Origin of the sequence: Streptomyces sp. NPDC047108 (assembly GCF_040643575.1) — a bacterium.
In the GTDB taxonomy this organism is placed as follows: domain Bacteria; phylum Actinomycetota; class Actinomycetes; order Streptomycetales; family Streptomycetaceae; genus Streptomyces.
Genome location: NZ_JBEYUP010000026.1, coordinates 1 through 56,151, shown reverse-complemented (window position 1 = coordinate 56,151; position 56,151 = coordinate 1). Strand labels below are relative to the sequence as shown.

54 protein-coding genes (1 of these 54 only partly in view) are annotated in these 56,151 nt (G+C 71.3%); 19 read left to right on the top strand and 35 right to left on the bottom strand.

Going from position 1 to position 56,151, the window contains the following annotated elements; genetic code table 11:
- Together ABZ822_RS30265 and ABZ822_RS30260 are read right to left on the bottom strand one after the other, a co-directional pair.
- Nucleotides 1-1,246: the 5' portion of a protein kinase gene (locus ABZ822_RS30265; RefSeq protein ID WP_360861175.1), read on the bottom strand. Its footprint begins 539 nt before the window's first position; 1,246 of the gene's 1,785 nt are visible here — the first part of the coding sequence; its start codon is at nt 1,244-1,246; its stop codon lies beyond the left edge, outside the window.
- Between the two features lie 74 nt (nt 1,247-1,320).
- The gene (locus ABZ822_RS30260) at nt 1,321-2,346 is read right to left on the bottom strand and encodes a menaquinone biosynthesis protein (protein WP_360861173.1); all 1,026 of its coding nucleotides are present in this window, start codon (nt 2,344-2,346) and stop codon (nt 1,321-1,323) included.
- 415 nt (nt 2,347-2,761) lie between these two features.
- Between ABZ822_RS30260 and ABZ822_RS30255 the strand changes: the two genes are divergently transcribed.
- Nucleotides 2,762-2,965: a cold-shock protein gene (locus tag ABZ822_RS30255; RefSeq protein WP_030620150.1), complete on the top strand. Its 204-nt coding sequence runs from the start codon at nt 2,762-2,764 to the stop codon at nt 2,963-2,965.
- A 196-nt stretch (nt 2,966-3,161) separates the two neighbouring features.
- On the opposite strand, the gene ABZ822_RS30250 is transcribed toward ABZ822_RS30255, so the two are convergent.
- From ABZ822_RS30250 to ABZ822_RS30240, 3 genes are all read right to left on the bottom strand, one after another.
- Nucleotides 3,162-3,593 carry a hypothetical protein gene (locus tag ABZ822_RS30250; RefSeq protein ID WP_360861171.1) on the bottom strand — a complete coding sequence of 144 codons (432 nt, stop codon included), beginning with the start codon at nt 3,591-3,593 and terminating at the stop codon, nt 3,162-3,164.
- 100 nt (nt 3,594-3,693) lie between these two features.
- Complete coding sequence (locus ABZ822_RS30245) at nt 3,694-4,425, bottom strand: AMP-binding protein (RefSeq protein ID WP_360861235.1); 732 nt, start codon at nt 4,423-4,425, stop codon at nt 3,694-3,696.
- Between the two features lie 14 nt (nt 4,426-4,439).
- Nucleotides 4,440-5,600, bottom strand: a complete 1,161-nt coding sequence (locus tag ABZ822_RS30240; RefSeq protein ID WP_360861170.1) for an AMP-binding protein — start codon at nt 5,598-5,600, stop codon at nt 4,440-4,442.
- Nucleotides 5,601-5,850: 250 nt separating this feature from the next.
- Between ABZ822_RS30240 and ABZ822_RS30235 the strand changes: the two genes are divergently transcribed.
- Entirely contained in the window at nt 5,851-6,984 is a 1,134-nt protein-coding gene (locus ABZ822_RS30235; RefSeq protein WP_360861168.1) for an AraC family transcriptional regulator, read from the top strand.
- Nucleotides 6,985-7,036: 52 nt separating this feature from the next.
- Here ABZ822_RS30235 and ABZ822_RS30230 read toward each other — a convergent pair whose 3' ends face one another.
- Both ABZ822_RS30230 and ABZ822_RS30225 read right to left on the bottom strand, forming a co-directional pair.
- Entirely contained in the window at nt 7,037-8,911 is a 1,875-nt protein-coding gene (locus ABZ822_RS30230; protein ID WP_360861232.1) for an AMP-dependent synthetase/ligase, read from the bottom strand.
- Nucleotides 8,912-9,296: 385 nt separating this feature from the next.
- A complete protein-coding gene (locus ABZ822_RS30225; protein WP_360861166.1) occupies nt 9,297-9,479 on the bottom strand; it encodes a hypothetical protein in 183 nt (60 codons plus the stop codon).
- Nucleotides 9,480-9,612: 133 nt separating this feature from the next.
- On the opposite strand from ABZ822_RS30225, the gene ABZ822_RS30220 reads away from it, so the two are divergent.
- Together ABZ822_RS30220 and ABZ822_RS30215 are read left to right on the top strand one after the other, a co-directional pair.
- Nucleotides 9,613-11,001 carry a 3-oxoacyl-ACP reductase gene (locus ABZ822_RS30220; protein WP_360861164.1) on the top strand — a complete coding sequence of 463 codons (1,389 nt, stop codon included), beginning with the start codon at nt 9,613-9,615 and terminating at the stop codon, nt 10,999-11,001.
- Nucleotides 11,002-11,116: 115 nt separating this feature from the next.
- Nucleotides 11,117-12,088, top strand: coding sequence for a MaoC/PaaZ C-terminal domain-containing protein (locus ABZ822_RS30215; RefSeq protein ID WP_360861230.1), 972 nt, complete (start codon nt 11,117-11,119; stop codon nt 12,086-12,088).
- Between the two features lie 21 nt (nt 12,089-12,109).
- Here the strand turns inward: ABZ822_RS30215 and ABZ822_RS30210 are convergent, their stop codons facing one another.
- Entirely contained in the window at nt 12,110-12,817 is a 708-nt protein-coding gene (locus ABZ822_RS30210; RefSeq protein WP_360861228.1) for a TetR/AcrR family transcriptional regulator, read from the bottom strand.
- Nucleotides 12,818-13,021: 204 nt separating this feature from the next.
- Entirely contained in the window at nt 13,022-13,933 is a 912-nt protein-coding gene (locus ABZ822_RS30205; protein ID WP_360861162.1) for a dihydrodipicolinate synthase family protein, read from the bottom strand.
- Nucleotides 13,934-14,004: 71 nt separating this feature from the next.
- Between ABZ822_RS30205 and ABZ822_RS30200 the strand changes: the two genes are divergently transcribed.
- A complete protein-coding gene (locus ABZ822_RS30200; protein ID WP_360861160.1) occupies nt 14,005-15,009 on the top strand; it encodes a LysR substrate-binding domain-containing protein in 1,005 nt (334 codons plus the stop codon).
- Between the two features lie 152 nt (nt 15,010-15,161).
- On the top strand, nt 15,162-15,764 hold the full coding sequence (locus tag ABZ822_RS30195; RefSeq protein ID WP_360861158.1) for a hypothetical protein: 603 nt from the start codon (nt 15,162-15,164) through the stop codon (nt 15,762-15,764).
- A gap of 44 nt (nt 15,765-15,808) precedes the next feature.
- Here the strand turns inward: ABZ822_RS30195 and ABZ822_RS30190 are convergent, their stop codons facing one another.
- The gene (locus ABZ822_RS30190) at nt 15,809-16,174 is read right to left on the bottom strand and encodes a hypothetical protein (protein WP_360861156.1); all 366 of its coding nucleotides are present in this window, start codon (nt 16,172-16,174) and stop codon (nt 15,809-15,811) included.
- Nucleotides 16,175-16,506: 332 nt separating this feature from the next.
- On the opposite strand from ABZ822_RS30190, the gene ABZ822_RS30185 reads away from it, so the two are divergent.
- Entirely contained in the window at nt 16,507-16,650 is a 144-nt protein-coding gene (locus ABZ822_RS30185) for a hypothetical protein (RefSeq protein WP_360861154.1), read from the top strand.
- A 125-nt stretch (nt 16,651-16,775) separates the two neighbouring features.
- Here the strand turns inward: ABZ822_RS30185 and ABZ822_RS30180 are convergent, their stop codons facing one another.
- Nucleotides 16,776-18,038, bottom strand: coding sequence for a TerD family protein (locus ABZ822_RS30180; RefSeq protein WP_360861152.1), 1,263 nt, complete (start codon nt 18,036-18,038; stop codon nt 16,776-16,778).
- 232 nt (nt 18,039-18,270) lie between these two features.
- Nucleotides 18,271-18,702, bottom strand: coding sequence for an ATP-binding protein (locus ABZ822_RS30175; RefSeq protein ID WP_360861150.1), 432 nt, complete (start codon nt 18,700-18,702; stop codon nt 18,271-18,273).
- A gap of 164 nt (nt 18,703-18,866) precedes the next feature.
- On the opposite strand from ABZ822_RS30175, the gene ABZ822_RS30170 reads away from it, so the two are divergent.
- Nucleotides 18,867-20,195: an XRE family transcriptional regulator gene (locus ABZ822_RS30170; RefSeq protein ID WP_360861148.1), complete on the top strand. Its 1,329-nt coding sequence runs from the start codon at nt 18,867-18,869 to the stop codon at nt 20,193-20,195.
- A 1-nt stretch (nt 20,196) separates the two neighbouring features.
- On the opposite strand, the gene cutA is transcribed toward ABZ822_RS30170, so the two are convergent.
- From cutA to ABZ822_RS30130, 8 genes are all read right to left on the bottom strand, one after another.
- Nucleotides 20,197-20,526, bottom strand: a complete 330-nt coding sequence (gene cutA / locus ABZ822_RS30165; protein WP_360861146.1) for a divalent-cation tolerance protein CutA — start codon at nt 20,524-20,526, stop codon at nt 20,197-20,199.
- A gap of 119 nt (nt 20,527-20,645) precedes the next feature.
- Nucleotides 20,646-21,923: a dicarboxylate/amino acid:cation symporter gene (locus tag ABZ822_RS30160; RefSeq protein ID WP_360861226.1), complete on the bottom strand. Its 1,278-nt coding sequence runs from the start codon at nt 21,921-21,923 to the stop codon at nt 20,646-20,648.
- Nucleotides 21,924-22,364: 441 nt separating this feature from the next.
- Nucleotides 22,365-22,670, bottom strand: a complete 306-nt coding sequence (locus ABZ822_RS30155) for a DUF4229 domain-containing protein (protein WP_360861144.1) — start codon at nt 22,668-22,670, stop codon at nt 22,365-22,367.
- 84 nt (nt 22,671-22,754) lie between these two features.
- Nucleotides 22,755-23,291, bottom strand: a complete 537-nt coding sequence (locus ABZ822_RS30150) for a GNAT family N-acetyltransferase (RefSeq protein ID WP_360861142.1) — start codon at nt 23,289-23,291, stop codon at nt 22,755-22,757.
- Between the two features lie 10 nt (nt 23,292-23,301).
- On the bottom strand, nt 23,302-24,060 hold the full coding sequence (locus tag ABZ822_RS30145) for a UdgX family uracil-DNA binding protein (RefSeq protein WP_360861140.1): 759 nt from the start codon (nt 24,058-24,060) through the stop codon (nt 23,302-23,304).
- A gap of 28 nt (nt 24,061-24,088) precedes the next feature.
- A complete protein-coding gene (gene mqnE / locus ABZ822_RS30140) occupies nt 24,089-25,252 on the bottom strand; it encodes an aminofutalosine synthase MqnE (protein ID WP_360861138.1) in 1,164 nt (387 codons plus the stop codon).
- 49 nt (nt 25,253-25,301) lie between these two features.
- Entirely contained in the window at nt 25,302-25,757 is a 456-nt protein-coding gene (locus ABZ822_RS30135; RefSeq protein WP_360861136.1) for an Lrp/AsnC family transcriptional regulator, read from the bottom strand.
- A gap of 133 nt (nt 25,758-25,890) precedes the next feature.
- Complete coding sequence (locus tag ABZ822_RS30130) at nt 25,891-26,616, bottom strand: UbiX family flavin prenyltransferase (protein WP_360861134.1); 726 nt, start codon at nt 26,614-26,616, stop codon at nt 25,891-25,893.
- A 229-nt stretch (nt 26,617-26,845) separates the two neighbouring features.
- Between ABZ822_RS30130 and ABZ822_RS30125 the strand changes: the two genes are divergently transcribed.
- The gene (locus ABZ822_RS30125) at nt 26,846-27,403 is read left to right on the top strand and encodes a rhomboid family intramembrane serine protease (protein ID WP_360861132.1); all 558 of its coding nucleotides are present in this window, start codon (nt 26,846-26,848) and stop codon (nt 27,401-27,403) included.
- Nucleotides 27,404-27,578: 175 nt separating this feature from the next.
- Here the strand turns inward: ABZ822_RS30125 and mqnP are convergent, their stop codons facing one another.
- Together mqnP and ABZ822_RS30115 are read right to left on the bottom strand one after the other, a co-directional pair.
- Nucleotides 27,579-28,508 (bottom strand): menaquinone biosynthesis prenyltransferase MqnP, encoded by a 930-nt coding sequence (gene mqnP / locus ABZ822_RS30120; protein ID WP_360861129.1) that lies wholly within the window; start codon nt 28,506-28,508, stop codon nt 27,579-27,581.
- A complete protein-coding gene (locus ABZ822_RS30115) occupies nt 28,505-29,956 on the bottom strand; it encodes a menaquinone biosynthesis decarboxylase (RefSeq protein WP_360861127.1) in 1,452 nt (483 codons plus the stop codon). The genes mqnP and ABZ822_RS30115 overlap by 4 nt, the downstream gene beginning before the upstream one ends.
- Before the next feature lie 112 nt (nt 29,957-30,068).
- Here ABZ822_RS30115 and ABZ822_RS30110 point away from each other — a divergent pair, with 112 nt between their 5' ends.
- Nucleotides 30,069-30,506 carry a PLDc N-terminal domain-containing protein gene (locus ABZ822_RS30110; RefSeq protein WP_360861125.1) on the top strand — a complete coding sequence of 146 codons (438 nt, stop codon included), beginning with the start codon at nt 30,069-30,071 and terminating at the stop codon, nt 30,504-30,506.
- A gap of 99 nt (nt 30,507-30,605) precedes the next feature.
- Nucleotides 30,606-31,607, top strand: a complete 1,002-nt coding sequence (locus tag ABZ822_RS30105; protein WP_360861123.1) for a 2-oxoglutarate and iron-dependent oxygenase domain-containing protein — start codon at nt 30,606-30,608, stop codon at nt 31,605-31,607.
- A gap of 94 nt (nt 31,608-31,701) precedes the next feature.
- Here the strand turns inward: ABZ822_RS30105 and ccsB are convergent, their stop codons facing one another.
- The 7 genes from ccsB to hemL all read right to left on the bottom strand — a co-directional run bounded on the left by ccsB (nt 31,702) and on the right by hemL (nt 39,934).
- Complete coding sequence (gene ccsB / locus ABZ822_RS30100; protein WP_360861121.1) at nt 31,702-32,799, bottom strand: c-type cytochrome biogenesis protein CcsB; 1,098 nt, start codon at nt 32,797-32,799, stop codon at nt 31,702-31,704.
- Nucleotides 32,796-34,745 (bottom strand): cytochrome c biogenesis protein ResB, encoded by a 1,950-nt coding sequence (locus ABZ822_RS30095; protein WP_360861119.1) that lies wholly within the window; start codon nt 34,743-34,745, stop codon nt 32,796-32,798. The genes ccsB and ABZ822_RS30095 overlap by 4 nt, the downstream gene beginning before the upstream one ends.
- 4 nt (nt 34,746-34,749) lie before the next feature.
- Nucleotides 34,750-35,511, bottom strand: a complete 762-nt coding sequence (locus ABZ822_RS30090; protein ID WP_360861224.1) for a cytochrome c biogenesis protein CcdA — start codon at nt 35,509-35,511, stop codon at nt 34,750-34,752.
- A 7-nt stretch (nt 35,512-35,518) separates the two neighbouring features.
- Complete coding sequence (locus tag ABZ822_RS30085; RefSeq protein WP_360861222.1) at nt 35,519-36,055, bottom strand: TlpA disulfide reductase family protein; 537 nt, start codon at nt 36,053-36,055, stop codon at nt 35,519-35,521.
- A gap of 374 nt (nt 36,056-36,429) precedes the next feature.
- A complete protein-coding gene (locus tag ABZ822_RS30080; RefSeq protein ID WP_360861117.1) occupies nt 36,430-37,662 on the bottom strand; it encodes a hypothetical protein in 1,233 nt (410 codons plus the stop codon).
- A gap of 173 nt (nt 37,663-37,835) precedes the next feature.
- Nucleotides 37,836-38,597 (bottom strand): histidine phosphatase family protein, encoded by a 762-nt coding sequence (locus tag ABZ822_RS30075; protein ID WP_360861115.1) that lies wholly within the window; start codon nt 38,595-38,597, stop codon nt 37,836-37,838.
- 8 nt (nt 38,598-38,605) lie between these two features.
- Complete coding sequence (hemL, locus tag ABZ822_RS30070) at nt 38,606-39,934, bottom strand: glutamate-1-semialdehyde 2,1-aminomutase (RefSeq protein ID WP_360861113.1); 1,329 nt, start codon at nt 39,932-39,934, stop codon at nt 38,606-38,608.
- Between the two features lie 116 nt (nt 39,935-40,050).
- Here hemL and ABZ822_RS30065 point away from each other — a divergent pair, with 116 nt between their 5' ends.
- The gene (locus tag ABZ822_RS30065; RefSeq protein WP_360861111.1) at nt 40,051-40,629 is read left to right on the top strand and encodes a hypothetical protein; all 579 of its coding nucleotides are present in this window, start codon (nt 40,051-40,053) and stop codon (nt 40,627-40,629) included.
- A gap of 471 nt (nt 40,630-41,100) precedes the next feature.
- Here ABZ822_RS30065 and ABZ822_RS30060 read toward each other — a convergent pair whose 3' ends face one another.
- Both ABZ822_RS30060 and ABZ822_RS30055 read right to left on the bottom strand, forming a co-directional pair.
- On the bottom strand, nt 41,101-41,559 hold the full coding sequence (locus ABZ822_RS30060; protein WP_360861109.1) for a hypothetical protein: 459 nt from the start codon (nt 41,557-41,559) through the stop codon (nt 41,101-41,103).
- A gap of 360 nt (nt 41,560-41,919) precedes the next feature.
- Nucleotides 41,920-42,489 carry a TetR family transcriptional regulator gene (locus ABZ822_RS30055; protein WP_360861220.1) on the bottom strand — a complete coding sequence of 190 codons (570 nt, stop codon included), beginning with the start codon at nt 42,487-42,489 and terminating at the stop codon, nt 41,920-41,922.
- Between the two features lie 210 nt (nt 42,490-42,699).
- On the opposite strand from ABZ822_RS30055, the gene ABZ822_RS30050 reads away from it, so the two are divergent.
- The gene (locus tag ABZ822_RS30050; RefSeq protein ID WP_360861107.1) at nt 42,700-44,340 is read left to right on the top strand and encodes an FAD-dependent monooxygenase; all 1,641 of its coding nucleotides are present in this window, start codon (nt 42,700-42,702) and stop codon (nt 44,338-44,340) included.
- A 266-nt stretch (nt 44,341-44,606) separates the two neighbouring features.
- Here the strand turns inward: ABZ822_RS30050 and ABZ822_RS30045 are convergent, their stop codons facing one another.
- Nucleotides 44,607-45,347: an AAA family ATPase gene (locus tag ABZ822_RS30045; protein ID WP_360861105.1), complete on the bottom strand. Its 741-nt coding sequence runs from the start codon at nt 45,345-45,347 to the stop codon at nt 44,607-44,609.
- Between the two features lie 69 nt (nt 45,348-45,416).
- Between ABZ822_RS30045 and ABZ822_RS30040 the strand changes: the two genes are divergently transcribed.
- The 3 genes from ABZ822_RS30040 to ABZ822_RS30030 all read left to right on the top strand — a co-directional run bounded on the left by ABZ822_RS30040 (nt 45,417) and on the right by ABZ822_RS30030 (nt 47,343).
- Nucleotides 45,417-45,752, top strand: a complete 336-nt coding sequence (locus ABZ822_RS30040; RefSeq protein WP_360861103.1) for a YnfA family protein — start codon at nt 45,417-45,419, stop codon at nt 45,750-45,752.
- A gap of 46 nt (nt 45,753-45,798) precedes the next feature.
- Complete coding sequence (locus ABZ822_RS30035; RefSeq protein ID WP_360861101.1) at nt 45,799-46,566, top strand: SDR family oxidoreductase; 768 nt, start codon at nt 45,799-45,801, stop codon at nt 46,564-46,566.
- Nucleotides 46,567-46,815: 249 nt separating this feature from the next.
- A complete protein-coding gene (locus ABZ822_RS30030) occupies nt 46,816-47,343 on the top strand; it encodes a hypothetical protein (protein ID WP_360861099.1) in 528 nt (175 codons plus the stop codon).
- A 241-nt stretch (nt 47,344-47,584) separates the two neighbouring features.
- Here ABZ822_RS30030 and ABZ822_RS30025 read toward each other — a convergent pair whose 3' ends face one another.
- The 3 genes from ABZ822_RS30025 to ABZ822_RS30015 form a co-directional block, all read right to left on the bottom strand.
- Complete coding sequence (locus ABZ822_RS30025; RefSeq protein WP_360861097.1) at nt 47,585-48,805, bottom strand: hypothetical protein; 1,221 nt, start codon at nt 48,803-48,805, stop codon at nt 47,585-47,587.
- Between the two features lie 337 nt (nt 48,806-49,142).
- Complete coding sequence (locus ABZ822_RS30020; protein ID WP_360861095.1) at nt 49,143-50,702, bottom strand: IPT/TIG domain-containing protein; 1,560 nt, start codon at nt 50,700-50,702, stop codon at nt 49,143-49,145.
- Nucleotides 50,703-51,203: 501 nt separating this feature from the next.
- The gene (locus ABZ822_RS30015; protein ID WP_360861093.1) at nt 51,204-52,397 is read right to left on the bottom strand and encodes an RtcB family protein; all 1,194 of its coding nucleotides are present in this window, start codon (nt 52,395-52,397) and stop codon (nt 51,204-51,206) included.
- Between the two features lie 161 nt (nt 52,398-52,558).
- Here ABZ822_RS30015 and ABZ822_RS30010 point away from each other — a divergent pair, with 161 nt between their 5' ends.
- From ABZ822_RS30010 to ABZ822_RS30000, 3 genes are all read left to right on the top strand, one after another.
- Nucleotides 52,559-53,524 (top strand): hypothetical protein, encoded by a 966-nt coding sequence (locus tag ABZ822_RS30010; RefSeq protein WP_360861091.1) that lies wholly within the window; start codon nt 52,559-52,561, stop codon nt 53,522-53,524.
- A gap of 25 nt (nt 53,525-53,549) precedes the next feature.
- Nucleotides 53,550-54,341, top strand: a complete 792-nt coding sequence (locus tag ABZ822_RS30005; protein WP_360861089.1) for a DUF3558 domain-containing protein — start codon at nt 53,550-53,552, stop codon at nt 54,339-54,341.
- A gap of 222 nt (nt 54,342-54,563) precedes the next feature.
- Entirely contained in the window at nt 54,564-56,084 is a 1,521-nt protein-coding gene (locus ABZ822_RS30000) for a DUF2637 domain-containing protein (protein ID WP_360861087.1), read from the top strand.
- Nucleotides 56,085-56,151: the final 67 nt, after the last annotated feature.

The window sequence follows — 56,151 nt, the reverse complement described above, 5'->3', positions numbered from 1 at the left end:
GCCGTCGCCCACCGCGGGTCCCGTCAGGCGCGGGTACGGCGGTGGCCGTGGCGGAGACGGACAGCCCCCGACCGCCGTCCCCCGCGCGCCCGTTGGCCGCTTCCGGTGCGGCGGGCACGTCCGCGTAGGAGGGGTGCGGCGGTCCGTACACCCCCGCCGCCGCGGGCGCGGGCGGCCATGTGGGGCCGGCGCCGTTGCCCGGCCCGGGTTCCGCGGACGGGAACTCCGAGGGCTGCAGGGTCACGGGGCCCGAACGGCCCGGCCCGCCACCGTCCGCCCGTGCACCGTCCTGCCCCGAACCCGCACCCGTGCCCGGCTCCGTACCGTCCGGGAACGCACCGGACTCCGCCTCCAGGTCCAGGAGTTCCACGGCCCGCCGGCTCAGCTGCTCGACCAGCGGCCCCGGCAGCCACCCGCTTCGTACGAGCCCCTGCGCGCCGGTCCCGCCGCCCAGCCGCTCCGCCACATCGCGCGGGGCGGGCCGGGCCGCGGCGTCCTTGGCGAGGCAGGCGATGACCAGGTCGCGCAGGTCGCCCGTCAGCGCGGCGCCCAACTCCGGCTCCTCGTGCACCACCTTGTAGAGCAGGGAGGCCGAACTGTCGCCGGGGAACGGCGCTTCGCCCGCCGCCGCGAACGCCAGGACCGCGCCGAGCGAGAAGACATCGGACGTGGACGTCACCCCGTGACCGAGGATCTGCTCGGGCGACATGTAGCCGGGCGATCCGATGGAGACACCGGTGGAGGTGAGCGAGGCCGTGCCGTCGGTGGCGCGCGCGATGCCGAAGTCGATGAGCCGCGGACCGTCCACGGTCAGCAGGACGTTGGACGGTTTGACGTCGCGGTGCACGAGGCCGAGCGCGTGCACCGCGGCCAGCGCCTCGGCGAGTCCGGCACCCAGGGTCCGTACGGTGTGCGCGGGCAGCGGGCCGACGTCGGACACGGCACGGCTGAGGTCGGGACCGGCCACATAGCCGGTCGCGACCCAGGGCAGCGACGCCTCGGGGTCGGCGTCGAGCACCGGCGCGGTCCAGTCGCCCCCGACCCGGCGCGCGGACTCCACCTCGCGCCGGAAGCGGGCGCGGAACTCCGGCTCGCCCGCGTGGTGGGGATGCACCACCTTCACCGCGACCGTACGGCCACCCGTGCTGCGCCCCAGATAGACCCGGCCCATGCCGCCCGCCCCGAGCCTGCCCAGCAGCCGGAACGGGCCGATGGCGCGCGGATCGTCCGCTCCCAGCGGATGCATGCCTGCGGTCCCCCCTCCGCTCGCCCGGATGTGCTCCTGCGGCGTGCCGACAGCTTAGAGGCTGGGGAGCGGCGTCAGGGAGCGACCGGATCGGCGTCCCGGCGGGCGCCGGAAGCGCCCGGGACGGACTGCGCGCCCGCCACGGAAGCCGCCTCGCTCCCGGTCTCCGGACCGGTCCCCGCCTCGGTTTCCGGACCGGTCTCCGGCCGGGGCAGGAGCCGGACGCGTACGTCGGGCGGGAAGCCGGTCGTGTCGCCCGTCCGCCGCGCGAACTCGGCCACGCCCGCGAGCTGTTCGGGCCCGAACCGGAAGTCCAGCGTGGTGAAGTAGCGCTCCAGCAGCGCCTCGTCGAAGGACTCCCAGCGCGCGGCCTGTTCGGCGACCTTGGCGACCTCCTGGAGGGAGACGTCGCGGGACGCGAGGAACGCCTCGTGCACCTGGCGCACGATCCGCGGCTCCCGGGCGAGGTAGTCGCGACGGGTCGCCCAGACGGCGAACACGAACGGCAGCCCCGTCCACTCCTTCCACATCTGCCCGAGGTCGTGGACCTGCAGGCCGAGGCGGGGAGCGTCGTGCAGGGAGGCCCGCAGAGCGGCGTCACCGATGAGGACGGCGGCCTGCGCCTCCTGCATCATCAGCCCCAGATCCGGCGGGCACCGGTAGTACTCGGGCTCGATCCCGTACTGCTCGGCGATGAGCAGCTGCGCCAGGCGTACGGACGTACGCGAGGTGGAGCCGAGCGCCACCCGCGCGCGGTGGAGCTGGTCCAGGGGCACCTGGGAGACGATCACGCAGGACATGACCGGGCCGTCGCAGCCGACGGCGAGGTCGGGGAAGGCGACGAGGTCGTCCGCGTTGCGGAGGAACTCGACGAGGGTGACGGGGGCGATGTCCAGCTCGCCGCGGACGAGCTGTTCGCTGAGCTTCTCGGGGGTGTCCTTGCTCAGCTCGAGGTCGAGGAGGGTGCCGGTACGCGCGAGGCCCCAGTAGAGGGGGAGGCAGTTCAGGAACTGGATGTGGCCGACCCGGGGCCGGCTGCGGCGGTGGCCGTCGGCGGCAGGGGTGTTGCCCCCGTCGGCGGCGCGGTCTGGATTCTCCACATCGGGAGGCTAGACCCGGCGGCGCCGCGTCCCGCGCGCGGGGGCGCATACAGCGCGGCGTGGCGCGAAATCGGTCCCCGGCGGGGCGGAGGCGCAGGGGGTGCGCACCGGACCGCGGCGGGCGGCGGATTCACCCGAATGCCAGGGCCGCGCCACGCCGCGGCGCCCCCGGAGGCCGCGCGTCACCGCGCGTGACCGTGCAGGTGAGAGACGTGTCGCGGCGACAAAACCCGCCCCCTGGGTGATCTTCACCTCTTCCTCGGCGAGAACGCCCCGTGCTACTCTCACGGCAAGTTGCAGTTTGGTTTCCCTTGCAGTACAGAGCCTGCGGAGCATGTGACGCCGCAGGCTTTTGTAGTTTTCAGACTTCTTGCAGGTTCTGGAGCAGGGCAACCCTTTGGCCCAAGGAGGGCTTATGGCTACCGGAACCGTCAAGTGGTTCAACGCCGAGAAGGGCTTTGGTTTCATCGCCCAGGACGGCGGCGGCCCCGATGTCTTCGTCCACTACTCCGCGATCAACGCGTCTGGCTTCCGCTCCCTGGAGGAGAACCAGACCGTGACCTTCGACGTCACGCAGGGCCCGAAGGGCCCGCAGGCGGAGAACGTCACCCCTGCCTGATCGCAGAACCAGCAAAGCAGTACCCAAGGAGCCCCGCTCCTCCACCACGGTGGGGAAGCGGGGCTCCTGCCTGTGGTGGGCCCGTGATGCGCCTGTGGTGGGCCCGTGGTGCGCCTGTGGTGCGGGGCCTCTCGGCGGGGTCCGGGTGTCAGGTCACGGTCACCGCTCTGCACGGCTGCCCCCGCCTCCGTGAGCGTCACCGCTCCGGGCAGGCGAGACGGGGGTCCAGCCGATTGGGGCAGGAGATGAGCGCGTACGAGGCGAAGCGCCCGTCCCGCAGGTAGAAGCCCCATACGACGTCCCCGCCCCGGCTCAGCAGGTCCACCGCGTCCTTCTCGCGCCGGTCCAGCGGCGGCCACCGGGCGTCCTCCGGGTGCAGCAGATCCGGCAGCACGTCCCCCGCGCGGGCCCTGATCCACGCGGCCGCCTCCGCCGGATCGGTGAAGGTGGAGCGGATCATCCGGCGGGGTTTGCGCAGCCACTCCACGACGCGGAGGGGCGTCACCTCCGACGCCGCGAAGGCAGCCTCGAACTCCGGCCGCCGCTCGTCCTCCTTGTCGAACAGCCAGCGGGGCCCGACCCAGGCGTACGCGTGACAGTGCACGGCGCGGGACGGAGACCGTTCCACCTCTCCATTGTCCGCCCTCCGCCCGGTTTGTCCCGCGGTCCGGGCGGAGGGCGGCTCTGATGCGGGCCCGGGCTGCGTCCTTCCAGACTTCGCGCCCCGCTCAGTCCCGCTCGTACAGGGCCGCGATCTCCGTCGCGTACCGCTCGGACACCGCCGCGCGGCGCAGCTTCAGGGTCGGGGTCAGCAGGCCGGAGGCCACCGTGAAGTCCTCGTCGAGGATCGCGAAGGCCCGGATGCGGGCGGGGCGGGCGGCCCGGGCGTTCGCCGCGTCCACCGCCTCCTGGCAGAGCGCCCGCACGGCGGGGTGGCGCGCCGGGCGGCCGCCGGTGTCCACGCCCTCGCGCCGCGCCCATCCGGCGATCTCCTCCGCGTCGAGCGTCAACAGGGCCACCGGGTACGGGCGCCGGTCCCCGACCATCACCGCGCGGGAGATCCACCGTGACTGCTGGATCGCCGACTCGACGAGCGAGGGCGTCAGGTTCTTGCCCGAGGAGGTGATGATCAGGTCCTTCTTGCGCCCGGTGATGGTCAGGAAGCCGTCGGCGTCCAGGGCGCCGAGGTCGCCGGTGTGCAGCCAGCCGTCCGCGTCGACCGTCTCGCGGGTGGCCGCGTCGTTGCCCTCGTAGCCGGGGAAGACGTTGGCGCCGCGGACCAGCACCTCGCCGTCCTCGGCGATCCGCACCTCGCAGCCCCGCATGGGCCGGCCCACCGTCCCGTACCGGACCGCGCCCGGGTGGTTGAGCGCGACGGCGCCGCCCGACTCCGTCATCCCGTACCCCTCGAAGAGGGCGATGCCGGAGGCGCGCAGAAGGTCCAGGGTCTGCGGGGCGATGGGCGCCGCGCCGGTCAGCGCCCAGCGCAGACGGCCGCCGAAGGCCGCACGGACGCGGGCGAAGAGGGCGCGGTCCGCCTCCTGCCACCGGGCCGACGTCTCCTCCGGGAGCGCCTCGCCGCGCTCGCGCGCCTCCGCGACCCGCACGCCCAGCCGTACGGCGGCCTCGAAGCGGTCGCGACCGCCCTCCTGCGACTCGGCCGCCGCCAGGACGCCCGCGTGGACCTTTCGAACAGCCGCGGCACGGACGGCAGATGGGTCGGCCGGACCTCGGCCAGCTCGGCGAGGATGTTCTCGGTCCGCCCGCCGAAGTAGCAGAGCGTCCCGCCGCGCAGGAGCGCCTTGAACTGCACGAGCTGAGCCAAGAGATGGGCGAGCGGTAGGTAGAGGTACGTGAGGTCGCCCGGGCCGCCGTCGGTGAGTCCGAGCGTGCCCGCGCAGACGGCGTCGATGTTGCCGTGGGTGAGGCGGCAGCCCTTGGGCGGGCCTGTGGTGCCGGAGGTGTAGACGATGGACGCCAGGTCGCCGGCCTTGACGGCCGCGCCGCGGGCCAGAAGGTCGGCGAGCGGCGCGGGACCGGGCAGGGGGCTCATGTCGAGAGCGGCACCGCCCGATGCGTGGTCGGGGGCGGCGCCCGGGGCGTCGGCGGGTGCGGCGTCCGCGGCGTCGGCGGGTGCGGCGTCCGCGGCGCCGGACATGAGCAGCACGTGCCGGAGCGCGGGCAGGCGGCCGCGGATGCGGGCGATCCTCGCGGCCTGCGCCGCGTCCTCGCAGAGGATCACGCCGGCCCCGGAGTCGCCGAGCACCCAGGCCACTTCCTCCTCCCCCGCGGTCGGGTAGACGGGGACGGCGACCGCGCCCGCTGCGAGCACCGCCAGGTGCGCGTACGTCCACTCGGGGCGGGTCTCGCCGAGGATCGCCACCCGGTCGCCCGCCCGCACCCCCAGCTCGCCGATCAGTCCGCGGCCGACAGCCCGTACGGTGTCGCGCAGTTCCCCGTACGTCAGGCCGGCCCAGCCGTCTCCGCGCCGGAAGCGCAGGGCGGGCAGATCGCCGAAGCGGTCGGCGATCCATTCGGCGAACTCCGCGAGTGTGGCGGGCTGTTCGGGCCATGCGGACTCTTCGGGCCGTGCGGACTGTTCGGGCCGTGCGTGCTGTTCGGGCCGTGCGGACATGGCGCCTCCTCCGGTCGTGCGGGGCGCGGGCCCCGCGGGGGCGTAGGTCGTACGACGCGCGCGCACGACGCTACGGAGCGGCATGGCGGGCAGGCATGACGGGAAGCGTCAGCACGACTGGCTTCACCGCTCACCGCGACCAGGTGAGCAGCGGAGCCGCAGCCCACGGACATCACGGGGGACCGGCCGACGGGCCCCCGCAGCCCGAACGGAGCCGCGAAGCCCCCGGACCCCCACGGAGCCGCTCTCGATGCCGAACCGGCGGACGATCACGGTGCACCACGCGCGCGCCGTCCTGCGCGGCACCCGGCGCGCGGGGATCGACGCCGTACCGCTGCTGCAACAGGCCGGGATCCCGCCCCTGCTGCTCCGCGACGACCGGGCGCGGATCACGCCCGAGCAGTTCACCGGGCTCATCCGGGCCGTGTACACCGCCACCGGCGACGAGTTCCTGGGCCTCGGCGCCGCGCCCAGCAGACCCGGCACGTTCGCGATGATGTGCTGCGCCTCGCTGGGCTGCCCTGACCTCGGCGCCGCCACGGAACGGGCTTTCCGCTTCTACGGGCTCTTTCCGTGCGGCCCCCGGTTCTCCCTGGAGCGGCACGCCCCGGCGGGGGAGGCGGGCACCGGCCGCGGCGAGGCCGGGGGCGTCGGCGGTGAGGCCGCGGGCGTTGGCGGTGAGGCCGTGTGCGTCGTCCGCAACGACCTCTCCCACGACGAGGACCGCTTCGTCGCCCAGTGCCTGCTCGTCGTCTGGCACCGGCTCTCGAGCTGGCTCGTCGGGCGCCGTATCCCGCTCCTGCGCGCCGAGTTCGCCCACCCCGCGCCCGCGGGGCCGCACCGCGCTGAGTACGACCTGCTCTTCGGCTGCCCGGTGCGCTTCCGCGCCGAGCGCACCGCCGCCGCGGTGGACGCCCGCTGGCTGGCCGCCCCCGTCGTCCAGGACGAGTCCTCGCTCCGGGAGCTGCTGCGCCGGGCACCCGCCGCCCTGCTCAGCCGCCACGACTACGGGACGACCGTGACCGAACAGGTCCGCCGGGTGCTCGTACCGGCCCTGCGGGGCGGCGGTCCCGCCCGGCTCCCGGAGGCGGCGGAGGTCGCGGCCCGCCTCGCGGTCAGCCCCTCCACGCTGCGGCGCCGGCTGCATCAAGAGGCCACGTCCTTCCAGCAGTTGAAGGACCTGGTGCGGCGTGACGCGGCGATCGCGGCGCTGGCGAGCGGGCGGGAACCGATCGCCGAGCTGGCGGCGCGGCTCGGCTTCTCCGAGGACACCGCCTTCCACCGCGCCTTCCGCCGCTGGACGGGCACGACGCCGGGCGCGTACCGGACGGCCGCGGGCGGGGAGGGGGCGGAGACGTACCGGGCCGCAGGCGGGGCGGAGTGACGGAGGGCCGGGCGGGTGCGCGAGAACGCACCTGCCCCGCGCTCCGCCCCGGCTACTGCCGCTTCGCGTACAGCGCCTCGATCTGGGGGGCGAAGTCCCGGATGATCACCCCGCGCTTCAGCTTCATCGACGGCGTCAGATGCCCCCGGTCCTCGGTGAAGTCCACCGGCAGCACGATGAAGCGGCGGATCGACTCCGCCCGCGAGACGAGTTCGTTGGCGTCGTCCACACACCGCTGGACGTCCGCCAGCAGCTCCGCGTCGTGCACCAGCTCCTCGATCCGCAGGTCCTGCTTCTTCCGCATCTGCCGCCAGTGCGCGAGCCCGTCCGGTTCGAGGGTGATCAGCGCGGTGACGTACGGGCGGTTGTCGCCGATCACGATGCACTGGCCGACGAGGGGGTGCGAGCGAAGCCGGTCCTCCAGGGGCGCGGGGGCCACGTTCTTGCCCGCGGCCGTGATGATCAGCTCCTTCTTGCGCCCGGTGATGGTGAGGTAGCCGTCCTCGTCCAGCGCCCCGAGATCGCCGGTCGGGAACCAGCCACCACTCGTCGCGGGTACGGCGGTGGCCATGGACGCGTCCCAGTAGCCCGAGAAGATGTGGGCACCGCGCAGCAGCACCTCACCGTCGTCCGCGATCCTCACGCCGGTGCCCGGGAGCGGCCATCCGACCGTGCCGAGCCGGGGTTTGAGGGGCGGCGTGACGGTCGAGGCGGCGGTCGTCTCCGTCAGCCCGTAGCCCTCGAAGACTTCGATGCCGGCGCCGGTGTAGAAGGCGGCCAGGCGGTGGCCGAGCGGCGAGCCCCCGCAGACCGCGTACTTGACCCTGCCGCCGAGGGCGGCCCGTATGCGGCGGTAGACAAGGGGGTCGTAGAGCGCGCGGGCGGCACGCAGGCCGGGGCCGGGCCCGCGTCCCGTGCCGTGCTGCTGCGCCTCCAGGGCCTCCCCGTAACGCCGGGCGATCTTGGCGGCGCGGTCGAACGACGACGCGCGTCCCATCTTCTCGGCCGTGGCCCGGCCGGTGTTGAAGACCTTCTCCAGGACGTACGGGATGGCGAGCAGGAAGGTCGGCCGGAAGCCCGCGAGATCGCCGAGGAGGTCGTCGGTCTGGATGCTCGGGGCGTGACCGAGCCGTACGCGGGCGCGCAGACAGCCGATCGCGACCATCCGTCCGAAGACATGGGACAGCGGGAGGAAGAGGAGAGTGGAGGCGGGCTCCTTGGACACGGACTTGAAGACCGGGTGGAGCAGTTCGATGGAATTGTCCACCTCGGCGAAGAAGTTGCCGTGCGTCAGGACGCAGCCCTTGGGGCGGCCGGTGGTGCCGGATGTGTAGATGAGGGTGGCGATCGACTCGGGTCCGAGCCAGGCACGGCGGGCTGCCGCCTCCTCGTCCGTGACGTGCCGGCCGGCCGAGGCGAGCTGGGAGACCGCCCCCGCGTCGAGCTGCCAGAGGTGTGCCAGATAGGGCAGTCCCGCGCGCTCTCCGCTGATCAGCCGCGTCTGCTGGACGTTCTCCACCACACAGGCCGCCGCACCGGAGTCGTGGATGATCCAGGCGGCCTGACTCGCGGACGACGTGGGGTAGATGGGGACCGGGATCAGGCCCGCGGCCCAGGCGGCGAAGTCCAGGAGAGTCCACTCGTACGTCGTGCGCGCCATGATGGCCAGCCGGTCGCCGGGGCGGAGACCGTGCGCGATCAGGCCCTTGGCGGTGGCGAGCACCTCGGCGGCGAACTCGGCGGCGGTCACGTCCCGCCAGGTGCCGTCCGGCTGCTTCCGGCTGAGCACGACATCGGCCGGGGCCTCGGCCGCGTTGTCGAAGGGGATGTCGGCGACGGATCCCTTGGCGACGGTCGGTACGAACGGGGGGACGGACACCTCGCGCACGACGCCGTCCACGACCGACTTCTGCGGCGGGACGAGCACGGGGGCGGGGGCAGGGCCGGGCCCCGCGGTGATTCCGGTGCTGGTGCTTCCGGTGGCGGTGGCGGGTGACGGCGGTGCGGATTCCTGGCGTGACACGAGCGGCTCCTCGTCTCTTGGGTGGTGCGAGCGAATCGGGAGCGTGGGGGCTGGCGGGGTGATGCGTGTCCTGCGTGGTGCGTGTCCTGCGTCGGCGGGTGATGCGTCTCGGCGGGGCGGTGGTGCTGTCGGCGGGGTGTGCGAGCGGCGTCGGTCGTCAGTACGGCGGCGATGCGGTCACGGATGCTTCGTGAGCGCGTCGAGTGTCGTAAGTGCTGTCGGGCGGCGGACCGGGCCGGCGGGGTGCGCGGCCGGTCACCCCTGGTACGGGTGCGACGGTCGCGCGGACTCAGGGGCGTTCGAGGACAGCGGTCACCCCCTGGCCTCCCGCCGCGCAGACGGTTTCGGTGGCGGGGGCCGTGTCCGTACCGGGCGCAAGGCTGCTGCCGGACACGGGATCCGTCGTGCGCGGCGCGGTGGGCGCGGGGGAGGTGGCGGGCGCGTCCCCGCCGGCCACGTCTCCTGTGGCCACGTCTCCTGTGGGTACGTCCTGGGCGCGGGAATCCCGGTGTGGACCGTGCGCGTGAGAGCTCATCTCGACCAGCTCCTGACCCAGCAGTAACCTTACCGCGAAGTAAATTTACGGCAGGGTGAGGAGTTGGCCAATGGCCGATCGCTATCTTCGTTTCGCCGGAAGCGCTCCCGGCCGGTTCCTCACCCAGCGCCTCGGACTGCCCCGGCCCGCTCCCCTGCACCGGTGGTCGGCGCAGCACCCTGCCCTCACCGGCCCCTTGCTCCACCTGCCCGTGGCCGAGCCCGCGCAGGGCGCGGAGTTGGCCGCGATCCTCTCGCGGACCGGCCTGGAGGTCCATGGGCGTGCACAGCCGGACCTGTCGTACGCGGCTGTCGTGGTGGACGCGACCGGGGTCGGCGACACCGGCGCACTCGGCGAGGTGCACGCCGCGCTCCATCCCGTCGTGCGCCGGGTCGCGGGCGGCGGACGCATCATCGTGGTCGGCGCGGCGCCGGATCCGGCCGATCACCACCAGGCGGCCGCCCAGCAGGCGCTCGAAGGGTTCGTACGCTCCCTCGGCAAGGAGACGGGCGGAGGGCGCACGGTCCAGCTCGTGCGCCTGGCGCCTTCCGCCGCGCCCGCCGCGGAATCCACACTCCGCTTCCTCCTCTCCCCCAGGTCCGCCTACGTCAGCGGCCAGGTGATCGAGGTGGACGCCGGGGGCGAGGCGTACGGCGCCGGGGGCGAGGCATACGGCACCAGGCGCGCGACGTACGGCGCCGGGGGCGAGGCGTACGAGCCGGACCGTCCACAGGCCGGTCGTACGGTCCTGGTCACGGGCAGCGCCCGCGGCATCGGCGCGTCGGTCGCCGAGGTCCTGGCGCGCGACGGCGCCCACGTGGTCTGCCTCGACGTGCCGCAGGCGGAGGACGAACTGGCGGCGCTGGCCGACCGGTTGGGCGGTACGGCCCTCGCGGTCGACATGACGGCGGACGACGCGGGCGAACGCATCGCCGCCGCCGTACCGGGAGGGCTCGACGTCCTGGTCCACAACGCGGGCATCACGCGCGACCGGCGGCTGGCGAACATGGCCGCCGACCGCTGGGACCAGGTGCTGGACGTCAATCTCGGCAGCGTCCTGCGGACGACGGACCGGCTGCTCGCCGCGGGTACCCTGCGGGGCGGCTCGGGCCGCGTCGTCGCCACGGCGTCGATCAGCGGCATCGCGGGCAACGCCGGGCAGACCAACTACGCGGCGAGCAAGGCCGGAATCATCGGATTCGTCCGCTCCCTGGCCCCGCGGGCCCGCGCCGAGCACGGCGTCACGGTGAACGCGGTGGCGCCGGGCTTCATCGAGACGAGGATGACCGCGGCCGTACCGCTGCTGATCCGCGAGGCCGGGCGCCGTATGAACTCCCTTGCCCAGGGCGGACTTCCGGTCGACGTCGCGGAGACCGCGGCGTGGCTGGCACACCCCGCGTCGGGCGGCGTCAACGGGCAGGTCGTACGGGTCTGCGGCCAGAGCCTGCTGGGAGCGTGACGGCGGCGTGCGGGACGACACCAGGGACGAAGCGGGGTTCGAGTGCCGGGGCGAGGACGGCTCCGGGGGCCGAGGCGGGGAGGACGTCCGGCGCCTCGCCCGCGTGCCGCGGCTGGTGCCCGCGCTCGCCGTGGGGGTGCTGACAGGGCTCGGCAAACGGCCGCGCCGGGACGCGGTCCTTCCCCGCACCCGGCTCGTGGTGCCCGGGGTCCGGACCGACCGGCGGCGCCTGGCGGCGTACGCCGAGGTCTGCGGCTTTGCCCGCGGCCTCCCGTCCGCGCATCCAGCCAGGGGCCGACCCGGCGATCGGCCCGGACCGCCTTCCGGCTCCCCCGCCGTGGAGGAATGGCTGCCCCTCACCTATCCGCACGTCCTGGGCTTCCCGCTCGCGGCCCGGCTGATGGCGTCCCGGGCCTTTCCGCTCCCGCTGCTCGGCCTGGTCCACACGTCCATCGAGATCACGCAGCGGACACGGCTCAACGCGGATGACGTGCTCGAACTGTCCGTTCACGCCGAGGAGTTGCGGCCCCACCGGCGCGGTACTGAGGCGGTGATCGTCACGGAGGCGCGGCGGGAAGGGGTGCCGGTCTGGCGGGACCTGAGCACGTACCTGGCACGAGGACCGGTCGCCTCCACGGACCGCGCCAACGCCGTCCCGGACGGGCCCCGGACGGGAGAGCCTCGGACGGAGGCGTCGTTGACGGAGGGGCCCCGGACGGGAGAGCCGCGGACGGAGGGGACGCTTCCGCACCGCGCCACCTGGCGTCTGCCGGCCGGCCTCGGACGGCGGCACGCCGCCGTGTCCGGCGACTACAACCCGATCCACCTCCACCCCTGGACCGCCCGCCCGCTCGGGTTCCGCCGCGCCATCGCCCACGGCATGTGGACGTTCGCGCGCTGCGTCGCCGAGACGGACGCCGCGTCGGCCGACGAGGTCACCGTACGAGCCGAGTTCCGCAGCCCGGTGCTGCTCCCGTCGGCGACCGCGTACGCGGCCGACGGCCCGGCCTTCGAACTCCGTTCCGCGGACGACCCCGGCCGCCTCCACGTCAGGGGCGAGGTGACGCTGCCGCAGGTCCGGCCGTGAACGGCGCGCGGACCGGCAGGGCTACCGGTGCGGGCTCCAGCGCTGCCCGTTCGTGAGGTTCTCCAGGCCCGCCCAGGCGAAGTTCATCAGCGTGCCCGCCGTCTCCTTGGCCGAAGGGCGGTCGCCGCCACGGTCGTTGGCCCAGGCGGCCAGCGACTCCGCCGCCCCGACGAGTGCGTGCGCTAGACCCGCGATCTCGCGCTCGGCCAGCTCGTCGGCCTCGGCTTCCACCTCCACGAAGGGCACCGTGCCGCCTTCCGCGCCACCACTGCTGGACGGCGTATGCCGTGCCTCCCCGCCCTTCGCCGTGGCGCACGCCGTCTCCCGCGCCGCGTCCGCGATGAGCCGGGTGACGAATGCGACGATCTCGGCGCGCATCGCCGCCACATCGGCCGAGAACGGCTCCCCGTATCTGCGGGCCTGGTTGTGCAGCACGGCCCAGCCGTCCGGGTGTTCGGCGGTGTGCGAGAAGAAGGCCGTGAGCCCGTCCCACAACATCTGTTGCGCGGGCTGCCGCGGCGGGGTGCCGTCTCCCGGCAGCACCGCGTCGCGCACCGCCTGCACCAGCGCCTCCGCCTCCCGCCGGATGCAGGCGGCGAACAGTTCTTCCTTGGAATGGAGGTAGAGGTAGACCAAGGGCTTGGAAATGCCGGCGCGTTCGGCGATCCCGTCCATCGAGGCGTTCCCGTAGCCGCACCGGGCGAAGGTCGTCACCGCCGCGTCGAGCATCTGCTGCTCCCGCACCGCACGCGGCAGCCGCCTGCTCCTCGTACTCACGCCCCTCGCCCTCCGCCGCACTTGCTACTCGGAGGTAAGTTTACGGTCCGACAGGACACCGCCCGGGGCATTCCGCCGAAGACGCCAGTTCTGCCCGGACCAGCGGCTGTTCGGGCCACCGCGGATTCCGGTCCACCGTCGTCACGACCGCCCGCCCTACTCCCCCAGCGCGGCCAGCCGCTTCAGCGCCGCGTCCACCGCGTCCTGCCCCGCGGGCAGCAGCGGAAGCCGAACGTCCGGCGTGGGGATCCGCCCGCGGGCGTGCAACACCCCCTTGATCACCGTGGGGTTGGGCTCGGCGAACGCGGCGGCCGACAGCCCCGCCAGCTCGTGCCCGAGCTGCCGGGCACGCCCCGCCCGGCCCTCACGCCACGCGTCGGCCAGCTCCACGAAGCGGCGGGTCGCCAGGTGCGCGGAGGCGAGGATGCCGCCGGCCGACCCGATCGCCATGAGCGGGGACGCGTAGACGTCGTCGCCCGCCAGCACCGTGAACTCCTGCGGGAGTTCGGGGTCCCCGAGGAGTTCGACGGCCGCCTGGTCGATACCGCCCGCCGCGTACTTGAGGGCCAGGACCCCGGGGATCCGGGCCAGCGCCCGCAGCGCCGCCCCGCTCAACGGCTGCGCGGTGCGGTACGGGATGTGGTAGGCGACCAGGGGCACCGGGCTCGACGCGGCCAGCTCGGCGAAGTGCGCGTGGACGCCCGCCTCCCCTGGCCGCGTGTAGTACGGGACGGCCACGAGCGCCGCCGTGATCTGCGGCCACCGCGCCAGCCCGGCGAGGGCCGCCGCACCGGACCGGGTGTCGTTGGATCCGGCGCCCACGGTGAGCGCCGCGCCCCGCTCCCCGCAGACCGTGGCGCAGACATCGATCACGGCGTGCTTCTCGGCGGGGTCGAGCGCGGCGGCCTCACCGGTCGTCCCGAGCGCGACGATCCCGGCCGCGCCCGCGTCGAGCACGGAGCGGGCGAGGGCTTCGAGGGCGTCCTCCGCGATCCGCCCGTCGGCGGCGAAAGGGGTCACGAGCGGCACATGGATCCCGTAGAGGGACGCAAAGGTCTTCTGCTCCATGGGACGAGGCTGAGGCACGGGAATCATGCAGGTCCAGTTCGCTTTTCTGCGCGTGGCCTTAAGCTGAGCCGATGCTCGACGTCCGACGCCTGCGTCTGCTACGCGAACTCGCCCTCCGCGGCACCATCGCCGCCGTGGCCGAGGCCCTGGCCTTCACCCCCTCGGCGGTGTCCCAGCAGCTCAGCACGCTGGAACGGGAGGCGGGCGTCGCGCTGCTGGAGCGCACGGGGCGGCGGGTCGTCCTCACCCCCGCGGGACACAACCTCGTACGGCACGCGGAGGCCGTTCTCGAACGCCTGGAACAGGCCGCCGCCGAACTCGCCGACACCCGCCAGGGCCTGGCGGGACCGCTGCGCATCGGCACCTTCCCCACGGCAGCGCGGGCGATCGTCCCGGCGGCACTGACCGCCCTCGCGCGCCAGCACCCGGGCCTGGAGCCGATGGTGTCGGAGATCGACCCGGTGTGCGTGGCGGACGGGATACGGGTGGGCGAACTGGACGTCGCGCTGATCCACACGTACGACTTCGTGCCCCCGCTCGCCGAACCCGGCCTGGAGAGCAGGCCGTTGTGCGTCGAGGCGATGTACCTGGCGTCGTACGTGGGAGCCGCATCGGTGACGGCGGCGGGCGCGGCCGCCGCCGGGGCGACCGCGGCCGGCCCGGGCGAGGCGGTCGGCCGGTGGCGGAACGCCCCCTGGATCACCGCGACCCCGGGGACGCTCTGCCACGCGATGACGATCCGCGCCTGCGAGGCCTCCGGCTTCACCCCGCGCATCCGGCACCAGGTCGACGAGTTCACGACGGTGCTCGCGCTGGTGGCGGCGGGGCAGGGGGTCGCCCTTGTGCCGCAGCTCGCCATCGGCGACGCACCGGACGGGGTCGCGCTCACGCGGCTGCCGATGAGCAGGCGCACCTCGGTCGCCTTCCGCAGCGGCGCGGCGGGCCACCCGGCGATCGCCGCGCTCACCGCGGCGCTGCGGGGCGCGGTGCCGGAGGAACTGCGCGGCCCGCCCCAGCAGGACCGGCACGGCGCGGGCCCCGCAGGACCGCCCTTCACGCCGGTCGCGCACGGCTGACGGCGGGGGCGGTCACCTACCGCGGCGTGCACGCGTCGAGCGGTTCGTACCGGCCCCATGACGGGAGATCGCGGCGACGGGCCATACTTCTTCCGGGCCGCACGTACGCCGGTGGACGGGCGGCCACGCCAGGAGGCGGCAGGGGAGGCCAAGTGGGGGACGGCTGGGGCGCGTTGCTCGTGGCGGTGGTGGGTGTCGCGGGCACCCTGACGGGCACGCTGCTCTCACAGAGCCGCGCCGACCGCACGAAGCGGATGGAGCTGGAGGCGGCCGCCGAACAGCGGCGCGAGGAGCGCGAGCACGCGGATGCACTGCTGCAGGCGGAACGCGCCGAGGCCCGTGCCCAGCAGCTTCTCGAACTCCGCCGCGCCTGCTACATCGCCGTGAACACCGCGGCGCGGCAGTACATGACCGCACAGGTCAACGTCGTACACGCACTCCGCGACGGCACGGGTGACCTCGACGCCGAACTCCAGCAGCTGGAGGACCGCCGCACGGCGCATCGCGAGAACTACGCCGAAGCCCAGATGATCATGCCCGTGAAGGTCCTCGCCGTCGCGGGGATCGTGAGCCGGCACCTCAACACGCGATACGGCACGCTGAAGCGCATCGCCGGGACGACGCCGTGCGACGAGGCCGAACTCCGCGCTTTCGACGAGGGGTTCGACGAGGCATGGGGGCATCTGTCGCACCTGCGCGGCGAGATGCGCGAGGACTTGGCGGTCGACGCGGCGTCCACGGGCCTGGACGACTGACGCCGTCGCCAGGGGCGCGCCGCTCAGGCGCAGACGGGATGCGGTCAGCCGCTCTCCGGCGCGGTCCGCTGGCCGCGCCCGCCGCCGGTACCCGTGACCTCGGGCGCGTACAGGGTCGCCAGCGGCTCCGGCCCGGCGTACCGGCGGCAGGGACACTGCTCGTGCGCGAACCGGATCTCGTCCCCGTCCTCGTCCCACTCCACCGGCTTCTTCACCTCGGCGTAGCAGCGCCCCTCCTTCGGGTCGTGGTACGCGAGGTGGTGACGGCAACCGCAGACCGGCTCCGGGCCGTTGATCTCCCGCAGCCGTTCCGTACGACGGTCGCGGGCCGCGGACTTCACGCGATCCCAGACGCCACCCACGACATATCCGCCCGCGATGATCACGACCGCGATCTCGAAACCCGTCACCGCACACCCCCTGTCCCCGGGCGCCGCGCCACCCGGCGTCCCCGACCGTTCTCCCCCGCCCTGACCAAGCGGTCAGTGTAGGGACGGCGGCTGCGGAGAGCGACGGCCCGAAGCAGATGAAAGCGCGCATTCGATGGCGTGTGCTTCGCCACGCCGCGACGAACCGCGGCCCGCCCGCACCCCTGGGCGTACGGGCGGGAAAGGCTGCCGCTACTCACCAACTCCCTGTATTCTTCAAGGAGTTCATCCCCGTTCCTCCTCACAGTTTCGTCGGCTGGATGCCGGCGGAGGCCCCGTCCCTCGGGGCCCGTCCGGAGGAGCGAGGAGGAGCGATGGACGATCAGGACCTGGAGCGGACGAGCAACCGGTGGGCCGGGCCCGAGAGGTGGACCGGGCCGGACAAGTGGCAAGTCCTCATCGGCGTGCTGAGTCTTCTCGTCGCGATCGTCGCCTGTGTAGGTCAGTTCGCCCGCTAGCAGCACGCACGCGGGCGCCCCACAGGAGAAGGTCCGGGCACGGCCGGCACGCGCCGAAGGCGGTCGGTCAACGGGAGAGTGCCTGGGCCCGACCTGCGTCCGCCCGCATCACAATCTGCTAGCGCCTACCTGGTTTTGAACTCGACCTTTCCGGTGCTCATTCGGAAGTTCCCATTCGAGTACAGCGTGGGACGGGCCTCTACATGGTTGCCGCTGTACTTCTCCACATGCCGGATCTGGGCACCGCCGGAGACGGTGAAGTCGATCAACGCAATGGCGACCCAGTAGGACAAGTTGCGATTATTGAACAGTGGCACGGTGACGGTGGAGCCCCGCCCGTCAGTGACGACTGCCCGGGCACCGTAGGACTTGAACGAACCAGTCCCGTTCTCCACCGCGCTGTAGGCACACAGAAGGACGTAGCCCTGGAGGTCCGGACGACGGATCGTGACCGTCTCTCGGCCCGGCACCCTGGAGTCACCATCCAAGGCGATGTAGGGCGGCGTTACGGACGATCCGAGCTGTCGGTAGTAGATGACCTCATCCGACTTGTTCGGACGCTTGCCAGGTGGGGTGACAAGACTTCCAGGAACGTAGAGGGCGTACAGGTCGAGGTCGGCGCCGGCCCGCCTTCGGGCCACGCTTCCGCCGTTCCACTCAAGTGTGGCCGTCACGATGAGGTTCGGGTCGTCCTTGCGCATGTCGATGGTCGCCTGACCGGCCTTGGTGAGGGCGACTTTGCCCAGTGGGACGAGGGGGCGAACGGGTGTTGTCGATGGGACGCGCTGAGCCACCGGCGAGACGTGCGGTGCGTAGGTGAGGCGCGGCGAAGCGGGAGGCAGATGCCTGGTCTGCACGGGCGGCGCAGACGAGACCTGTTCCGCGGATAGTCCCGGGTCGTCAACGTCGATGCCGAAGTCCGAGGCCAGACCCGCCAGCCCTGTATCCCAACCCTGGCCTACCGCTCTCGCCTTCCAACTACCTGCGCGACGGTAGAGCTCGATGAGAATGGCCACCGTCTCCCGATGCGTGAGCGGCGGCGGCGCAAAGGTGATCCGCGCTTCCCCGCATTCGATAACCGCATGGGGGGTGTTGCTCGTGTCGAAGTGAGTGGCACGCAGCTCCGGGTCGATGCTCGCGACAACGGCGACACGTTCGACTGTCGTGGGGACCGCGGCCAGATTCGCGACGATGGTCTGACCCTTCAGTTCGATCCCGTCCTGCGACGAGTGGTTGTAGAACACCAGATCGTCATCACTCCGCACCTTGCCGTCCTGCCCGAGCAGCACAGAAGACACATCGATGCCCGTAGTCGGGGAGCTGAGGGTGACGCGGCAGACCGCCGCAGACAAGACGACATTGCCGCCTTTGGAAAGAGTGGTAGCCATGTGTGACCTCTCACGGTGATTCGTACATCGTGGTATCCCCAGCCCTTCCGTGGAGGAGAAACACCGATTTTCCTGATTCGAGCCTTTGCGGTGTCACAATGTGCGCCGATGGCGCTGTCGCCCGTATCAGTTGCCGTCTCACTCAGCGCTCGCCTTCACCGCGCACCGTTGACCGGGGCTCAGACCGTGTGGCTGCGTCGTACTTGTGGTGCCCTCATCCCCACAGTCGTCATCACGCATCACCATCCCCATCAGATGTCGCCACCACAGCCCACACCGCCTTACCGACGCCACCGCGTTCGTTCACGCCCCACTCGTGTGCCAGAGAGGAGACAAGTGCCAAACCGCGGCCTGTCTCCGAGTCGAGGTCGGAGGCACGCCGATGGGGCCGCTCGTCAGCCGCGTCGTGAACCTCAATCAGGAGGCCCCGGCTCAGTCGGACGTAACGTGTCTCAATCTCTCGCCCCGGAGGGACGCGGGCATGCTGCAAGGCGTTGGTCACCAGCTCTGACAGCACAACGAGGGCCGAGTCCTCGATCTTGGCCAGACCCCAATCAGCAACAGCCTTACGCAACTCGGCGCGGGCCAGTCCGACACACCGTGGGTGCCGGGCCCAACGTCGCACCACAGCGGACGAATTCAGAGCTACCTGAGACTCCTGCATGCTCAGAGGATGGTGGTCCGGCGACACCCGGGATTCCCGACGAGGGGGGTACCCATGATGGGTAGACTCCGCTCGCAGGTCGGCTGATATTCCTTCTGTGCACGCAGATTCGGGGAAGTCGCATGTCAGGGAACCGCTCACCAGCATCGTTACCGGCGGAGGTCTTGAGTCGCGCCGATGTTCGAGCCGCGTTGATGTGTCACGATTTCGGCAGGCTTTTCAAGCTGGCTCGGCAATGGGGCGGGATCAGCTTCGTCAAGATCGCAGATGCCTGCGACATCAAACCGGAGCGAGTGGGAAAGCTCGCTCGCGGCGAAGGTTCGATCACGACCTACGAGAAGATTGCCCAAGTCACCGATGCCATGCGCATCCCCGGCCATCTGGTCGGGTTGGCACCACGCCCTTGGGAGAGTGCGCGGACGCCCTCAGGACGCCTCCTCCCGGCGTTGAAGCCCGGGCTCATGCCGATTGCGGACTCCCCCGAACTCCATGATCTCGGGAGTTTCGATCTCGAAGGAGACGAAGTGCAACGCAGGCAGTTCCTTGCCGCATCAATAGGTGTCACCGGCGGCGCGGCCTTTCTGTCCGAGACCACTGGGGGACGGCGCATCGGGAGCAGAGACGTAGAGCATCTGCAGCGGCGTACGGCACGGCTTCGCGGCCTCGATGATGTGCTCGGTGGGGCGGACACACGCCAGGTCTATCGGGCCGAACTCGCCACCACCCTGACCCTGCTGCGGGAGTCCGCCTACACGGAGTCCACCGGCCGCCAGTTGCTGGGCATCGTTGCCGAGCAAGCGCAGCAAGCCGGCTGGGCAGCCTTTGACGCAGGTGACCAAGGAGAGGCCTCGGCGCTCTACGAGACGGCACATCAGGCAGCGACCCAAGCCGGAGACACTGCTCTTGCAGGCAACTCGCTCGCGTTTCTCGCCTATCAGCAAGTCAGCACCGACGCATCAGGCGTGGCCACCGCCGCTGCTTCCTGCGAGACAGCTGGTCCCGACGCCCCGGCAACCGTGCGCGCGCTGCTCCACGAACGCCGTGCCTGGGCACATGCGAAGGCTGGACAGGCCAAGGAGGCCGAACACGCCCTTGAGCAGGCGGAAGAGGCACTGATCGGAGAGCGCGGTGACCGGCCCGGGCCCGACTGGTCGTCCTGGGTCGATACCCGCGAACTCCAGATCATGAAGGGCCGCTGCTGGACCGAGTTGCATCGGCCGCTCAGGGCAGTGCCCGCGCTGGAAGGGGCGCTCACCGACTTCGATGACACGCACGCCCGTGACAAGTCGCTCTACCTCACATGGCTCGCGCACGCGTATCTGGACGCCGGGGAGGTCGAACAGTCCACTGCAGTGATCGGCAGGGCGATGGACCTCTCGGCCGGAGTCGGCTCCGTCCGTCCCCAGCACAGGGCACATGAGTTCCTGCTACGGCTCCGCCCTCATCGATCGCTGACGCCCGTCGCCGAGTTGCTGGACCGTGCAGCCCTGTGACTCAGTCCGAGGCGTCTGCCACGGTCCGGGAGACCCAGTCGACGTATCCGGGAGCACCAGCCAGGACCGGCACCGCGATGATCTCAGGGTTCTTCCACGGGTGGTGTTCAAGAAGGTGTGCTTCCAGCTCGGGGTAGCGCGCAGCCGTGGTCTTGAAGATCACCTGCCATTCCTCGCCCTGCCCGAACTCGCCCAGGTGCCAGAAGAGCGAGGCCACCGGCCCCACCACCTGAACACCCGCTGCCAGACGGGCTTCTGTCGCGCTCCTGCCCAGCGCCACAGCGGCCTCACGGCTCTCCGTCGCTGTGTAGACCTGCACGCAATCAGCCATGCTCCGAGGCTACCGACGACCGCAGCCGGGGTTGCAACGGCCGTACGGGGCACAGCACGCGCCCCATGACAGAGTCCCCGATACCCAGAGGTGATCGGGGACTCCGCGGCTGATGACGCCTACGCAGCGGCCGGGGCGGGCTCGGCGTCCACGTCCGCGTCCAGGCCGACGCTCCCGGCACTGTCGTACGCCTCGCGGTCGAGGATGCCCTCGCGGCCGGACACCAGCAGCGGGACGACGACCTGACCCGCCACATTCGTGGCCGTACGCATCATGTCCAGGACCGGGTCTATCGCGAGCAGCAGGCCGACCCCTTCCAGCGGGAGGCCGAGCGTCGACAGCGTGAGGGTCAGCATCACCGTCGCGCCCGTCAGACCGGCGGTCGCCGCCGAGCCGATGACCGAGACGAAGGCGATCAGCACGTAGTCGCCGATGCCCAGGTTCACGCCGAAGATCTCAGCGATGAAGATCGCGGCGAGCGCCGGGTAGATCGCCGCGCAGCCGTCCATCTTCGTCGTGGCGCCGAACGGCACGGCGAAGGACGCGTACTCGCGCGGCACGCCGAGCCGTTCGGTGACGCGCTGCGTCACGGGCATCGTGCCGACGGACGAACGCGAGACGAAGGCGAGCTGGATCGCGGGCCATGCACCGCGGAAGAACTGCAGCGGGTTGACCTTGCCGACCGTCGCCAGCAGCAGCGGGTAGACGCCGAACAGCACCAGCGCGCAGCCGATGTAGACGTCCGCGGTGAAGGTCGCGTACTTGCCGATGAGGTCCCAGCCGTACGTGGCGATGGCGAAGCCGATGAGGCCGAGCGTGCCGAGCGGCGCGAGGCGGATGACCCACCAGAGCGCCTTCTGCAGCAGCTCCAGCACGGTGTTGCTGAGCCGCAGAATCGGTTCGGCCTTCTCGCCGAGCTGCAGGGCGGCGATGCCCGCCACGACCGCGAGGAAGACGATCTGCAGGACGTTGAGCTCGGTGAAGGGCGTGACGACATCGGTGGGGACGATGCCGGTCAGGAAGTCCAGCCAGGTGCCCGCCTCTTCGGGCTTGGCGCCGTCCTTCGCGGTGAGGCCGGTGCCGGCGCCGGGGTTGGTGATCAGGCCGATCGTCAGGCCGATGGCGACCGCGATCAGCGACGTGACCATGAACCACAGCAGCGTGCGGCCGGCCAGCTTGGCCGCGTTGTTGACCTTCCGCAGATTGGTGATCGACACCAGGATCGCGAAGAACACCAGCGGCGCGACGGCCAGCTTCAGCAGCTGGACGAAGATCGAGCCGATCTTGTCGAGGGTGGTGACGAGCCAGCCGACGTCACCGCTGCGGGCGACCCAGCCCAGCAGCACACCGAGGACGAGGCCCAGCAGGATCTGGGCCCAGAACGGCACCTTGGGCAGGGAGAAGCCGGACGGCTTCCGGACGGACGCATCGGCGGAGGACGCGGGGGTTTCGGGGGAAGACACGGACACACTCCGGCGGGTGAAGACCTACGGGGACGGGGTGCGGCGGGCCGTGACGGTACTGACGCGGGTGGGACTGACGCGTGGACGTAACGACGGCAGCGCCGATGCTATGTCGCTCAGCTGCGACGGCAACAGGCCGCGGACCGACAGCAATTGCAGCGACAGAACCCGACGGGCAGGCGCGCCGGGAGCGGATGCCCCAAGGCGTGGCGGTGCGCGGCTGCTGTCGTCATGCCGAGTACGTTAACACTCAAACTTATGGGACTTCAAAGTTCTGCTTTGAGTCAGAGGTCCCCGGAAACGCCAACACCCCACCGGGAAGCGGGTGCTCCGCGGCGGGGCGCCGGTGAAGGTGCTGAAGGGGTGTGACGAGCGTTACGCGTCTTCCTGCCCCTGGTTCGCCGCGAGCCGCGTCTTGGCGCGTCCGACCGACTCGACGATCTGCTCCGACATCGCCTCGCGCTGCTTACGCAGCACCACCCAGCTGATCGGGGCCGACAGGATCAGCGCGAGCAGGACGACCCAGACGAAGTTGGAGTCCCCGAGGCCGCTCGGCAGCGCACCCAGGTAGGTCAGACCCCATACGGCGAAGAAGCAGCCGGCGAAGACGCCGAGCCGCATCGCGGTGTAGCGGAGCGTCACACGCTGCTTGCTGACACTGCTGCTCGTACTCGTACTCACGGTCCGACCTTCTTCTCCGGCTGCTGGTGTCGTCGGCGGATGGTCACGCCGTACAGCAACCAGTGAAGCACGCGCCGATGACGATCAATGGAGCGGGAGCCACATGGTGACATCGTCGCGGTACTCGTCCTCCGCGACCCTGATCGCGCCGGGAACCCGCCCGGCCTCGGTGTAGCCGCACGCGGTGTAGAACCGCTCCAGCCCCTCTCCGCCCCGGCAGGTGAGCCGGATCCCGCGGAGGCCGTCCAGTGCCCTGCGGGCCGCGTCCTCCGCGGCGGCCATGAGCGCCCGCCCATAGCCCTTGCCCTGGTGGGCGGGGTGCACCATGACCGTGTGGAGCCAGCACCAGTGGCGCATCAGCCGGTGGGTGTTGAGGGTGAAGAAGGCGGTCGCGGCGACCTCGCCGTGCTCGTCACGGCCTACGAGGAGCCGGACGCGGCCCTCCGCCATGGCGGCGAGGTGCGTGACGAGTTCGGGCCGGACGTCGTCGGCGGTCACCGGCGGTACGAACCCGACGGCGCCGCCCGCGTTCGAGACGTCCGCCCAGAGCCGGCAGATCCCGTCGCGCAGCTCGCGCGTCATGCCGGGATCCAGGTCGAAGACGAGCGGTGGGGACGGCATACCGCCGACCCTAACCGGGCGGGCTCAGCACCTCCGCGGCGATCCGGAGGTCGGACACCAGACCCCGGTACGTTCCCTCGCGGTCGTCCGAGCGCAGCACGGCGGAGGGGTGGATGGTGGCGAGCAGGCACGCGCCCCTGCCCTCGCCGCGCTCCCCGTCCTCCGTACCCTCGCCGCCCTCGCCGCCCTCGGCGGCATCAGCTCCGCCGGGCCATCCGTCGACCGCGGGGCACGGCAGCAGCATCCCGCGCTGCTTCGTCACCCGGAACGAGGACCCGAGCAGCGCCTTTCCCGCCGTCGCGCCGAGCGCGACGACCACCTCCGGGTCGACGGCGCGCAGTTCGGCGGCCAGCCACGGCTTGCAGGCGGACAGCTCGCGCAGGTTCGGCGCCTTGTGGATGCGGCGCTTGCCGCGCTCGGGGACCCGCTCGAACTTGAAGTGCTTGACCGCATTGGTGACGTACGTCACCAATGGATCGATCCCGGCGTCGTCCAGCGCCCGGGTCAGCACCTTGCCCGCCGGGCCCACGAACGGATGACCTTGACGGTCCTCCTGGTCACCGGGCTGTTCGCCGACCAGCAGCACGCGCGCGTCCGCCGGGCCCTCGCCGAAGACGGTCCGCGAAGCGTCCCGGTGCAGCGGGCAGCCGTGGCACTCGGCGGCGGCGCGCCGGAGGGCGGCCAGCCGCGCGGACGGGCCGGGAAGGAAGGGCTCGGCCGTGTACGCGTCCTCGGGGCACCGCGCCCCTGCCGCATCACCGCGGGTCATGCGCGCCGAGTACCCGGCGCCGACGTGCTCAGACCCGCATCGGCTGCGGCGACTCGCGGCGGTCCGGGTCCGGGCCCGGGTACTCGCGGATGACCTCGTACCGCGTGTTCCGCTCGACCGGCCGGAAGCCCGCGTCGCGGATCAGGTCGAGCAGGTCGTCGCGGGTCAGCTTGTTCGGGGTGCCGAAGTTGTCCGCGTCATGCGTGATCTTGTACTCGACGACCGAGCCGTCCATGTCGTCCGCACCGTGCTGCAGCGCGAGCTGGGCGGTCTGCACACCGTGCATGACCCAGAAGACCTTGACGTGCTGGACGTTGTCGAAGAGCAGCCGGGAGACGGCGAACGTCTTGAGGGCCTCGGCCCCGCTCGCCATGGTCGTACGGGCCTGCAGCCGGTTACGGACCTTGCCGTCCTGCATGTCCACGAAGTCGTGCTGGTAGCGCAGCGGGATGAAGACCTGGAACCCGCCGGTCTCGTCCTGCAGCTCACGCAGCCGCAGCACGTGGTCCACGCGGTGCCGCGGCTCCTCGATGTGCCCGTACAGCATCGTGCACGGGGTCTTGAGGCCCTTCTCGTGCGCGAGGCGGTGGATGCGCGACCAGTCCTCCCAGTGGGTGCGGTGGTCGACGATGTGCTGCCGGACCTCCCAGTCGAAGATCTCGGCGCCGCCGCCGGTGAGCGACTCCAGCCCGGCGTCGATCAGTTCGTCGAGGATCTCGCTCGCGCTCATCCCCGAGATCGTCTCGAAGTGATGAATCTCGGTCGCGGTGAAGGCCTTCAGCGAGACATCCGGGAGGGCTTCCTTCAGCGCCTTGAGGGAGCGCGGGTAATAGCGCCAGGGCAGCGTCGGGTGCAGGCCGTTGACGATGTGCAGCTCGGTGAGGTTCTCGCCCTCCATCGCCTTGGCGAGGCGGACGGCCTCCTCGATGCGCATCGTGTAGGCGTCCTTCTCCCCCGGCTTGCGCTGGAAGGAGCAGTACGCGCAGGACGCGGTGCACACGTTCGTCATGTTGAGGTGGCGGTTGACGTTGAAGTGGACGACGTCGCCGTTCTTCCGCGCCCGCACCTCGTGGGCCAGGCCGCCCAGCCAGGCGAGGTCGTCGGACGCGTAGAGAGCCAGGCCGTCCTCCCGGGTCAGCCGCTCCCCGGCGTGGACCTTCTCCTCCAGCTCACGCTTGAGCCCCGCGTCCATGCCGCCGCCTTTCCTACTCCGCCGAAATCGGGCCTGAACGAGCCTACGCCTAGACGTTCTCGGGCAGCTCGCCGACCCGGTTCTCCCACTTGGTGGAGAGCACGATGGTGGTACGCGTCCGGGAGACACCCTTGGTGCCGGACAGCCGCCGGATGGTCTTCTCCAGCCCGTCCACGTTGCCGACGCGGACCTTGAGCATGTAGGAGTCGTCACCGGCGATGAACCAGCAGTCCTCGATCTCCTCGAGGTCGCGCAGCCGGCGCGCCACGTCCTCGTGGTCGGTGGCGTCGGAGAGGGAGATGCCGATGAGGGCGGTCACGCCGAGCCCGAGCGAGGCGGCGTTGACGGTCGCGCGATAGCCGGTGATCACACCGGCCGCCTCCAGACGGTTGATCCGGTCCGTGACGCTGGGGCCGGAGAGCCCCACCAGCCGCCCGAGCTCGGCGTACGAGGCCCGGCCGTTCTCCCGGAGTGCCTGAATGAGCTGCCTGTCAACCGCGTCCATTACCGGCGCCTTCCATTGTTCACAATGTCAGGCTTCAGTATATGGATTCCAAGGCTTGCAGGCCAACTCGCCTGCGAATCGGCCTACGGATCAAAGGCGGGGCGGCCAGGCTGTCACAGCGCGAGCCGCCCGGCTAGGTCTGGTCCCGGGAAGTGCCGAGCGCCCCGTCCCAGCGGCGGTACAGCTTGTGGGGCACCCCCACCGCGTCCAGCACCCGCCCGGCCACGAAGTCCACCAGGTCCTGGATGTCGCGGGCACCCGCGTAGAAGGCCGGTGAGGCCGGCATCACCACCGCCCCCGCCCGGTCCAGCGCCGTCAGGTGCTCCAGGGTCTGCCCGTTCAGCGGCGTCTCCCGCACCGTCACGACGAGGGGCCGCCGCTCCTTGAGCGTCACGCTCGCGGCCCGCTGCAGCAGGTCCTTCGACAGCCCGAGCGCGACGCCGGCCACGCACGCCGTGCTCGCGGGGACGATGAGCATGCCCTTGACCGGGTACGAGCCGGACGACGGCCCGGCGGCCAGGTCGCCGGCGGCCCAGTGACGCACGTCCGACCGCTCGGGCAGGGCCGTCAGGTCCGGCAGGGAGGCGGCGAACCGGTCCGGCGTGCCGTCCGCACCCCGCGCCAGCCAGCTCCGCAGATCCTCGCGCCAGTGCGCGTCGCGGAAGGCGATTCCGGTCTCGTCCAGAAGGGTGAGCCGCGACGCGCGGCTGACGACCAGGTCGACGGCCTCTCCCGCGTGCAGCAGGGCGCGGAGCACGGCCGCGGCGTACGGCGTGCCGGAGGCGCCGGACACCCCGACCACCCACGGCCGTCGCTGCCCGGTGCCGGGATCGGCGCTCGGTCTCTGCTGCGGCTGCACGGACCGAGCCTATCCGCCGGGGCGGGAAGGAACCGCGGGGGCCGTTCCGGGCGTTGTCGTGATGGAGGAAAGGGGGTCGTCCATGGTGTACGGACCTTCCGGTTTCGGTGCGCCCGACCCCGGGTCGTACGGCCCGGGGCGACACGGACCGGGGCCCCACGGCTCCGGGCCCTCGCCGTACGGGTCCGGACCGGCGCAGCCGCCCGCCGCGCGCGGGCGCGGGGAGCGCGTGAAGGCCGCGGCCCTGATCGTGCTGGCCTGGGCGGCCCTGCTCTGGCTGCTGGAGGCGCTGGACGTGGCGACCGGGCACGCCCTGGACACGTATGCCGTCACGCCGCGCGAGATCGGTGAACTGCGGGACGTGGTGCCCGCGGCCTTCCTCCACTTCGGGTTCGGCCACCTCATGGCGAACACCGTGCCACTGCTGATCCTCGGCTTCCTCGCCGCCGTGAGCGGCATACGCCGCTTCGCGGGAGTGGTCGCGGTGATCATCCTGACGAGCGGACTGGGCGTGTGGCTGTTCGCGCCGGCCGGCACGTTCACGGCGGGCGCGTCGGGCGTGGTCTTCGGGCTGTTCGGCTATCTGCTGGTGCGCGGCTTCGTGGACCGCAGGCCGACGTGGGTCGGCATCGGCCTGGTCGTCGGCGTGCTGTACGGCTCGATCCTCTGGGGCGCGCTGCCGACGGACTCCGGCATCAGCTGGCAGGGCCATCTCTTCGGCCTGCTGGGTGGTGTGCTGGCGGCCTTCGTCTTCCGTGAGCAGCGGAGCGAGGAACCGGCCCGCTGACGACGGGGCGCCTCGGGGGCGTGCTCGCGGGTCCATCCACGCCGTGAGCCGCGGCCGTCAACTCCCAGGTGACGCAGGACCGTTCGCCTCCGTCAACGCCCAAGTGACGCCGCGCCGTGCACGTGTGAGCCGCACCAGCACGACACCAGGCCGCCCCCCCGCCTGCCCGGCGCCGTCAGACGCCGAGCCCGCGGACCAGCAGATCGAGCAGCGCGCACACGAACAGCGCGATGCCGATGAAGCCGTTCACCGTGAAGAACGCCCGGTTCAGCCGGGACAGGTCGTGCGGCCGGACGATCGTGTGCTCGTACAGGAAGGCCACCGCGACGATCACCAGGCCCGCCCAGTAGAAGACCCCGGCCCCCGTCGCGACCCCGAACCAGACGAGCAGCCCGGTGGTGACGACGTGACAGACGCGGGCGCCGTACAGCGCCGCCGGGATGCCGAACCGCGCCGGCACTGACAGCACGCCGTGCGCCCGGTCCGCCTGCACGTCCTGGCACGCGAAGATCAGGTCGAAACCGCCGATCCACACGCCCACCGCGAGGCCGAGGATCACCGCGTCCCACGACCACACGCCGGTGACCGCAATCCACGCGCCCACCGGCCCCATGGCCTGGGCCAGGCCGAGGATCGCGTGCGGATAGTGCGTGAACCGCTTCCCGTACGGATAGACCACCATCGGGATCACGGCGACGGGGGCCAGCGCGAGGCACAGCGGGTTCAGCAGGGCCGCCGCGCCCAGGAACACGACGACGGCGACGAGCGCGCCGCCCCAGGCGGACCGTACGGACACGGCGCCGGTGACCAGTTCACGTGACGCGGTGCGCGGATTGCGGGCGTCGATCTCGCGGTCGATGATCCGGTTCGCGGCCATGGCGAAGGTACGCAGGCCCACCATCGCGACGGTGACCAGGAGCAGTTCCCACCAGTGGACGGTGCCGTCCTCGAGGAACATCGCGGTGAGCGCGGCGATGTAGGCGAAGGGCAGCGCGAAGACCGAGTGCTCGATCATCACCAGCCGCAGGAAGGCCCGGACACCGCCTCGCGCGGGCGCGGGCCCGGAGCCCGGCCCGGACCCGAGGACGCCTTCAGCCGCGCTCACAGGCCGTACTCCTTCCACCGGCGGTCGACCTTCGCGGCCGTGTCCGGATCGGACTCGACCATGTTGGGCCACCCGCCGTCGCGCGTGTAGCCCTCCTCCGGCAGCTTCCTCGTCGCGTCGATGCCCGCCTTGCCGCCCCAGAACTGCTGGTACGACGCGTGGTCGAGGTGGTCCACCGGGCCCTCGACGACCGTGAGGTCCCGGGCGTAGTCGGTGTTGCCGAGGGCGCGCCACGCGACCTCGTGCAGATCGTGCACGTCGCAGTCGGCGTCGACGACCACGATGAGCTTGGTCAACGACATCATGTGCGCACCCCAGATGGCGTGCATGACCTTCTGCGCATGCTTGGGGTACTTCTTGTCGATCGAGACGATCGCGCAGTTGTGGAAGCCGCCCGACTCCGGCAGGTGGTAGTCCACGATGTCCGGCACGATGATCTTCAGCAGCGGCAGGAAGAACCGCTCGGTCGCCCGTCCCAGCGGCCCGTCCTCGGTCGGCGGACGGCCGACGACGATCGACTGCAGCAGAGGACGGCGCCGCATCGTCACGCAGTCGATGGTCAGCGCGGGGAAGTCCTCCTGCGGCGTGTAGAAGCCGGTGTGGTCCCCGAACGGGCCCTCGGGAAGCATCTTCCCGGGCTCCAGCCAGCCCTCCAGGACGACCTCGGCGTTCGCCGGGACCTGCAGCGGCACCGTCTTGCAGTCCACCATCTCGACGCGCCTGCCCTGCACGAACCCGGCGAACAGGTACTCGTCGATGTCCCCGGGCAGCGGAGCCGTCGACGCGTACGTGACGGCGGGCGGGCACCCGAAGGCGATGGCCACCGGCAGCTTCTCGCCACGCCGGGCGGCCACCTGGTAGTGGTTGCGGCTGTCCTTGTGGATCTGCCAGTGCATGCCGATCGTGCGCCGGTCGTGACGCTGGAGGCGGTACAGCCCGAGGTTGCGCACCCCGCTCTCGGGGTCCTTGGTGTGGGTGAGCCCGAGGTTGAAGAAGGACCCGCCGTCCTCGGGCCAGGTGAACAGCGCCGGGAGCCGGTCGAGATCTACGTCGTCGCCCGTGAGGACGACCTCGTGGACCGGGCCGTCCTTCACACGCTTCGGCGGCACGTGCGCCATGCTGCCGAGCTTGCCGAACGCCTCGCGCATCCCGACGAATCCGTGCGGCAGCTCCGGCTTCAGCAGTCCGCCGATCTTCCCGCTGATCTCGTCGTAGGAGGTGAGGCCGAGCGACTTGAGGAGACGGCGGTCGGTCCCGAAGACGTTCATGGCCAGCGGCATCGCCGAGCCCTTGACGTTCTCGAAGAGCAGCGCCGGGCCGCCCGCCTTGTTGACCCGGTCGACGATCTCACCGACTTCCAGATACGGGTCGACTTCGGCCGTGATGCGCTTGAGGTCGCCGTCGCGCTCCAGCGCCCGCAGGAGCGAGCGAAGATCGTCGTAAGCCATACGCCCCAGTATCTGCTACCTCCTACCGTGGATACGCCACCGGGGGCCTACCCTGGACGCGTCATCAGGGCCGCGCCGGGCCCCCCTCCGCATCCCGGGAGACCGCTCCACCATGCTCAGGTATCTGCCGTTCCTGCTGGTCCTGGCGCTGTGGATCTACGCCTTCATCGACTGCCTCAACACCCCCGAGGACCAGGTGCGCAAGCTGCCCAAGCCCGCCTGGGTCCTCATCATCGTGCTCTTCGGCTATCTGCTCTTCGGCTCCCTGGCCTGGCTGCTGGCGGGTCGCCCGCGCCGCTCCGAGGCGGCGCGCGGCGGACGGACGTACGGGGTCGGGCGCGGACGTACGCGCTGGGTCGCGCCGGACGACAACCCCGACTTCCTCAAGTCCCTGGAGCAGGGCCGGGACAAGGAGCGGCAGCCGGAACAGGACCGCGACGGGGACGGGGACCGGAAGCCCGACGCGGACCCAGAGCGTGACGGAGACCCGGAGCGTGACGGAGAGCGCGACGGCGACCGCGACCACGGCCCGGACGACAAGCGCTCCTGACCCGTCGTACCCGGCCGGCCACCGGACCGGGGCGTGCCCGGTGAGCGGGCGGCGTCCCTGACGGCCCTCCCCGCCACCACCCGTCCGAGGAGTGATCACGTGGGCCAGTCCCGTATCCCGGTCATCGATCTCGGCCTGTGGCTGTCGGGGGACACGGCGGCGCGCGAGCGGACCGCCCGACGGGTCGACGAGGCCCTGCGGACGGCCGGATTCCTCCTGATCACCGGGCATGGCGTCGACCCGGCCCTGCGCACCCGGATCCGCGAGGCGGCCCGCGCCTTCTTCCGGCTCCCGGAGGCGGCGAAACGCCCGTACGCGGTGAGGGTCGGCGGCCGCGGCTGGCTGGGACCGGGCGCGGAGGCCAACGCCTACGCGGACACGAGCGCGGACACCTCGGGCCCCGACGGCTCCGGTGACGCGCCCAATCCGCCGGACCTGAAGGAGTCGCTCTCCTTCGCGGCCGAGGAGCCGACCGGTGACGCCGCGGTCGACGCGGAGTGGTTCCTGCCCAACACCTGGCCCGCCGAGGCCCCGGGGCTGCGCCCGCTGGTCGAGACGTACGTCGCGCGGATGCGGTCGCTCTCCGACGCGGTGCTGGAGCTGCTGGCCGAGGCGCTCGGCGTGCCGCTCGACTTCTTCACCCGGCACACGCGCCACCCCACGTGGGGCTTCAACATCAACTGGTACCCGGGCCGGGACGTCGTGGGCGAGCCGGAGCCCGGCCAGTTCCGCATCGGCCCGCACACCGACTTCGGGACGGTCACGATCCTCGACCGCCAGCACGGCAAGGGCGGGCTACAGGTCTTCACGGACGAGGGCGGCTGGGAGGACGCGCCGTACGACCCGGGGGCCTTCACCGTCAACATCGGTGACCTGATGGCCCGTTGGACGGGAGACCGCTGGCGCTCCGGCCGCCACCGGGTGCTGCCCCCGCCGGCCGACGCCCCGGCGGAGGAACTGATGTCACTGGTGTACTTCTACGAGTGCGATCCGCGCACGCGCGTGGAGTCGCTGCCCGCGCCGGTGGGCACCGTCGCGTACGAGCCGGTGGACTCGCACACGTACCTGCGGGCGAGGCTCGACGCGATCAGCGCGGACTGACCGCGTCGAGCGGCGGTGCCGCCGCAGACGCTCGGACTCGGAGTCGGCCTCTGCCTCTGCCTCTGCCTCTGCCTCTGCCTCTGCCTAGGACTCCTCAGACTCCGTCGTAGGAGTGCTTGCCGCTGATGAAGAAGTTGACGCCGTAGTAGTTGAAGAGGAAGCAGGCGAAGGCGACCAGCGCGATGTAGGCGGCCTTGCGGCCCTTCCAGCCCGCGGTGGCCCGGGCGTGCAGGTAGCAGGCGTAGGCGACCCAGGTGATGAACGACCAGACCTCCTTGGGGTCCCAGCCCCAGTAGCGGCCCCAGGCCGCCTCGGCCCAGATGGCGCCGGCGATGATCGTGAAGGTCCAGAGCGGGAAGACGGTCGCGTTGATGCGGTACGCGAACTTGTCGAGGCTCGCGGCCGACGGCAGCCGCTCGAGCACGGACGAGGCGAAAGCGCCCGGGCGCTTGCCCTTCGGGGCGGCGAGCTTGGCCTCGTAGCGGTCACGGAAGAGGTAGAGCACCGTGCTGACGAACCCGAGGTAGAACACCGCGCCGGAGATGATCGCGCAGGAGACGTGGATCCACAGCCAGTAAGAGTGGAGGGCGGGAACCAGTTGGTCGCTGTCGGTGTACAAGACAGTGACGGCGAGGCCGAGATCGAGGAGGACGGTCGTGACCAGGGGGAGCCCGATCCAGCGCACATTCTTCTTCAGCGTGAGGAGGACGAGGTACGCACCGACGGCCACCGCGGAGAAGGTGGTCGAGAACTCGTACATGTTGCCCCACGGGGCGCGCTGCACGGAGAGGGCGCGGGCGACGACGCCGGCGGCGTGGAGGAGGAACGCCAGGGCGGTCAGCGAGATCGCGATCCGGCCGTACAGATCGCCCTGTTCGGTGCCTCCGGCGGCGCCGGGCCCGTCCGGGACGTCGCGCGAACCGGCGGCGGACCGGGTGATGACCTTGGGGCGTTCCAGTACGGCGGTGCCACCGCCCTGTGTGGCGACCTTCACCGCCACGGTCGGCGCGGGAGCGGCAGCGGCGGCGGGGCCGGTCAGCGCGGCGGCCGTGCGGCCGACCTTGCTTCGGCTGCCGAAGGCCCACTCGGCCATATGCGCGAGAAAGGCGAGGGTGTAGACGGCCATCGCCGAATAGATCAGCACGTTGCTGATGTTGGCCATGTTCTCGTTGGCCGCGACCGCGAGGTTCACGCGCGCGCTCCTTCGCCTTCAGCAGGATCAGCAGGATCGTCGTCCTGGGCGTCCGCATCGTCGGCCGCCCGGCCGTTGGTCCCCCGGTCGTCGGTTTTCCGGTCGTCGGTCTTCGGGTCGTCGGTCTTCGGGCCGGTCGTTCCCGGATCGTCGCGCCGGCCCTCGGTGGGCTGGTCGTCGGCTGCCTGGTCATCGGCTGCCGGGGCCCCCGCCGGGGCCCCCGCCGGGGCGTCGGCGATCGGCGGTGCATCGGGTTGCAACGCCACGGCGAGATCGGCCAGTTCCTCCGGGAGCTTGGCGGACTCACTGCGGCCGAGCCCGGCCATCTCGACCACGGTCGTGCCGTCGTCGCCCCGGACGGCCCGCACCCAGACGCGGCGGCGCTGGATGAACAGCGATCCTGCCAGACCGACCAGCGCGGCCATCGCCCCGCCGAGGGCGGGGCCGTTGGAGGGCTGGTAGGAGATCTGGAAGCTCGCCCAGGTCTTCACACCGTCGAAGGTCAGCGAGCCCGCACCGTCGGGCAGCGTCATCGTCTCGCCGGGGCGGAGGGCCTTGCGGAAGAGGTCGCCCTTCTCGTCCTTGAACTGCTTCATCTTCCGCGTGTCGAGTTGGTACACGTTCTGCGGCAGACCGGAGTCGATGCCGAGGCTGCCGCGGAAGGCGTTCAGGGAGAGCACCGGGAAGTCGAGCGCGGGGAAGGAGGAGTGCGGACCGCGCACCGCGTCGAGCGCATAGGTCGGGGTGAACCGGCCCTGGAATCCGAGCTGGTTCTTCTTGCCCGACTTGTCACGGTAGTCGGGGACCTTGACCACACCGACGGAGGTGAGGTTCTTGTCCTGCGGCAGGAAGGGCACCGGCCCCTGGTACGCGATGTCGCCCTGCCCGTCCTTCACGGTGACGACGGGGGCGTAGCCGTTGCCGAGCAGGTAGACCTTGTTGCCGGCCACGTCGAGGGGTTCGTTGACCTCGATGGTGTCGCTGTGCTCGGTTCCGTCGGCGCCTTCCCAGTACTTGACCTTGGCACGGAACTCGCGAGCGGTGCCCTTCTCGGGACCGGTGCGCTCGTAGCTGGACTCGAAGCCGTGCAGGGAGAAGCCGAAGGGGGCGAGGGTGTCGGAGTCGAAGAGGTCGCCGGACCTGAAGTCGTCGTACTGCGTCAGGGTGTTGGAGAAGCCGTCACCGTCGACGATCAGCTTGCCGCCCTCCGACTTCCAGAGCTGCCCGACGGCGAAGGCGACCAGCATCACGATCAGCGCGACATGGAAGACGAGGTTGCCGGCCTCCCGCAGGTAGCCCTTCTCGGCGGCCACCGCGTCACCGGGCGTGTGGACGCGGAAGCGGCGGCGGCCCAGCATCCGCTGCGCCGCGGACAGGACCTGTCCGGGCTCGGCGTCGGTGCGCCACGTGGTGTAGGCGGGCAGCCGGGTGAGGCGTCGCGGGGCGGCAGGCGGGCGGCCGCGGAGCTGCCCGACGAACTGCCAGCTCCGCGGGACGATGCAGCCGATGAGGGAGATGAACAGCAGGATGTAGATCGCCGAGAACCACACCGAGCTGTAGACGTGGAACAGCCCCAGCTTGTCGTAGAGCGGGGTGAGGGCCTCGTGGCGGTTCCGGAACTCCTCGACCTTGATGGGGTCGACGTTGTCCTGGGGGATCAACGAGCCGGGGATGGAGCCCAGCGAGAGGAGGAACAGGAGGATCAGCGCGACGCGCATCGACGTGAGCTGCCGCCAGAACCAGCGCGCCCAGCCGAGGACGCCCAGCGCCGGGGCGTTGATCCGGTCCTCGGGCGTCGTGGACAGCTGCGAGCCGGCAGCGCCGAGTTCGTGCTCGTCCGCCGCGGGCGTGCCCTCCTCGGTCCGTGCCTCGCCGGCCGGGTCGTCGCCCGTCGGGTCGTCGCCGGTCGCGGCCGGACTGTCGGTCTGCGTCTCCGTGTTGGACATTGGCTCAGATTCCCGGAGTGAAGGTGGAGGACCAGACTTGCAGATCGCCGATCAGGCGGTCCCAGATCCCCGTGATGAGCAGGACGCCGACCAGGACCAGCATGAGGCCGCCGGCCCGCATCACCCACACGTAGTGCTGCTTAACCCAGCTGAACGCACCCAGCGCCCGGCGGAAGGCCACGGCCGCGAGGATGAAGGGCACACCGAGCCCCAGACAGTAGGCCACCGTCAGCAGCGCACCGCGCCCGGCGCTCGCCTCGCTGAAGGCGAGGACGTTGACGGCCGCCAGCGTCGGCCCGATGCAGGGGGTCCAGCCGATCCCGAACAGTACGCCCAGCATGGGCGCGCCCGCGAGGCCGAGCGTCGGCCGCTTGTGGAAGCGGAACTCGCGCTGGGTGAAACCGCCGAGGAGTCCCATGAAGACCAGCCCCAGCAGGATCGTGAGGGCGCCGAGCACCCGGGAGATCGTCTCCTTGTGCTCGTCCAGCGTCAGCCCGAAGTGCCCGAACAGCGCGCCGTAGGAGACGAAGACCGCGGTGAAGCCGAGGACGAACAGCGACGCCCCGCCGACCATCCGGCCCCGCCGCGCCTCGGCGAGGTCGGTCCCGGTGACCCCCGTCACATACGAGAGATAGCCCGGCACGAGCGGCAGCACACAGGGAGAGAAGAACGAGACCAGTCCGCCCAGCAGGGCGACGGGCACCGCGAGCAGCAGGGCGCCCGTGAGGACCGTCTGGTTGGGGTCCGTCGAGGCGGCGAGAGCGATCACGTGATCACTTCTCCGCGATCAGCGGTTCAAGTGTGCGCTTGAGGTCCTTCTCGTTCAGCGCCTTGAGCGCCCGCGCCGCGATCCTGCCCTTGCGGTCGATGACCAAGGTGGAGGGAATGGCCTTCGGGTTGAGGCTGCCGGGCGGGAAGCGCAGCATCAGCTTGCCCATGGGGTCGTAGAGGCTCGGGTACGGAACGTCGTATTCCTTCTCGAGTTTGACGGCCGGCGCCTTGTTGGGGTCGCGGGTGTTGATCCCGACGAACTGCACCCCGTCCGCCTTGGTGTCGTTGGCCACCTTCACCAGGTGCTTCATCTCGGCACGGCAGGGGGCGCACCAGGATCCCCAGACGTTGACCACGACGATCTTGCCCGTGTAGTCCGCGAGATCGAGCGGCTTGCCCTCGAGGGTCTTGCCGGAGATCTCCGGAAGCGGCTTCCGGTCAGCGGGCTTCGCGGTGTCGATGCCGCCGGTGCCGGTGACGAACTTCGTGTCCGAGGAGCCCCCGGACGTGCCGCCCGACTGGCACGCGGTCAGAGCCATCGCCGCGGCCGCCGCTCCGGCGGCCAGCAGCGTGGTGCGGGAAGTCCTCCGCACCGCAGGCCGACTGGAGGTCGTGCGGCGTCGCGAGGCACGGCTGGCAAACATGTGAAAAGTTTCGCATGGACCTCCGAGGGATCTTTCGCACCCCCCTCAAGTCACCCGAAACCACCTGCCGCCCCTGCTCGGAGCGGCAATGCGAGTCAACAGCAGCGCCGACGGCACCCCGGCAGGGCGCCGCCGGCGGAGACTGCACGGACCGGATCACACAGAGCCCTGATCACACACGGCCCTCACCACACACGGCCCGGATCGCACACGGCCCGGATCGCACGCCGGGCGAACCCGGTCCGGGTCGGGACGAAGAGGGACCGGCATCAGGCAGCTGACAGGTAGGCCTTCCAGCCGCCGGGCGGACGCTGCCCGACCCCGAGGCCACGCAGCTTCTGCAGCACCTGAGGGTCCTGGGCGTCCATCCAGTCCGCGTACTGCCGGAAGGAGACCACCCGTACGTCCTTACGCTTCTCGTCCGCGATGTGCTTGAGCGCTTCCTCGACGGCGCGCATGTAGATCCCGCCGTTCCAGGACTCGAAGTGGTTGCCGATGAACAGCGGCGCGCGGTTGCTCCCGTAGGCCCGCTCGAAGCCGGCGATGTAGGCGTCACGCGCCTGCCGCTCCCAGGCCGGGTACTTGCTCTTGTCGCTCTGCGTCGCGTTCTGCGACTGGTTGGCCATGAGGTTGTAGTCCATGGACAGGACCTCGAAACTGCGACCGGGGAAGGGTATTTGCTGGAGCGGAAAGTCCCATATGTCGCTCTTCTTCCCCGGCCAGACCTGGAGCCCGCCCGGCGAGCTGGCGTCGTAGCGCCACCCCAGCTTCTTGGCGGTGGGCAGCAGGTTCTCCTGGCCCAGCAGACAGGGCGTCCGCCCCCCGACGAGTTCCTTCCGGTAGTCGAACGGCAGCGGATCCACGTCCTTGAAGCCCGTGTTCGTCTTCCACTTGGTGACGAACGACACAGCCTGCTCGATCTCGGACTCCCACTGCGCGGACGTCCAGTGCGCGACGGAACCGGTACCACCGCAGAAATGCCCGTTGAAATGCGTACCGATCTCATGCCCGTCGAGCCAGGCGGATCGCACGCTCTTCAACGTTCTGCGGATATTCTCGTCGCTGAGATAGCGAATGTCGGACGCGCCCACCGGGTTGTTCGGCGGGCGGTAGAGACGCTTCTTCGACTCCGGCAGCGTATAGATCCCGGAGAGGAAAAACGTCATTGCGGCGCCATGGTCCTTGGCGACTTTCAGGAAGCGCGGGAAGAGACCGTCCCCGATGTCTCCCGCGCCGTCCCAGGAAAAGATCACGAACTGCGGTGGCGTCTGGCCGGGTTCGAGCCGCTCGGCCTTCGGCTGGTGCGGCTGCGGCCCGGTACGGGCGGTCGACCCGTCACCGATCGGCTCGGCCTCCGGCTTCCTGCTCTCCCCCGATCCGGCGTCCGATCCCGAACCCCCGCCCCCTTTCCAGTCCTTGACGGAACCGCAGGCCGAAAGGCCGACGGAAGCCGCCGCGCCCATTCCCAGCCCGATAATTCCCCGTCGACTGATGTCACGCATTGTTGTCCCCCTGCGAACTAGCGGTGTCCGGTTTCTCCAGTAACCGGACAGCCACTAAGAGGGATTGACAGGGGGACTGGTTCCGGCCTCATGGCCGGTTTCTTACGAGTAACTTGGGTCCTTTTGATGGAGATTCGGTGACGCGCCGCGGCCTGTGGACCACGGCACAGCGACTACGCGCCGAACCCCTTGGCGGCGCCCTTCACCGCGCCCCGCCCGAACCGCCGCTGGGCACCCGGCCGCAGATGCGCCGGCACGAGATCGCCGGCCGGTTCGCTGTATCCGACGGAGACGATCCGGTCGCCGTGGTAGGTGAACGACGTCAGGCTCGCCAGCGAGCACTGCCGCCGCCGCGGGTCGTGCCAGAGCCGCCGCCGTTCCGCGTAGCTCCGCACGATCCAGATCGGCAACTGGTGGCTCACCGCGACCGCCTCGTGCCCACGCGCCGCGTCACGCGCCGCGGAGAGCGCGGCCATCATCCGTACGACCTGGTCGATGTACGGCTCGCCCCAGGACGGGCGGAACGGGTTGGTCAGGTGCCGCCAGTTGGCGGGGCGGCGCAGCGCCCCGTCGCCGACGCCGAAGGTCTTGCCCTCGAAGACGTTGCCCGCCTCGATGAGCCGCTCGTCGGTGGCGATGTCGAGGGCGTGCGCCTTGCCGATCGGGGTCGCCGTCTCCTGCGCGCGCTCCAGCGGGGAGGAGACGACGTACCGGATGTCGCGCTCGGCCAGGTGCTCGGCGACGCGGTCGGCCATCTGCCGCCCGAGGGCCGAGAGGTGGTAGCCGGGGCGGCGCCCGTAGAGCACCCCGTCCGGGTTCTCGACCTCGCCGTGGCGCAGCAGATGCACGACCGTGACGGCCGGCTCGTTCGGCTCGGTCAGGTCGTTCCGGGCGGTGCCGGGAGTTTCGGCGGCGGGGGCGCTCTCGTTGGTCATGTCGTCCATCATGCAGACGCCTCGGCAGCGGCCCGGGCGGCGGACGGCAGCGCAGCCGCGATGCGCTCGATCGCGGAGGCGTCATGAGCCGTCGAGACGAACCAGGACTCGAACGCGGACGGCGGGAGGTAGACGCCCTGATCGAGCATCGCGTGGAAGAAGGCGGTGAAGCGGTGGGACGCTTGAGTCCTGGCCTTGTCGTAGTCGGTCACGTCCTCGTCGGTGAAGAACACGGAGAACATGCTCCCGGCCGTCTGGACGCGATGGACGACGCCCTCCTTGGCCAGCGCCTCGCTCACCAGGCCCCGCACCTCGGCCGAGACCGCGTCGACCTTCTCGTACTCCGCGTCGCCGAGGAGGCGGAGCTGGGTGACGCCGGCGGCGGTCGCGACCGGGTTCCCGGAGAGCGTGCCCGCCTGGTAGACGGGGCCTGCCGGGGCCAGGTGCGCCATGACGTCGGCCCGGCCGCCGAAGGCCGCGGCGGGGAAGCCGCCGCCCATGACCTTGCCGAACGTCATCAGGTCGGGCTCCACGCCGTCGATGCCGTACCAGCCCGCCTTGCTCACGCGGAAGCCGGTCATGACCTCGTCGGAGATGTAGAGCGCGCCGCTCTCCGCGCACAGCGACTTGAGGCCGGCGTTGAAGCCGGGCAGCGGCGGCACGACGCCCATGTTGCCCGGAGCGGCCTCGGTGATCACACAGGCGATCTCGCCGGGGTGGCGGGCGAACGCGTGCCGCACGGCCTCCAGGTCGTTGTACGGGAGGACGATCGTGTCCCCGGTCTGCGCGCCGGTGACGCCCGGCGTGTCGGGCAGGCCGAACGTGGCGACCCCGGACCCGGCCGCGGCGAGAAGCGCGTCGACGTGGCCGTGGTAGCAGCCGGCGAACTTGATCACCTTGCTGCGCCCGGTGAAGCCGCGGGCGAGGCGGATGGCCGACATCGTCGCCTCGGTCCCGGACGACACGAGCCGCACCTGTTCGACGGGGCCGACCCGGCCCACGATCTCCTCGGCGAGTTCGACCTCGCCCGCGCCGGGCGTGCCGAAGGAGGTGCCGCGCGCGACAGCCGCCTGGACGGCTTCGGTCACCTGGGGGTGCGCATGGCCGAGGATCATCGGCCCCCACGAACACACCAGATCCACATACTCGCGACCGTCCGCATCGGTCAGATACGGACCGGATCCGGACACCATGAACCGGGGCGTACCCCCCACGGCGCGGAACGCGCGTACGGGGGAGTTCACGCCGCCAGGCGTCACGACAGCAGCGCGGTCGAAAAGTGTCTGCGAAACTGAGGCGGCAACTGAGGCATCGTACGAGTGAGTCACGTAATCCATGGTGTCAGAGCCGTACAGGGACACGCGCCGGGGCGTTTCACCGCCCGTGTGCGGGGGAGGTCTCTGAGACGATGATCGGGTTGCGCGGTAATGGCCGCGAGTGGTCGGGTGGAGATATGCAGCGCGGTGGCGGACTGGGTGAGGGGACCGATGACCTGGGCCCCGAGCGCGCCGGCGTCCCCCACGCCGGTGGTGAAGGGCGGGGGAGGCACCGACGCGAGCGCGAGGGGCACAGTGGTGGGAGCAGGAGTGGCCGGGTGGGGGTGACGTACAAATATTTCGGCGCGCCCGACGGAGCCACCGCGGCGAGGGTCCCCATCTCGATGCGCCCGGAGGAGCTCGGCGGTGACGAGCTCGGCATGGGCGGGATGTTCACCAAGATCAAGCCCGAGACCATGGCCGCCATGGTCCTGACCGGTATCGAAGGCATACCGCTCAGCAAGGTGCCGCCGCTCGAACTGGTCGTGCTGCACCCGGACTACGCGGTGGTCAGGCTGCCGATGACGGTCGTCGACCCGCTGCGCGGCGTGGGCGAGGAGGCCGTGGGCGCCGCGGCGTTCATCTGGTCGACGGTCCCGGACCGCGGCGGGCCGCGGGACGCGTTCAACGTCTACCAGCTCCTGCACGAGTGGCAGGACTTCAGCCATCGGCTGCACGAGGCGGGACACCAGCCCTACTGCCTGGTCTGGCCCTGATCGCGGAGTCCGGCCCTGATCGCGCGTCCGGCCCTGTTCGCGGGTCCGGATGATGTGATCGTGCGTCCGGGTCTGATCACGAGCCGGATACGCCGTTCCGGATCGGATCGCTCCTGATCAGGTCACTCCGGATTCCGACGTGGCGGGACGGACCTGCGGGACCAGGACTCGAAGGCCTGCGCCGCGGACAGCATGCCGTGGCCGGGACGGGTCCGTCGTGGGGACTCCGGCCGGCCTGGGTCCGACGGCCCGGGACGTCCCGGCCGCGTACGCCGGTGCCCTGGCCTGTCCGGATGCCCCGGCCGCGCCGGTGACCCATGTCCCTCACGTGCGGACGCCCCATGGCGGGAGCAGCCGAAAGTCATATGTCGGGCAACGGGAGGCGTGCCCGCGCCTGGTCCCGCGGTAGCCCCACGTCCCGTACACGGGTGCGCGGGAGCGTACGGGTACGGGTTCCGGCTTCTGTCGGGGTCATGCCGCGCCCTTCGTGCGGCGGCGCAGTGCCAGGACACCGCCGCCTGCCGCGAGCGCGACGAGCGCGGCACCGGTCGCGAACTGCGCGTGGGTCGTCCCGCCCAGGCCACCGCCCTCACCGGCGTGCGCGCCGCGGGTGGGGCCGACCTGCAGCCGGTCGAAGTACCTCTGTCCGTCACCGCACCGGATGGTGACCCGGTAGGTGCCCCTGGCGTGCCGGAAGACCTGCGCACGATCGGCGAGGTGGTGGCCGCGCGGGCGCAGCCTGACCGTTCCGAAGGCCCCGGAGTACGCGGTCGCTCCCTCGCGGAGGTCGCAACGCCCCTCGTCGCTGATCCACACCGTTTGGCCGGGGCGCGCCCACTGCGGACTGACCGAAGCCACGGCCGCCGGTGCGCTCAGGCCGACGAGGGCAGTGGCGGCCGCCGCCGTGGCGAAGGCGCGAGCAGTACGCATGAATCCCTCCGGTGCCGGCCGTGGCCCTGTCGGCCCCTTCGGAAGATCCGGCACACAGAAACGATGCAAAGCGAGGAAGCCGCGGCGCGCGACGCGAGATCCCCGTCCGGTCACCCTGATGCCGCATCAGCTACGGGGGTACGGCCGTCGCCTTTCCGCAGGGCTGACGGCGTGTCACGGCAGGAGCGCGGGGGCGGGCACAAACCCCCGGGCGGAGCACCCCCGGGCGGAGCACCCCCGGGGCGGCTGAGTGATGACCTGTCAGACGACGGGGCGCACCGGCGCGGAGCACGGTGTTCGGCACCAGGGCGCACGGCCTCAGGCCTCAGGCGTCCGACGCCTGAGGCCTGGCGGACAGCCCTACGGCCGCTCAGCCGTCAGGTAGCGCTGGACCGTCGGGGCCAGCCAGGCGACCACCTCGAGCCGGGTCATCTCGGTGGCCGGCGGGAAGCGCAGCACATACCGGCTCATGGCCATGCCCAGGATCTGTGACGCCGTCAGGGCGGCGCGCCGGGCGCTCTCGGCGGGGTCCGGGCAGACGGCCTCGGCGACCGGGCTGATCTGGTCCCGGAAGATCTGCTGCATCCGCTCCGCACCCGCGGGGTTGGTGACGCCGACCCGCAGCAGCGCGGTCAGCACCTCGTCCTCTTCCCAGCGCTTCAGGAAGTGGCGGACGAGCGCCTCCCCGATCTCCTCGGGCGGCAGCTCGGAGAGGTCCGGGAGTCTCAGGTCGAAGTCGGAGGCGGCCGCGAAGAGGCCCTCCTTGTTGCCGAAGTACCGCATCACCATCGACGGGTCGATGCCCGCGTCGGCGGCGATGGCGCGGATCGTGGCGCGCTCGTAGCCATCGGCGGCGAAGCGCTCGCGGGCTGCGGCGAGGATCGCGGCGCGGGTGGTGTCCGACCTGCGGGGGCGGGCGTCCGCAGGCATCACGGCGCCGCCGCCCGCCTGCACAGCACCCGCGGGGTCGGTCTCGCGGATGCTGCCCGCGCCGTCTCTTCTGTCCGCTTCCTGCATGTCAACGAGTGTAGGCCAACATGCGTTGACATGCCAGCGGGATCGGCTCTATCGTTGCCAACAAGCGTTGACCAACAGGCGTTGGCGTGAGTTTCGCGCAGCTACGGCACGGAGGAGGCGGTCATGGCGGACAGGATCGGCAGCACGGGCGCGAGCACATACGGCCGGAGCCCTCGCCCCACCGACGTCATCGTCGTCGGCGCAGGCCCCACCGGGCTCATGCTGGCGGGCGATCTCGCGGCAGCGGGCGTCGCGGTCACGGTGCTCGAACGGCGGCCGCACGAGACGAGCAATCTCACGCGCGCCTTCGGTGTCCATGCCCGCACCCTGGAGCTGCTGGACTCGCGCGGCCTGGCCGACGAGCTGGTCGCGCGCGGCCAACCGGTGGACGGGCTGCGGCTGTTCAAGCGGCTCACACTCGACATGAGCCGGCTCCGCAGCCGCTTCCCGTTCGTCCTCATCACCCCGCAGTACGAGGTGGAGCGGCTGCTCGAGCGGCGCGCGGTCGACGCGGGAGTCCACTTCCGGTACGGCACCGAGGTGCGGGGGATCCGCCAGGACGCCGACGGCGTGGAGGTCGAGGTCCGCGGACACCGGCGCGGGGACGGCGACGGAGACGGGGACGGGGACGGCGAGAACGGTGGCGGCGATGGTGGCCTTGGCACGGGCGTGGAGAGGCTGCGCGCCGCCTACGTCGTCGGCGCGGACGGCGTCCGCAGCGCCGTGCGCACGGCTCTCGGCCTGCCCTTCCCCGGCCGGTCCGTGATCAGCTCGATCATCCTCGCCGACGTGCGGCTCGCCGAGAAGCCGGAGGGCTTGCTGACGGTCAGCGGCGTCGGCCAGGCCTTCGCCTTCATCGCCCCCTTCGGGGACGGCTGGTACCGCGTCATGGGCTGGAACCGAGCGCACCAGGTGCCCGACTCCGCCCCGCTCGAACTCGACGAGGTGAAGAACCTCGCCCGGCTCGCGCTGGGCAGTGACTTCGGGATGCACGACGCCCGGTGGCTCTCGCGCTTCCACAGCGAAGAGCGCCAGGTCCCCTCCTACCGCGAAGGCCGTGTCCTCCTCGCGGGGGACGCCGCCCACGTCCACTCCCCACCTGGGGCGCAGGGCCTCAACACCGGCCTCCAGGACGCCGCCAACCTCGGATGGAAGCTCGCCGCGGTCCTCAGGGGGCACGCCTCCGCCGACCTCCTCGACACCTACCAGACCGAGCGCCATCCGGTCGGAGCATCGGTGGTGCGCAGCAGCGGCGCGATCCTGCGACTCGCGATGGCGCGCACCCCGGCCGAGCGCGCTCTCCGCGCCGCGATCGCGTGGTTCCTGAACTCCGTGCGCCCCGCCGGGGACAAGGCCATGGGGCAGGTTTCCGGGATCGGCATCGCCTACGGCCGTGGACACGGAGCGCACCGGCTCACCGGCCGCCGGGCCCCCGATCTGACACTGGCCGCCTCCACTTGTGACGGACTCAAGAACGCTCCGGTCCGCCTCCACGAGGCGCTGCGCGCCGGAAAGTTCGTGCTCGTCGGACCGCCCGGCGAGTTCACGGACACCGGATCCCGGGACGACCGCCTCACCGTCGCCTCCTGGCCCGGCACCCGCTCCCCCGCGCGCCCGACCGCCGTCCTCGTCCGCCCCGACGGCTACGTGGCATGGGCCACCGACGATCGGGACCCGTCCCGGCGCGCGGAGGCTCTGGAGGCCGCGCTCATACGGTGGGCCGGACCGGAGTCCGCCGCGCGCAGCGCGAGCCCCGTCCGGTGAGCAACCTCATCGGCTGACTGCCTCGCACCCCGCCGACCCCGGCCGCCACTCCCTTGGCCCCGGCCGTCGCTGTGGTGCGCCAGCCGGCACCCGTGAGCGGCCCTCCGGCCCAGCTCGGGTCACAGCCGGGGCGAACCCAGGGTGCGGGACCACTGGGTGAGGGAGGCTCGCCCGCCGAGGTGACGGGTGGTCCAGCCGTACGGGACGGCCCATCCGGGAAGCCACCATCACCTGTTGGGCGGCGTGCCCACCTCGTGTGCGGGTCGCTATCCGGTGATGTGGCGCAAGTAGGCGTTCGGGTCGGCGAGATAGCGGCGCCAGTGGTCCACGATCGCCAGGTCGCTCCACTCCACCGGGCGCATGCCGTGCTCGCCGACCTCGACGATCTCCGCCCCGGGCAGCGCCGTCAGCAGCGGGGAGTGCGTGGCGCAGACGACCTGGGCACCCATTCGACCCAACTCGGCCAGTATCCCGACCAGTTCGAGACAGGAGGTGAAGGACAGTGCCGACTCCGGCTCGTCCAGAACGTAGAGCCCCCGCTGGTGGAACTTGTCCCGGAACGCCGCCAGGAAGCCCTCGCCATGACTCACGTAGTCGACCTGGACCGACAGGCCCTTGCCCGCCATCTCCGAACGCAGCGCCTCCAGAGCGGTCTCCGCCCGCAGGAAGAAGCCCTTGCGTCGGACACGCGGGCCGCGCACCATCCGCCGGCCGTCCGTCGTGGCATCGAAGCGCATGACGTCGCCGAGCAGGGACCGTGTCCGCGAACTCGCGTACTTGTAGCCCGCCGAGCCGCCGTAGGAGTCCAGGCCGTACGCCTCGGCCAGTGCTTCCACGAGCGTCGACTTGCCCGATCCGTTCTCCCCGACCAGAAAGGTGACGGGCGCGGTGAAACGCAGACCGTTGGTGTCGAGCAACTGCCGCACGCAGGGCACCGACCAGGGCCACTGGCTCCGGTCGAACTCGTCGCTGTCCGGAAGGTGGGCGTACGCGCGCTCGATCAGCATGCCGTCGACCGTGGCACACACCACTGACACGCCCCCGGGTGCGGCCCGCCGGTCCGTAGGCTTGCGCTCATGCTCGTCGCGCGCTCCGTTTCCCTGTTCGTCGTGGCCGCTCTCCTGGAGATCGGCGGGGCCTGGCTGGTCTGGCAGGGCGTACGGGAGCATCGGGGCTGGGCCTGGATCGGGGCGGGTGTCATCGCCCTGGGCGCGTACGGGTTTGTCGCCACGCTGCAGCCGGACGCGCAGTTCGGGCGGATCCTGGCCGCGTACGGCGGGGTGTTCGTGGCCGGGTCGCTCGCCTGGGGCATGGTCGCGGACGGCTATCGCCCGGACCGGTACGACGTGGCCGGGGCGCTGATCTGCCTGGCCGGGGTCGCGGTGATCATGTACGCGCCGAGGGGCCGTTGATTCGAACTATCCTGCGTAACGAGAACGACGTGCACCAGGAGGCTCCATGTCCACCACCCCCACCGCCGTCATCACCGGTGCGAGCAGCGGCATCGGCGCCGCGACCGCGCGCGGCCTCGCCGCTTCGGGGTACCGGGTCGTCCTCACCGCCCGCCGCAAGGAGCGCATCGAGGCCCTGGCCACCGAGCTGACCGAGGCGGGGCACGAGGCGGTGCCGTACGCGCTGGACGTGACCGACCGGGCCGCGGTCGATGCGTTCGCCGCCTTCCTCGACGGCCACGGCCCGGTGCGGGTCCTGGTGAACAACGCGGGTGGCGCGCTCGGCGCGGACCCCGTGGCGTCCGCGGATCCGGACGACTGGCGGACGATGTACGAGGTCAACGTGCTCGGGGTGCTCAACGTGACACAGGCGCTGCTGCCCGCGCTCACCGCCTCGGGTGACGGCACCGTGGTCGTCCTCTCGTCCACCGCGGGCCTGGCGACATACGAGGGCGGCGGTGGCTATGTGGCCGCGAAGCACGGCGCTCACGTCATCGCGGAGACCCTGCGCCTCGAACTGTGCGGGCAGCCCGTGCGGATCATCGAGGTCGCACCCGGCATGGTGAAGACGGACGAGTTCGCCACCACCCGCTTCCGCGGCGACCAGGACAAGGCGGCGGCGGTCTACGCGGGCGTGGCCGAACCGCTGACGGCCGAAGACGTGGCGGACACGATCAACTGGGCCGTGACGCGTCCGCCGCACGTCAACATCGACCTGCTCGTCGTACGCCCGCGCGCGCAGGCGTCCAACTACAAGGTCCACCGCAAGAGCTGAGGTTGGGCGGGCGCCGCCACGCCCCGTACGACCCCACCCGACAGGGCTGCGGTGCCGGTACGGCCGCGGCCACAGGTGCCTGCGCTTCGGCGCGGGTACGCACCCTCGGCGCGGGTACGTGCCCTCAGAGCGCGGGTACGCACCCTCGGCGCGGATACGTGCTCTCAGAGCGCGGCTGCGTGCGCTCGCCGCGGATACGGGGTGCGGATGCTCAACTCCCCCTGCCCGTACGGCGGATACCGTGGTGGCGTGTCGGAGTTCATACAGCAGCTTCCCGCCCTGCTCGGCGTGATCGTCGGCGCCCTCGGCTCGTACCTGGCGATCACCCGCGGGGACCGGGCCCGCTTCCGGCGCGAGGAGGCCGCCCGCTGGGACGAGCGACGGCTCGCCATCTACTCCGACTACGCGAGGTCGCTGAAGAAGAGCGTCACGCTCACCTACCGCGTCGCCGCCCACCTCGGCAACGATCCGCATCCGCACCCCATGTCGCCCGAGGAGGCAGCGCCCCATCTGGCCGCCGCGGCAGACGGCCGGGATCCCTCGGGTGAGGCGCTGCTGATGCTCGGTACGGCGGACGTGGTCGAGCGAGCGCGTGCCTGGGTCGTCGTGGTGATGGAGATGGAAGCGTTCCTGCGCGAGCGGAGCCGGGACCCGGAGACGTGGTCGGGCCTGCTGCACCGGCAGCGCACCGCGCGCGAGGGCTACTACGAGGCGGTCCGGCGCGATCTCGCGCTCCCGCCCGGGCACACGGGCGAGTGGAACCTGCCGTCCGCGTGAGCCCAGGGCAGGGCCAGGCGGAACCGCCTGGCCCTGCGCCCGCTCCCCCGGGGGGACCCCAACGTCCGTTCCGGGGCGCCCCCAGGCTCCTCACCCCGGCGCGCCCGGGAGGCTCCTCACCCCGGCGCGCCCGGGAGGCTCCTCACCCCGGCGCGCCCCGAGGCCCCTCATGCCGGGGCGCTCGCGTGGCCGCCCCTCCCCCAGGGCACCGGCCTCGCACCCCCGAGGCGCTCCTTGTGGGTCAGTCCGTCACCGGTTCGACCACACGGGTCGTCGACTTCACTCCGGGAAGCGGCTTCTTCCCCGTGAGCACATCGTCCCCCTCGGGGTTGTCGCCGAGGTGCTTCCCGAAGAAGGCCGTGGCGTACGTGGTGAAGGCGTCCTGCTGGCTCTTGGGCTTCAGTTCGCGTGCGGGGCAGGTGCTGTCGTCCTCGCTGAGCGGGGCCGGTGGGGTCCACTGGGTGTTGAAGTAGTTGTGGTTCCCGTCGCGCAGCGAGACGGAGTACGCCGGTTCGGTGGAGCGTCCCTCGGCATCGTCGAGGTACTGCTGCCCTGCTTCGCCCACCGCGCCGTCGCAGCCGCTGGTGACCACGGCCACCGGAGTGTCCGTGACCAGGGTGTCGCTGTTGTCCCCTTCCGGCTCGTCGAACTTCACGGGGGCGAGGGCCAGGACGGCGCCGACGCGCACTCCCTTGGGCACCTCGTCCCGGTGCTTGTCGGACGCCTGCCACATCACGCCCTTGCCGCCGCGGGAGTGCCCCACGGTGCCGACGCGCCGCATGTCCACGTGGCGGCTCAAGGCGGGCAGGCGCTTGGCCAGTACCCCCTTGCCGTCGGACAACTGCCGCCACAGGCGCAGGTGTTCGTTGATCAGCCGGGCCCGGTCGCCGTAGTCGAAGGAATTCATGTTGATGGCGTCCGCACTGAGCGAGACGACCACGAATCCGCGTTGCGCGAGGGCCTTCGCGGCGTAGTCGTAGCCGCGGTAGCTGGGGTAGGGCGTGCCTTTGTCGCAGGGCCATTTCCCGGCGTCGGGATCGGTGCAGGCGTACCACGACCCGTGGGACATGACCACGATGGGGAGCCGTCCCCGTACGGCCTTCGGACGGTGCACCACCGCGCGGATCTCACTGACGGTGCCGCTTCCGGGGATGGTGAAGGCCTCGTCACCGAGGTCGTAGGTCTCCGTGACGACGCGGGCCCGGTCACCCGCGGTCGTGACGGAGCCGGAGCCGGACGCCGTCCCCGTCGACGCCACCGCGGACGCGCTCACGCCCGTCAGCGCGGCGCCCAGCAGGAGGGCGGCGGCGAGCACCCGGCCCGCCGGTCTTCCGGTACGGGTATCCGTACCACTCCACGTGCCGGTACGGGTACGGACATCCGTGCCCGCGCCCGCGCTCGTACCCGTACCCGTTCTCGTGCTCGTGCTCGTGCCCGTGCGGACGGTTCGACGTGACGTCATCGTGGTCCTCTCTCCCGATGTCCACAGCGGGACCGGACGCCGCCGCGGCGAACTCCGGGAAAGCGCCCGTCCCGCCGGAAAAGAGCGGGTGACGAGCGTCCCCGTTGCGGACCCGGACGACGCGGGCACGACCCGGGCGCCTCGGGTGTGGGACTGTCAGAACAGTGTCAGGACGGCCTACCTCCGGGACCGGCCGCCCGTCATGCACCGACGATCGGACGACGTTCCGCCCGAGCGATCGCCTTGACGACGCCCGGACAGGTTCGCCCCTCATCCACCACGCGGAGGCGGCCCCTCCGGCCGACGACGGCTGCCGGCCGGAGGGACCTCGAACCGGTCAGGGTTCGATGACCACTCCGTGGCCGCTGGACGGTGCCAGGACGGCTGACGGGGTGGTCGCACCGGCGAAGGAGACGTCGTATCCGCCATGGAGGACGATGAGCGCCAGGGTGAGGAGCTCGCTCAGGTGGGCGACACCCTGGGCGTTGGTGGTGGCGGTGCCCAGGACGAAGGTGCCGGTGGTGAAGGTGATCGTCTGGTTCGGCACCGGAAGCCCGGTGACCTGATCGGTCAACTTCGCGTACAGGAACGGGAAGTACACGATCGGCGGGAACAGCTTCGTCAGCGCCGGGGTCGCCGTCAGCGAGGTGGCGTGGACGGGGACGAAGTAGGTGAAGCCGCCCACCAGAGTGGCGCTGCCACCAGGGGTGGTGACGGTGACGTCCGCGGGGCCGGCCGCGCCGGGCGGAGTGGTCGCGGTGAGCTGCGTACCGGTGGCGTTGACCGTCACGCCGGTCGCGGGGTTGCCGCCGATGTCGACGCTCGCCCCGGTCAGGTTGGTGCCGGTGATCGTCACCACCGTGCCGCCCGCGATGGGCCCCTGATTGGGGGCGATGGTGGTGATCGTCGGGTCGAACTGGATGACGCTGACGTCGGCCGACCCGATGTTGCTGACGTAGACCTTGTTGTCGGGGGCGACCACCAGGGCGATCGGCTGGTTGCCGACGGGGATCGGTGCGCCGATGACGGTGTTGGTGGTGGTGTCGATCACCGACACGTTGTTCGAGCCCCGGTTGGCCGTGTAGGCGTTGCCGTCCGGGCCGACCGTGATGCCCCACGGGTTGGTGCCCACGGGGATCGTGGCGATGACCATGTCCGTGCTGGTGTCGATCACGGACACGTTGTTCGACCCGATGTTGGCGACGTAGGCGTTGCCGTTGGGAGCGACCGCGACGAAGTTCGGCTGGTTGAGGCCGAGGATGGTGGTGATGACGGCGCTGGTGGCGGTGTCGATCACCGTCACGCTGTTCGCGTTCCGATTGGTGACGTAGGCCTTGCCGTTGGGAGCGACCGCGATCCCGACCGGGCCGCTGCCGGTGGGGATCGCGGCGCCGACGGTGGTGTTCGTGATGGTGGAGATCTCCTGCACGCTGTTCGCCCCGAAGCGGCTCACGTAGACGTTGCCGCTGGGGATGACCGCCGCCGCTGCGGGGCCGCCGCTGAGGGCGAACGTGGTGATGACGGCGCTGGTGGCGGTGTCGATCACCGTCACGTTGTTCGAGATGTTGTTGGGGACGTAGGCGTTGCCGTTGGGGGCGACGGTCAGCCAGGCCGGCGTGGTGCCGGTGGGGATCGCGGCGCCGATGACGGTGTCCGTGGCGGTGTCGATGGTGGACACGTTGTTCGACCCGGAGTTGGCGACATAGAGGTCGCCGTTGGGGATGAACGCCAGCCCGACCGGGTTGGTGCCGACGGGGATGGACGTGGTTGCCAGGAATGTTCGCCCCGGCTCCGCCGTCGGACCCGGCTCTCCCGACTCGGCGGTCGACCGGGCCTGGCCGGGGAGGGACGCTGTCCGCAGCAGTTCCTGCGACAGTGACTGAACGCTGGTACTCATGTGGAGCCCCTTCGGTAGGGGCCGCCCCGAGCCTGGCCGGCTCCCCTGCGGGGACAGCACAGGTGCGGGAATCCCTGTCCGGGACACCACAACCACAGAAGCCACATCGCCAACGCAACGGGCCGCGCATCCCGGTGGAATGGGCGGCCCATTTGGTTTGTTACAGGCAGTATGTCCCGCCGGGAGGCGCGAAAAACATCCCACATGCGCCAACACCTGCCTATACGCCCCTTGTTGACGGCACACAGGGCGCCAAGAACCATCCGCGGCGCCGGCTCACGCCAGCCCCGCCGGGATCCGGACCGCGGATCTCGCCCGGGATCGGACGCGCACAGACGGGCCCGTCAGCGGCGCAACGCCGAGCCGCTCGGCGAGGGTCACCGGAGCGGCCGGGACGAACGCCTGGGCGGAACAGGGCTCTCCCCATGTACGCGGCCCCGGACCATACGAGGCCCCGGACCAAGGGTCCAGGGCCTCGTCGACCACGTGACGCGCCGCTCCTCAGCCCTTCACGCAGATGACCTGCTTGAGCTTGGCGACGACCTCCACCAGGTCGCGCTGCTGGTCCATCACCTTCTCGATCGGCTTGTACGCGCCCGGGATCTCGTCCACCACGCCGGCGTCCTTGCGGCACTCCACCCCGCGCGTCTGGTCCTCCAGGTCCCGCGTCGTGAAGCGCTTCTTCGCCGCGTTGCGGCTCATCTTCCGGCCCGCGCCGTGCGAGGCGGAGTTGAACGACGCCGCGTTCCCCAGGCCGCGCACGATGTACGAACCGGTGCCCATGGAGCCCGGGATGATGCCGTGGTCGCCGCTGCCCGCACGGATGGCGCCCTTGCGCGTCACCAGCAGGTCCATGCCCTCGTACCGCTCCTCCGCCACGTAGTTGTGGTGGCAGGAGATGACCGGCTCGAACGTCGGCCTGGCCTTCTTGAACTCCTTGCGGACGACGTCCTGGAAGAGGCCCATCATGATCGCGCGGTTGTACTTGGCGTACTCCTGCGCCCAGAACAGGTCGTTCCGGTACGCGGCCATCTGCGGGGTGTCCGCGACGAACACCGCCAGGTCGCGGTCCACCAGGCCCTGGTTGTGCGGGAGCTTCTGGGCCTCGCCGATGTGGAACTCGGCCAGTTCCTTGCCGATGTTGCGCGACCCGGAGTGCAGCATCAGCCAGACCGAGCCGGACTCGTCCAGGCAGAACTCCACGAAGTGGTTACCGCTGCCGAGCGAACCCATCTGCTTCGTGGCTCGCTCCTGACGGAACTTGACCGCGTCCGCGACCCCGTCGAAGCGCGACCAGAAGCCGTCCCAGCCGGAGGTCGGGAAGCCGTGCAGCCGCCCCGGATCCACCGGATCGTCGTGCATCCCGCGCCCGACCGGAATCGCCTGCTCGATCTTCGAGCGCAGCCGGGAGAGGTCGCCGGGAAGGTCGTTCGCGGTGAGCGAGGTCTTGACCGCGCTCATTCCGCAGCCGATGTCGACACCGACCGCCGCCGGGCACACCGCGCCGTGCATCGCGATGACCGATCCGACGGTGGCGCCCTTGCCGTAGTGCACGTCCGGCATCACGGCGAGGCCCTTGATCCACGGCAGCGTCGCGACATTGTGGAGCTGCTGCATCGCGCCGCCCTCGACGGTCGCCGGGTCGGTCCACATCCGGATCGGTACCCGTGCGCCGGGCACTTCGGTGTACGTCATGACGTCCTCAATTCCCCCAAAAAACAGAAACCGCAAAAGCCGGACGTAACGCCAGTTTCTCGGCAAGGAACCGGCAGGCGCGGCAGTGCGTGCGATAGACATTGTCTCCAGCGTCCGCCGACCGGCGGCAACACGTTTTCGTCCGAAGGGAGCCGGTCACCGTGCAGCGAAGGCCGTACGCACCGGGCACCGCCCTGGCCGCCGCGCTCCTCGCGGCCGGACTGGCCGCGGGCCTGGCGGGCTGCACCGGCGGTTCGGACGGCGGTGGCACGGACGACGCCAAGCCCGGCGATCCCGCCGCCACGGCACCCGAGCCCGAGCCCGGCAAGTACCGCACGCTCGAGGAGCCCTGCGGATCCGTCGAGCGCGGCACGCTCCGCGCGCTCCTCCCCGGCCTGGACAGCCTCGCCGACGAGGAGCGCGACGAGGCGTACGAGGGCGAGGCCGCTCTCACCTACGACACGGACCGCCGGGTGGGCTGCCGCTGGCAGGCGCAGTCCCCGGACGGCACCCGCCACCTGAACGTCGACTTCGAGCGCGTCGTCTCCTACGACCCGGCCGTCAGCGACGACGACCGCGCGCAGGTGCTCTACGACAAGAAGGCAGCGGCCGCCGACATCCCGCCCGTCGCACCCGATGCGGACGAGAGCGCGGATCCGCCGGAGAGCGGCGAAAGCGACGAAGAGGGCGGAAGCGGGAAAAGCGGCACATCCAAGGGCGATGAGGACAACGGCTCGCGGCCGGAGAACTCCGCGTCCGCGTCCGCTTCGGAGTCCGCCGCCAACAAGGCGGACAAGAGTGAGAAAGACAACAAGAACGGCGACGACGCCCCCGGAAGCTCTCCCTCCGGCGGCTCCCCCTCCCCCGGTGACGCGAGCTCGGATCCCGCCACCGCGCCCCGCCCGCTCGACGATCTCGCCGACGTCGCGTACCTCGACGACCGGCTGGTCACGGCGGGTTCGGGCGTTCACAGGGACGTGACCCTCGTCTTCCGCGCGTCGAACGTCATCGTCACCGTCGAGTACGACCAGTGGTCCTCCGTCCCCTCCGCCGTACCGGACAGTGTCGATCTCCAGAGCAAGGCCCAGCGCCTCGCCGAGGAGCTCGTCGGCCGCTTCGACGAATAGCCTGTCGGGCGGAAAGGGGCACGGCGTGACCGTCCGCCCCAGGGATGACATGGACGACATCGACGACCCCATCGACGACTGCCGCCGACAGAAGAGCGAAGGAACCATGCACACCACAGCCCAGCGACCCACCCCGAGACTCGCCCGCCTCCTCGCGTGCGCAGCCGTCGTACCGGTGATGTTCGTAGCCGGCTGCTCGCTCGGCTCCTCCGACGACAGCAAGGAGGCGGCGCCCGGCAGCGAGGCGTCGAAGTCGGCCGAGGCCGCCCCGAAGGTCGAGCCCGCCAAGTTCGCGAAGCTGCCCCGCCCCTGCGACGCCCTCGGGAAGAAGACCGTCAAGGACCTGGTCCCGAAGGCGAAGAACAAGTCCGGCTCGGAGGGCAAGTCCGCCGACCTGGAATCCCGCAGCTCCTGCTCCTGGAACGGCCTCGACGGCTTCCAGTACCGCTGGCTGGACGTCTCCTTCCAGCGCTTCGAGTCCGACGCCTCCCTGGGCAGCGGCTCCGAGCGCGCCGGGGACTACTTCACCAAGCAGGTCGCCGCGGCCAAGTCGGTCAAGGGCGCCAAGAAGCTGAAGACGGCCACGACGGCCGGGGTCGGCGACCAGGCCACGACCCTCAGCTACGACCTGAAGAAGGACAAGGACGACTTCAGGAACCAGACCACCGTCGTCCGTACGGCCAACGTCGTGATCACCGTCAACTACAACGGGACGGGCTACGAGGACGCCAAGACGCCCAAGGCCGAGGACATGGTCAAGGACGTGGAGAGCGCCGCCAAGGAGGCCGTCAAGGCCGTCGAGGACACCCGCAAGTAGGCGCCGGAAGCGGGCGCCGGACGTACGACAACAGGCGCCGGACACCCGGCGTCAGGCGGCGTACACCCGACGCCGTGCGGACGTCGTGAAGACGTAAGCCGCGAAACAGCAGAAACGGCAGCACCGTGCCCGGGTCCCCCGCGGACCCGGGCACCGCCGCGTCCGCGCGTGTGCCAGGCTGTGCGGCGCCGGATGACGAAGGCTGTTGGAGGGGACCGCGGGATGGCCGCGCCGAACGCGATGAAGCTGACACGCACACACCGCATACTCGTCGGCGTCGTCGTCGCCGGCGCGCTCGTGATCGCGGGGATCGGCTTCGCCGGTTCGTACGCGGCCGTGCGCGACCTGGCCGAACGCAAGGGGTTCGGCGCCTTCGCCGTCGTCTTCCCCATCGGGATCGACGCCGGGATCGTCGTCCTGCTCGCGCTCGACCTGCTGCTGACCTGGATCCGCATCCCGTTCCCGCTGCTGCGCCAGACCGCGTGGCTGCTGACCGCCGCCACCATCGCCTTCAACGGCGCCGCGGCCTGGCCCGACCCGCTCGGCGTCGGCATGCACGCGGTGATCCCCATCCTCTTCGTCGTCGCCGTCGAAGCGGCCCGGCACGCGATCGGCCGGATCGCCGACATCACCGCGGACCGGCACATGGAGTCGGTCCGCATCGCCCGCTGGCTGCTCGCCTTCCCCTCCACCTTCCGGCTCTGGCGTCGCATGAAGCTGTGGGAGCTGCGCAGTTACGACGAGGTCATCCGGCTCGAACAGGACCGCCTCGTCTACCAGGCGCGCCTGCGCGCCCGTTACGGCCGCGCCTGGCGCCGCAAGGCGCCCGTGGAGTCCCTGATGCCGCTGAAGCTCGCCCGCTACGGCATCCCGCTCGCCGAGACCGGCCCGGCGGGCCTTGCGGCGGCCGGGATCGACCCGCCGGTCGTCACCACGGGCCGCACCGCGCCCACCGACCGGACGGATGGGCTCGCGCCAGGGGCGGGGCAGGAGCGGCGGTCACTGACCGCCGGTGAACCGGCCGAGGCGGCAGCCACGGCCGGACCCGGACCCTGGGCCGGGACCGGTGCCGAGCCCCGGACCGGGAGCGACGGCGAGACGTACCCGGGAGCGGCGTACGGGACAGGCGCGGCGTACGAGGCCGGCCCGGCGTACGAGGCGGACGCAGCCTGGGCCACCACCGCCGAGGCGCTGCCCCAGGACCGCCCCGGACCGCATCAGCAACCGCACCAGCCCGTGACCCAGCAGCAACAGCCCCATCAACCGCACCCGGCACAGCCTGGGCCCGCCGCGCCTGCCGTCGAGCCGGAGCCCGAGCCCTCGCACGTCACCGTGCCGGTCGCTCCCGGCCGCTACCGCACCCTCGGCCAGGCCCAGGCCCAGGCACCCGGCCAGTCCGCGTTCGTGCCTTCGCCCCGCGCCAACGGGGCCGATCTGCAGGAGCAGCTGTTCGTCGAGCCCACGCCCGCGCCGGAGGAGGTCGCGGCATCCGAGTTCGACGTGGGCAACGACCCGGTCGGCATACCGGACGGCATGCCCCGGGAGGACATGTACTTCGCGGCGTACCGCGCGTTCGCCGCGGAACAGTCCGCATTTCCGACCGCCCGTCAGCTCGCTCGCGTCCTCAACGACCGCTTCGGCGTCACCAACAGCGACGGCAGCCTGCTCAGCGAGAGCTATCTGCGCACGTATATGCGGGAGTTCAGGGACCGCTACAAAGCGGAAATGGGGATGGCGGGCTGACGGCGTTGTGGGGGGGGGGGGGGGGGCGCACACCCCCCCACCACCCCCCCCCCCCAAAACCCCCCCC

What these genes read in the sequence shown, in the direction of transcription:
- ABZ822_RS30255 (WP_030620150.1), top strand. Translation starts at nt 2,762, where the DNA reads ATGGCTACCGGAACCGTCAAGTGGTTCAACGCCGAGAAGGGCTTTGGT.
- ABZ822_RS30240 (WP_360861170.1), bottom strand. Translation starts at nt 5,600, where the DNA reads ATGTCCGCACGGCCCGAACAGCACGCACGGCCCGAACAGTCCGCACGG.
- ABZ822_RS30235 (WP_360861168.1), top strand. Translation starts at nt 5,851, where the DNA reads ATGCCGAACCGGCGGACGATCACGGTGCACCACGCGCGCGCCGTCCTG.
- ABZ822_RS30220 (WP_360861164.1), top strand. Translation starts at nt 9,613, where the DNA reads ATGGCCGATCGCTATCTTCGTTTCGCCGGAAGCGCTCCCGGCCGGTTC.
- ABZ822_RS30210 (WP_360861228.1), bottom strand. Translation starts at nt 12,817, where the DNA reads ATGCTCGACGCGGCGGTGACGACCTTCGCCCGGTGCGGCTACGGGAAC.
- ABZ822_RS30205 (WP_360861162.1), bottom strand. Translation starts at nt 13,933, where the DNA reads ATGGAGCAGAAGACCTTTGCGTCCCTCTACGGGATCCATGTGCCGCTC.
- ABZ822_RS30200 (WP_360861160.1), top strand. Translation starts at nt 14,005, where the DNA reads ATGCTCGACGTCCGACGCCTGCGTCTGCTACGCGAACTCGCCCTCCGC.
- ABZ822_RS30185 (WP_360861154.1), top strand. Translation starts at nt 16,507, where the DNA reads ATGGACGATCAGGACCTGGAGCGGACGAGCAACCGGTGGGCCGGGCCC.
- ABZ822_RS30180 (WP_360861152.1), bottom strand. Translation starts at nt 18,038, where the DNA reads ATGGCTACCACTCTTTCCAAAGGCGGCAATGTCGTCTTGTCTGCGGCG.
- ABZ822_RS30175 (WP_360861150.1), bottom strand. Translation starts at nt 18,702, where the DNA reads ATGCAGGAGTCTCAGGTAGCTCTGAATTCGTCCGCTGTGGTGCGACGT.
- cutA (WP_360861146.1), bottom strand. Translation starts at nt 20,526, where the DNA reads ATGGCTGATTGCGTGCAGGTCTACACAGCGACGGAGAGCCGTGAGGCC.
- ABZ822_RS30150 (WP_360861142.1), bottom strand. Translation starts at nt 23,291, where the DNA reads ATGCCGTCCCCACCGCTCGTCTTCGACCTGGATCCCGGCATGACGCGC.
- ABZ822_RS30145 (WP_360861140.1), bottom strand. Translation starts at nt 24,060, where the DNA reads ATGACCCGCGGTGATGCGGCAGGGGCGCGGTGCCCCGAGGACGCGTAC.
- mqnE (WP_360861138.1), bottom strand. Translation starts at nt 25,252, where the DNA reads ATGGACGCGGGGCTCAAGCGTGAGCTGGAGGAGAAGGTCCACGCCGGG.
- ABZ822_RS30135 (WP_360861136.1), bottom strand. Translation starts at nt 25,757, where the DNA reads ATGGACGCGGTTGACAGGCAGCTCATTCAGGCACTCCGGGAGAACGGC.
- ABZ822_RS30115 (WP_360861127.1), bottom strand. Translation starts at nt 29,956, where the DNA reads ATGGCTTACGACGATCTTCGCTCGCTCCTGCGGGCGCTGGAGCGCGAC.
- ABZ822_RS30110 (WP_360861125.1), top strand. Translation starts at nt 30,069, where the DNA reads ATGCTCAGGTATCTGCCGTTCCTGCTGGTCCTGGCGCTGTGGATCTAC.
- ABZ822_RS30095 (WP_360861119.1), bottom strand. Translation starts at nt 34,745, where the DNA reads ATGTCCAACACGGAGACGCAGACCGACAGTCCGGCCGCGACCGGCGAC.
- ABZ822_RS30085 (WP_360861222.1), bottom strand. Translation starts at nt 36,055, where the DNA reads ATGGCTCTGACCGCGTGCCAGTCGGGCGGCACGTCCGGGGGCTCCTCG.
- ABZ822_RS30080 (WP_360861117.1), bottom strand. Translation starts at nt 37,662, where the DNA reads ATGCGTGACATCAGTCGACGGGGAATTATCGGGCTGGGAATGGGCGCG.
- ABZ822_RS30075 (WP_360861115.1), bottom strand. Translation starts at nt 38,597, where the DNA reads ATGACCAACGAGAGCGCCCCCGCCGCCGAAACTCCCGGCACCGCCCGG.
- hemL (WP_360861113.1), bottom strand. Translation starts at nt 39,934, where the DNA reads ATGGATTACGTGACTCACTCGTACGATGCCTCAGTTGCCGCCTCAGTT.
- ABZ822_RS30065 (WP_360861111.1), top strand. Translation starts at nt 40,051, where the DNA reads ATGCAGCGCGGTGGCGGACTGGGTGAGGGGACCGATGACCTGGGCCCC.
- ABZ822_RS30060 (WP_360861109.1), bottom strand. Translation starts at nt 41,559, where the DNA reads ATGCGTACTGCTCGCGCCTTCGCCACGGCGGCGGCCGCCACTGCCCTC.
- ABZ822_RS30055 (WP_360861220.1), bottom strand. Translation starts at nt 42,489, where the DNA reads ATGCCTGCGGACGCCCGCCCCCGCAGGTCGGACACCACCCGCGCCGCG.
- ABZ822_RS30050 (WP_360861107.1), top strand. Translation starts at nt 42,700, where the DNA reads ATGGCGGACAGGATCGGCAGCACGGGCGCGAGCACATACGGCCGGAGC.
- ABZ822_RS30045 (WP_360861105.1), bottom strand. Translation starts at nt 45,347, where the DNA reads ATGCTGATCGAGCGCGCGTACGCCCACCTTCCGGACAGCGACGAGTTC.
- ABZ822_RS30040 (WP_360861103.1), top strand. Translation starts at nt 45,417, where the DNA reads ATGCTCGTCGCGCGCTCCGTTTCCCTGTTCGTCGTGGCCGCTCTCCTG.
- ABZ822_RS30035 (WP_360861101.1), top strand. Translation starts at nt 45,799, where the DNA reads ATGTCCACCACCCCCACCGCCGTCATCACCGGTGCGAGCAGCGGCATC.
- ABZ822_RS30025 (WP_360861097.1), bottom strand. Translation starts at nt 48,805, where the DNA reads ATGACGTCACGTCGAACCGTCCGCACGGGCACGAGCACGAGCACGAGA.
- ABZ822_RS30020 (WP_360861095.1), bottom strand. Translation starts at nt 50,702, where the DNA reads ATGAGTACCAGCGTTCAGTCACTGTCGCAGGAACTGCTGCGGACAGCG.
- ABZ822_RS30015 (WP_360861093.1), bottom strand. Translation starts at nt 52,397, where the DNA reads ATGACGTACACCGAAGTGCCCGGCGCACGGGTACCGATCCGGATGTGG.
- ABZ822_RS30000 (WP_360861087.1), top strand. Translation starts at nt 54,564, where the DNA reads ATGGCCGCGCCGAACGCGATGAAGCTGACACGCACACACCGCATACTC.